Origin of the sequence: Nitratireductor pacificus pht-3B (genome assembly GCF_000300335.1) — a bacterium.
Classification (GTDB): Bacteria; Pseudomonadota; Alphaproteobacteria; order Rhizobiales; family Rhizobiaceae; genus Nitratireductor; species Nitratireductor pacificus.
Map to the genome: position 1 here is coordinate 1 of NZ_AMRM01000018.1, position 54,871 is coordinate 54,871.

Below are 54,871 nucleotides of genomic sequence, written 5' to 3' on the forward strand. Positions count from 1 at the left end.
GTCCCCATTCCGAGCCGATTGACACCATCGCCGGCTTGTCGTCACGGATCGGCGAAACAGCCGGCGCCAGATCTGTCATCGAGCTTCGCCTATCGAAAGAGGTCGAGGCCCGCATTCTTCAGCAAAGCATGATGCAATCGGTGCAGATCTCGACCGGCGCCGTGGCGCAGTACGACGGCAACATGCCGGTCCGCGTCCGCGGCATCATCAAAGACAGGCGGGCGTATTGATGAGCGCGCTACCGATCGTCGAGGCTATCCTGACGGCTGATGCCGGCGTGACAGCCATCGCCGGAACCCGGATCTTCTATTCCGTCGCGCCCCAAGGCGCGCCACGCCCCTATATCGTGATCATCGGCACGGTCGAGCGCGACGAGATCCTGCTTGCCGGCCAGGCGCAATATCCCGAGGGACTGGTGAACGTCGCCTGCCATGCCGATGATTTCCCGACGGTAGAGAAGCTGGGCAATGCCGTGATTGCCGCGCTTCAGGATGCGGCCGGCATATATCGCGGCAAGGCCGCAACGTTGTCGCGTGAAGACGTGGACGGGTTCGATTTTCTGCCAGCGGATAAGGTCCACCGGCGTGTGCTGGGGTTTGCGGTCAGGTATCGGTGAGGCCGGCGAGCGCGTTACGATCGCACATTTCGTGTCAAGGTTTCGAAGTCTGGATAACGTTCATCGACGCTTCAATCTTTGTACTTCGGTTCCCCTCCATTCTGCTGTTCAAGCTGCCTCTTTTTGGATGCCCGGATTCTGTCGATCGTATCCTGGAAGGTTACCTGCGGATCGACGGTGTAGCCGTTCTGCCAATGTACCCCGTAACTCTCAATCAGGCGTTTCAATATATGAAAGGCGCGAAGCCCAACGTCCGAAAATCGCAGCTCCAACTCTTCAAAGTACTCACTGTAGTCTGGAGGACCGCTTACTTGCTCGGCGATGAAGTCTGCCGATTCGGCCGCCGATTTTGCTTGTGCCGGCAGCAATAAGCACCGGTACATCAAATCTGAAGGAATTGACGGCCAATCAATCTCCGGCGACCATACGATGGAGGGATTTGGAACGGTTCCATGGACAACACCTTCCTCATCCTCGAACGTTGGATCATAGATGAGGTCGATGCAGTCGGATATGAACTGTTCTAATGTGGTGGCGATTAGCATCGCCTGATATTTCACCAAGCGTCGCCTTTTCCACCAATCCAGTGCGATATCCTTCGCGCCTCCAATGAAAACACCGAAGGCGGTGACGAAGAGAGTGCCGGATACAGTTAGTACTGTCTTCCCAAAATCATCCCTTGCAAGCTCTTTCAGCCATTCCATCACGGAATCCGATCATACATAGGCATAAGGCGACGTAAGTTCCTCCACAATTCAAATGGGCCATTCTGGTCGTTGATTTCAGCCAGATTCAAATGCCGTAATGCAAGATTCAACGGCGCGTAGTTCGACCCCGTGAGATGACAGAACCGCACTGTGCGCCAACCTCGAATGGGCCTCTTTTGCAATTACGGAAGAATCAATTCGCCGGTTACAGAAATCCAAGCATCGGAGAACTCCGCCCAATGGATAGGATGACGGGCGCCATAGTCATTAGTATACGGCTCGACTTCTGAACGCAGAATCTGCAGTGTCGAACGCTGGGCGCCCGTCATCGGCATCGTCTCCAGTTGGCGAATCTCACTGAGTGCCCCCTGATAGTTCCTGTGGGCGCCTCCTGGCGGGTGCAGCATTAAGCTCAGTGAGTCTAAGGCTTGCTTTCGACTGTCACGTTCGTGCTTCATAGCTACTCCTTGTCAATCCACGTTTATCATGCCTCAAGTTGGTGCAGGATTCAGCCGACGCAAATCGATTAAGCAGTATGCGGAGATTGGAATCGTCCAGTCTCCAATCTTACTGGAAGAAATAATCGTTGAACTGAACTCCCCCACCGTCGAAATTCTCTAGGCACCATGGAAGAACTTGCCCACCAAGTTTTGCGCTCGGCATATGCACTGAAATCTGACCGTCAGGTTTTCCCTCGGATCGATAGTGCTCGATCAAATCGCTGCACTGCGATCGTGCGATCTTCGCTGAGACCGAAATTTGGATACGCTTTCCGGTTTTGGGTGCCAACGATGAGACATCGACGGTGTGCTCTGGCAGCTTATTCTCCTGTGCTTCGCTGCACGCGAGGAGAATGAGGCCCAGAAGGCCCACGCCTATGAACTTCTTGGGGGAACTCTGCTCCCGAAGAAAACTGATCATCGATTGTCGTGCCAGCATGCCCCACCAGTCGCTTGGCTCAAGCTGCGCCGCTTGGGGAAAACGTCGCCCCATGCTCTGACGAGTATCCGTGGATTGCTCTGCCGAAGCAACTAGCGAATCCGTACCTATGCCGTACCTATCGGCTTTTTGTACCTTTTCCGATTTCCGCTAAGTGCTTGAAAAATTTGGCTCCCCGGGCCGGATTCGAACCAGCGACCAACCGGTTAACAGCCGGTTGCTCTACCACTGAGCTACCGGGGAATGCCTGTGCTCGTCAGTGGGCGTGGCTATAGCAAACCACATTCAGCTTTGCAAAGCGGCATTTTCACTTTTTTGCGGACTTTTGCGGCCGGCGCCTCGTTTTCGCGCCTTTGGCTTCTCATATGGGGCTTGTCCGCGACGCAGCCGAGGCCTGAATGCACCGGGAACGCGGATGAGGAGGGGGCGTTGAACGATGCAGATGAGGGTCGAAGCGGAATGAGCGACAGAGCCGGGGCGGAAAACAGTGCAAGGCGACCGTCCGTATCGCTGATGGGGAAGCGGATACCGATTCCCCGTTCGCGGCTGGCGCGGATTGCCGGCGGCATCGGCCTGGTGATTCTCGGCCTGTTCGGCTTCCTGCCGGTTCTGGGCTTCTGGATGATCCCGCTGGGCCTGCTGATCCTTTCCTATGACATCGCGTCGGTGCGCCGCCGCCGCCGCCGTCTTGCCGTCTGGTGGAGCAGGAAGCGCGGGCAGCGCTAGACCGATTCATCGTTTCACAGAAACGCTGATCCGGTCTATCTCATTGTTTTTCCGCGTTTATGCGGACGTCAGGTGATTCCACCTGACTGCAAAACGCTCCGAGGCTTGGGGAGGGCGGCTTGCGGCCCTTCCGGTCAGTCGGGGAATTGGTTGCGGGTGTCCAGCAGATCCGAGGGCAGAAGCTCGACATCCTGATTGCGGCCGGGGACGACCGAGAAGTCGCGCTGGTAGATGCGGTCCCGGTTCTTGGCGATGATCGTGTAGCTGCCTTCGGCAAGCACCATGGAAGCATAGGCGCCGACCGTCTCGTAGACGATCTCGCCCGAATCCGTGAGGATCGACCAGGCGGTGTCGGCTATGGCCTCGCCGCCCTGCTCGCGCACGAGCTTGAGCGTCAGGTCCGCGGCGCGGTGCTCGACCGTCGCCTCTGTCAGCTTGCCGGCCTCGACGCGGATGTCGGAACGGATCAGCGCATTGACCGCTCCATAGTTGGACACCACGTGATAGGTGCCGGTGTTGAGGCGCACGATGCTGCCCGGCTTCACGTCGGGAATGATCAGGGCGCCATCGCCGATCGCCTCGTCGCTCACCTCGTAGATCGAGAAGCGCAGCTGGGCGGGCGGGATGCGCACGCCGCCCGACAGGACGGCGTTGAGCTGGAGGCCTCCGGCGTCGAGAACGAGATCCTCGCGGTGCGGCTCGCGTCCGACCGTGATGCGTTTCGTGGCGCCGGCGCGCCCGTATGCGGCATGAACCAGATAGCTGCCGGGGGCGAGCTGGAACACCCCGGTGCCGCCGCGCGCGGTGGCGATGAGGGGCAGCTTCTCGTCGGGTCCGGCCTGGGTGCCGAAGACTCGCCAGACCAGGCCGCTCGGAATCTCGCCGGCGTCGTTCGCCAGATGCGCGGCGAGCGTGATCTCGCCAAGCTCCCCGGTGGCGAGCGGACCGCCGAGCGAGGCGGGCGCGTAGTTGTTCAGGCCGGGAAGGCGCAGCCCGTCGAGCGCTGCCGCGGAATCGGCCTGCGCGGCAACCTGCTGCACCTGGAACGACGAGCCTGCAATGACGGTCAGGGCGAGGAGCGCCCGGTGAAGACGAAGCATAGGGACTTGAAGCCCAAGCCGGTGGCAATTTCAAGGCGATTGTGCCATCTCAGGCCTGCGTTTGCCAGCCGACGGCCAGCCGAAGCGCCTTGCCCGAGCCTTTCAACGACAGGAGACAGACCGTGAATCAATCCGTGCTCAACTTCATGCTGGCGCGCAAATCGACCCCCATCCAGGACATGGGCGCGCCCGCACCGTCTGACGCGGATATCGAGACGATCCTGACCGCGGCGTCGCGCGTGCCCGATCACGGCCGCCTCACGCCGTGGCGCTTCATCGTCTATCGCGGCGAGGCGCGGGAGCAGATCGGCGCGGCGCTGGCGGCGCTGGCCGAGCAGCGCGAAGGACCGTTGCCCGAAATGCGGCTGGAGAAGGAGCGGACGCGCTTCTCGCGGGCGCCGCTCGTCATCGGGGTCGTCTTCGTGCCGAAGAAGAACACGACGATCCCCGAATGGGAACTGTTCCTGTCGGGCGGCATGGCGGCGATGAACCTGATGATCGCGGCCAACGCGCTCGGTTTCGGAACCAATCTCATCACCAACTGGTATTCGGATGACGCCGAGGGACGGCGCATTCTCGGGCTGGCGCCCGACGAGCGGGTGATCGGCTTCGTGCATGTCGGCACAGCCACGGGGGAGGCGCCGGAGCGTCCGCGTCCGGACGTGGCATCACTGATCTCGACCTATCGCGCTCCCTGGGAGGAATGATGTTTTACGAACCGGAGAAGGGGCATGGGCTGCCGCACGACCCCTTCAAGGCGATCGTCGCGCCGCGCCCGATCGGCTGGATCTCGACGATCGGCCCCGACGGCGCGGTCAATCTCGCGCCTTATTCCTTCTTCAATGCGATCTCGTCCAATCCGCATCTGGTGCTGTTTTCGTCCGAAGGGGCGAAGGACAGCGCGACCTTCGCAGAGGAGAGCGGCGAATTCGTCGTCAATCTGGCGAGCCGGGATCTGGCGGAGAAGATGAACGCCAGCTCCGTCGATGCGCCGCGCGGCGTCAGCGAGTTCGCCTTTGCCGGCCTCACCGAGGCGCCGTCCAGGCTCGTGGCGCCGCCGCGCGTGGCGGAGTGCCATGCGGCGCTCGAGTGCAGGGTCACGGAGGTGCGTCGGCCGCAGGGTCTCGACGGCCGGCCGGCCGGCGTGATCGTCGTGACCGGCGAAGTGGTCGGCGTGCACATCGATGAAAAGGTGCTGCGCGACGGCCTGTTCGACGCCGTCGCGGCCGGCAATCTCGCCCGCCTCGGCTATCGCGACTACGCGTCGGTGACCGAAGTGTTCGAGATGACCAGGCCGCTCTGGAAGGATTGATCGGCGTTTCGGGAACGGGAAGGGGCGGCTACCAGGCGCCCGCCTCGCGCACCATGTGGACGATGTTGGCGGGATTGACGATCCAGCCGCCCCGGAACCCTTCCGGAAGCGTCTCGATGGCGTCGCAGCGCACCACGCCCTTTTTCGCCAGATGCTCGGCTGCGTCGGGGAATGCGTCGGTGAAGAGTTCCAGCCAGATCTCCGCCTGGCTCATTCCCGGCGCCTCGTCGATCCAGAGCTTGTTCGGGCCGAGTTCGAAACCCACCGCCGGTGCCTTGTCGATGATCGGCTTGAGACCGACCGTATCGCGGTAGAAGGCGATGGTGGCTTCGTATTGATGCGGCGGCACCTTCATCGCGATGTCGATGCCGCCATAGAGCGCGGCACTGGACTTTTCATGCGTCTGTTCCGTCATGACACTTTACCCTTGGTTCTTGTTCAAAGTTCCGGTTCGCGCGCGGGCTCGCCGCGCAGTTCGCTGCTGTAATAGCCCTGGCGCAGGTTGATGCCGTGCTCGAGGAAGGCCTTCAGGCAGCACAGCATCTGCGTCCAGCCCTCGCAGTTCATGTAGGATGCGCGCAGATGGCCTGAATTCTCCTGCCAGCCGCTTTCCATGATGGTGACGAGCGTTCCGCCGTCGTCGAGCGGGCGGAAGTCCATCTGGATCCGCGTCTTGTGGGGCTTTTTCCCCTGCGATCCCGAGCCGTCCCAGCGCAGGACGATCCTTTCCCGGTCGATCACCTCGTCGACCTCGACCGGCACCTCACCCCACCACAGGACGGTGGCGCCGGCTGTCAGCGGCGCGCTGGCGCCGCCAATGGTGGTGAAGTAGCCGCTCAGTTTCGCAGGGTCAGTCACCGCGTCGAAGACCATTTCGACGGGCTTTGAAATTCTCGCGGAAACCCGAAATTCCGGCGTCACGGCTCACCTCGCGCTTGATCTGAGGAACAATATGTTATAAAAATATAACATGTCAAGACAAGCAGAAGACGATCTCGTGTTCAAGGCCCTGGCGCATCCGCGGCGCCGGGCCATGCTCGACGCGATGAAGGATAGCCCCTGCACGACAGGCGTGCTGTGCGACCGCTTCACCGATCTCGACCGGTGCACGGTGATGCAGCATCTCAAGGTTCTCGAGGAGGCGGGGCTGGTGATCGCGCGGCGCGAGGGCAGGGAGCGCTGGAACCACCTCAACGCGCTGCCGATCAAGGCGATCCACGATCGCTGGATCAGCCAGTATGCGGCACATGCGGTCTCGGTGCTCGAGCGGCTCAGGGATGATCTCGACGGTCCCGCGCCCGACGGCGCCTGATCCCGGCTTCGAGAGCGCGGCCGTCATGCCGGACCCGCTCGGCGGCGGACGGGTCAGTTCCTCCTTGCCAGCTGGCGCGGCGGGTGTACATTCTGCGCGGGGATCGGGAGTTTTTGACGGGGCGGCCGCCGGACAGCGGCGGCCCCGATTGCTTGGAGGCAGAGATGCGCAGACTTCCTGTAACCCTGGCCATGGCCTTATCCCTTGTGGCGGGAGGACTTCTCCCAGGCCATGCCGGGGAAACGCTGCTGACCATCGCCGGCGCGGTGGAGAACACCAATCGCGAGGCTTTCAACCCGTTCTTCGACGGTTTCCTCAAGTACCACGACAAGGAGTTCGACAAGGCCTTCGTCTTCGATGCCGAGGCGCTGGCGGCTCTGCCGCAGCAATCCATAAGGGTCAACGCCGACACGGAGGATTGGCCGGGGGTGCTCTCCATGGAGGGCCCGCTGCTGAAGGACGTGATCGCCGCGGCCGGTGCCGAGGGCAGGGGCTTGACCGTCTACGCGCTCGATGGTTTCGGCCTGGAGATGAATGCCGAGAGGATCGCCGCCCATGACTGGGTGCTGGCGATGAAGGTCAACGGCGAGCCGCTGGGGATCGGCGGCCTCGGGCCGCTCTGGCTCGTCTACGACACCGGCGACCGGGTGGCGGTCGAAGACGAGGAGAAAACCTGGGTCTGGTCGGTCTTCTATATCGAGGCCGAGTAGAGCGCCCCGGGGTGCGCGGCGATCCCGTCGGATCGCCGGGCGTCCTTTCGGACGCACAAACCACGATCTGGATCATTGATGGAGCATCGGACCGAAAACCGGATTCCACTTTTCGGTCCCATCTTTTACCCGGCGCGCGCCAGCAGGCGCTGCGCCAGTGCGAGATGCGGGCGGTCGTACATGCGCCCCTCGATGTTCACCACGCCGGCATTGCCCGCCGCCGCAAAGGCCTGAACGATCGCCTGCGCCTTGCAGATTTCCTCCTCTGCCGGCGTGAAGGCGGTGTTGATCGCCTGCACCTGCGCGGGATGAATCGCCATCTTGGCGACGAACCCGTCGCGCGCGGCAAGGCGGCATTGCGCCTCGAAGGCCGCCATGTCCGAGAAGTCGGGGAACACCGTGTCCACGGCCGGCACGCCGGCAGCGGCCGCCGCCAGCAGGGTCATGCTGCGGGCAAGGCGAAACAGGTCGGTGTAGGAACCGTCCGCCTCGCGCGAGGCAAGCGCGCCGACATGGGCGGAGAGGTCCTCGGCGCCCCAGGTCAGTCCGGCAAGACGCCGGCTTGCATTGCGGTAGCTCGCCGCGTTGAGGACCCCGATAGCGGTTTCGGTGATGATCGGCAGGATGCGCGTCGCGCCGTCGTCGACGCCATGCGCGGCCTCGTGAACGCGCAGGCTGGCGCTCAGATGCGCCACATCGGTTCCGCCCTCCGCCTTGGGCAGCATGATGCCGTCGGGCCGGCCGGCCATGACGGCGGCGAGATCGTCCTCGGTCATGCCGCTGGCGAGGTCGTTGACGCGGACATAGAGGCGCGCAGCCGATTTCTCGCGTACTCCCGAGAGGAAGTCGGCCGCAACGCGCCTCGCTTCCTCCTTGCTGTCGAGACCGACGGAATCCTCCAGGTCGACGATCAGCACATCGGCGCCGGATCCCAGGGCTTTTTCCAGTTTCCGGGGGGAATCGCCTGGCACGAACAGCAGCGACCGCACGGTCAGGCGTCCTGCTTCTTGACGATCATTGCCTGACGCAGGCAGCGCGCCACCAGCTTGTCGTCCTGATTGTAGGCGCGATGCTCAAACTCGACGATGCCGCGATCGGGTTTCGACTTCGATTCACGGACGGACTTGACCTCCGTCTCGACGCGGATCGTGTCCCCGTGGAACACCGGGTTTGGAAACACCGTGTCTGTCATGCCGAGATTGGCGACCGTCGTTCCGAGCGTCGTGTCATGCACGGAAATGCCGATCATCAGGCCGAGCGTAAAGAGGGAATTGACCAGCGGCTTGCCCCATTCGGTCTCCGCGGCGAAGGCGAAATCGATGTGCAGCGGCTGAGGGTTGAGCGTCATGACCGAGAACAGCATGTTGTCGCTTTCGGTAACGCTCTTGCGCAACTGATGCTTGAAAACCTGTCCCGGCTTGAACTCCTGCAGATAAAGGCCGCCCATCGATGTCCTCCCGTGTTGCGCCGTTTCTTGATAGGCGCGCGCGAACGGCCGGGCAAGCGGACGTTATGGTAAACGTTTCCTATACGAATTGCCGCTAGGGTCTTTCCAAACGGGCGGGAGCGGTGTTGCGGTGAGAGTGGTTCAGCATTTTCTGAAGTGGATCGAAACGGCAAGGGTGTCGGAGCGCGCCGCGGCCGCGACGGCCCTGGCCCAGGCCTATCTCAACGCGGAACTCGCCTTCGAGGACCGCTATGCCGCCGAGGCGGCCTTGACGGCGTTGCTCGACGATCCCTCATCGAAAGTGCGCGGGGCGCTGGCCGAAGCGCTGTCCGTCAGCCGGCATGCGCCGATGCAGGTGGTGGCGGCGCTGGCGGCCGACCAGCCGGATGTGGCGGCTCCCATTCTCGGGCGCTCGCCGGTCCTGTTGGATTCCGACCTGATCGACCGCGTGGCCGAGGGGCGGGACGAGACGCAGCGCCTGATCGCCATGCGCCCAAAACTCTCCATGGGGGTTTCGGCGGCCATCGCCGAAGTCGGTTCACGAGATGCCTGCGTCGCGCTGGTGAAGAATGCCGGCGCCGAGATCGCCGGCCTGAGTTTCCGCCGCATGGTTGAACGGCATGGCGCCGATGCGGCTCTGCGCGAAGCGCTGGTGCAGGATGCGCGCCTGCCACCCGATTGCCGGCATCTTCTTCTGGTGCAGCTTGGCGAGGCGCTGCGCGCCGCGCCGCTGGTGCAGGCGCTGGTGGGTGCTGCCCGCGCGGATAAACTGACCCGCGATGCCTGTACGCGGGCGTCGCTGACACTGATCGACGCGATCGGGCAGAACGAGCATGCGGCGCTCGTCGAGCATTTGCGCCTGCGCGGCGATTTGTCGACCGGCTTCCTGATCCGCATGGTGGCGCATGGCAAGATCGACTTCTTCGGCGCGGTCCTCGTGGCTTTGACGGGGCAGGGGGAAGCCCGCATCCGCGCCCTGCTGTCCGGCGGGCGGGACATGGCCGTCGGCGCCCTTCTGCGGAAGGCCGGGCTGGCGCCGCATACAAGGGCGCCGATCATGCGCGCGCTCTGCGTCTGGCGGGAAGTGGCGCGCGGCAAGCGCGTCGCGGGCGCGCAGGAGGTCTCCTGGCTGATGCTGCACAGTCTCGGCGCGACGCCGGGGCAGGCCGGTCCCGCGCCCGAGGCGGCCGAGCTGGCGGGGCTTCTGCGCGGGATCCATCTGGACGTCCTGCGCGAGAACGCACGCCTGCAGGCGCAGGCCATTGCAGCCGCCTAGGCCAGTTCAGCGTCTCCTTGAGGCGATGCCGGTCTAGATATCCAGCTCTTCGGCAAACTCGGCATTGTCCTGGATGAAGCGGAAGCGTGCTTCGGGCTTGGTGCCCATCAGCGCGTCGATGGCCGTCTGCGTGGCTTCCTGGCCGTCGATGACGCTGACCCGCAGGAGCATGCGCTTCTTCGGGTCCATGGTGGTCTCCTTGAGCTGGCTCGCCATCATCTCCCCGAGGCCCTTGAAGCGGCCGATCTCGACCTTGCCGCGCCCGGTGAACTCGGTTTCCAGCAACTCGTCCTTGTGCGCGTCGTCGCGCGCATACATGGTCTTGCCGCCCTGGCTGAGACGGTAGAGCGGCGGCACGGCCATGTAGAGGTGACCGTTCTCGATGAGCTGCGGCATCTCCTGATAGAAGAAGGTGATCAGCAGCGAGGCGATGTGCGCGCCGTCCACGTCGGCGTCGGTCATGATGATCACGCGGTCATAGCGCAGATCGTCTTCGCGGTACTTTGTGCGCGTCCCGCAGCCGAGCGCCTGGATCAGGTCGGTGATCTGCTGGTTCGCGGCCAGCTTGCCGGAGCCGGCGCTGGCGACGTTGAGGATTTTTCCGCGCAGCGGAAGCACGGCCTGGCTGGCGCGGTTGCGCGCCTGCTTGGCGGAGCCGCCGGCCGAATCACCCTCGACGATGAAGATCTCCGCGCCCGCCGCAGCACCCATGGTGCAGTCGGCCAGCTTGCCGGGCAGGCGCAGCTTGCGCACGGCGCTCTTGCGGCTGACCTCACGCTCCTGACGGCGGCGCAGGCGCTCATCGGCGCGGGCGACGACCCAGTCGAGCAGCTTCGAGGCTTCCTGCGGGTTGTCGGCCAGCCAGTGATCGAACGGATCGCGCACGGCGTTCTCGACGATGCGCATGGCGGCGGCCGTCGCCAGCTTGTCCTTGGTCTGACCGACGAATTCCGGCTCGCGGACGAAGACGGACAGCATGCCGGCGGCCGAGATCATCACGTCCTCGGCCGTGATGATGGCGGCGCGCTTGTTGCCCGTCAGTTCCGCATAGCCGCGCAGGCCGCGCAGCAGCGCGTTGCGGAAACCGCTTTCATGCGTGCCGCCCTCGGCCGTCGGGATGGTGTTGCAGTAGGAGTTCAGCAGCGCGTCGCCGCCATACCAGGTGATGGCCCATTCGACCGCGCCATGGCCGCCGCGCTTCTCGCTGCGGCCGGAGAAGACTTCCTTGGTGACCTGGAATTCGCCGTCGAGCGAGGCGGCGAGAAAGTCCTTCAGACCGCCGGGAAAATGGAAGCTCGCCTTCTCGGGCGTCTCGTCCTTGCCGGTGATCAGGGACGGCGCGCACGACCAGCGGATTTCCACGCCGCCGAACAGATAGGCCTTCGAGCGCGCCATGCGGTAGAGCCTGGCGGGCTCGAACTTCGCATCCTTGCCGAAGATCTGGTCGTCGGGCTTGAAGCGCACGCGGGTGCCGCGCCGGTTGTGGACCTCGCCGAGCTTTTCGAGCTTGCCCTGCGGCACGCCGCGCGAAAAGGTCTGGCGGAAAAGCTGGCGGTTGCGGGCGACCTCCACTTCGAGCACTTCCGAAAGCGCGTTGACGACCGAGACGCCGACGCCGTGCAGGCCACCGGAGGTCTCGTAGACCTTGGAATCGAATTTACCGCCCGCGTGGAGCGTCGTCATGATGACTTCCAGGGCCGACTTGTCCTTGAACTTCGGATGCGGGTCGACCGGAATGCCGCGGCCATTGTCGGTGACGGAGAGGAAGCCGTCCTCGTCCAGCTCGACCTCGATGAAGGTGGCGTGGCCGGCGACGGCCTCGTCCATCGAGTTGTCGATCACTTCGGCGAACAGGTGATGCAGCGCCTTGTCGTCCGTGCCGCCGATATACATGCCCGGGCGACGGCGAACCGGTTCCAGACCCTCCAGAACCTCGATGTCGGCGGCGCTGTAGCCGTCGCCACCGTCGCGGGCCGGCGCCGCGCGCGGCGGCGTCCGCTGCGCGGTCGTGGGCCCGGTCGCAGGCTCGGGCGCCTTGGCGCGCTCGGCGGTGTTGCTCAGGCCGGCGAAAAGGTCGTTGTTGTCGTCCATTGGGCGTGTGGTTTCCTGTCCGCGAATCACTTCTCATTTTGCCATGGTTTCCAAGGCAAAGCGAAGATCGTTCCGGTTCCGTTCATTCGGCATCCCGATCCGTCCGCCGGCGGCTTCGCGCCGCTGCGGCAAGCAACGCCGGGACTGGCGAGGATGTCATAGGGGAAGATGCGGCCGCCTTCAATGCGTCAGGCCGACAACCAGTCGAACACCGGCTTCAGCCGGGTGAAGCGTTTCAGGCAATCCTCGGCAAACCCGTCCCGGCAGGCACGTCCGGGCGCATTGTCGTCGAGCCAGCAGGTCAGAGATTTGCGGCGCAGCAGATCGGCATTCCCGTGGTCGGCGGCATAGGGCTGTGGGACGCGCTTCAGCTCCGGCTCGCCGAAGCGGACGCCGTCCCGCTCCAACCGGGCGATCAGCCCGGAGAGGGTTTCGCCGTCAGCGCCGGCGACACGCGCCCTGAAGGCGTCGAGCGCCGTTGCCGTAAGTTCGAAAACGCCGGTGCCGACCACCAGCCGCTGCGGCTCGAGACCAAAGAACCAGCCCGGTTCAAGAGGGCCGTCCGTCTGCGCCGTGAAGGCGATGTGGAGATGGGCGTTATAGGGTGTCTTGTCGCGGGAAAAGCGCACATCCCGGTGGATGCGAAAGATCCTGGCGCGGTGCCGCATGCCGGTCAGCTTATCGAGCCGTGGCGTGATGACGCTGCAGAACTCTTCTGCGGGCGCCTTCACGGCCCTCTCGTAGACATCCTTGTTCTGCGCAAACCAGTCGCGGTCATTGTTCGCCTTCAGTGCGGAAAGGAAGTCGAGCGCTTCGGGAGGGAACCGCGAGAAGCCATCCATGGTCATCGCTTCGCTTCGGTTTTGGGCGGCAGCGTGCCGACGAAATCGAGCGCCAGGGCAACCCAGGATCTCAGCGCATCGTCGCCGCAGTCTTCCGCATCGACGAAAATGAAGCCGCTCATCGTCCGTCCGCCCATTTCCATGAGCTTTGCGCCGGGACGGGCGAGGGCCTCGTCCTGATGGTCTTTGCCGACGCGGAACAGAAAGCGGCGCTCCCCCGTTTTCGCGCGGTCCGCGCCGCAGATCATGTTGCCGTCGACCATGAAGCAGACGGCGCCCATCATGCGCTTCTCCACCAGGCCGACCAGTCCCTCCAGGGCGGCCCGCAGGCGCGCGGTCAGTTCTTCGTCATAGGCCATGTCCGATCTCCCGGAACCTTGCCGGGGAAGGGCGGCATGGGCCGACCAAAACGAACATCCCGGCCGGTCATCTTCTCATGACCGGCCGGGACCCGTACAGAGCGCACCCCATCGCGGGATTCGGTCTCCTGCCATTTCTCCTGACGCGGAAGCCGCGTCAGCTCGCCAGAGCCTCGATGGGCGGGCAGGCGCAGACCAGATTGCGGTCGCCGGCCACATTGTCGATGCGCGAGACGGGCGGCCAGTATTTCGACGCCGAACCCAGAGAACCGGCAGGGAAGGCCGCTTCCGCACGCGTATAGGGATGCGACCAGTCGTCGGCAATCAGCTCGGCCGCCGTGTGCGGCGCGTTGGCGAGCGGATTGTCCTCTTGCGGCCATTCTCCCTTTTCGACGCGGGCGGCTTCGCCGGCGATGGAGATCATCGCCTCGCAGAAGCGGTCGAGCTCCTCCTTCGGCTCGGATTCCGTCGGCTCGACCATCAGCGTTCCCGCCACCGGCCAGCTCATGGTCGGCGCATGGAAGCCATAGTCGATCAGCCGCTTGGCGATGTCCTCGACCGTGACGCCGGCGCTGTCCTTCAGGACGCGGGTGTCGAGAATGCATTCATGCGCCACGCGGTCGTTGCGGCCCTTGTAGAGCACCGGATAATGCGCCTTCAGACGATGGGCGATGTAGTTGGCGTTGAGGATCGCCATCTCCGTCGCCTGCTTCAACCCGGCGCCGCCCATCATGCGGATATACATCCAGGTGATGGGCAGGATCGACGCGCTGCCGAAGGGAGCGGCCGCCACAGCGTGGCTCGAACCCAGCGCCACGTGACCCGGCGCGAAAGGCTTCAGATGCGCCTTGACGCCGATGGGCCCGACGCCCGGACCGCCGCCGCCATGCGGAATGCAGAAGGTCTTGTGCAGGTTCAGGTGGCAGACATCCGCGCCGAGATCGCCCGGGCGGGCGAGGCCGACCATGGCGTTGAGGTTGGCGCCGTCGAAATAGACCTGGCCGCCGTGCTCGTGGATCAGCGCGCACATGTCGCGCACGCCTTCCTCGAACACGCCATGCGTCGACGGATAGGTGAGCATCAGCGCGGCGAGTTCCGCCGCGTGCTGCTCGGCCTTGGCCTTCAGGTCTTCCTGATCGATATCGCCGTTCTCCGTGCAGCGCACGACGACCACACGCATGCCGGCCATGGAGGCCGAGGCGGGGTTGGTGCCATGCGCGGATGACGGGATCAGGCAGATGTCGCGTCCGCTTTCGCCACGGCTCTCGTGGTAGCGGCGGATGGCCATCAGGCCCGCATACTCGCCCTGGCTGCCGGCATTGGGCTGGAGCGACACGGCGTCGAAGCCGGTGATTTCCGAAAGCCAGCGGTCGAGGTCGTCGGTCATCTTGCGGTAACCGGTGCTGTGGGCCTGCGGCGCGAAGGGGTGCAGATTGCCCACCTCGTTCCAGCTCACCGGCATCATCTCGGCGGCGGCGTTGAGCTTCATCGTGCAGGAGCCGAGCGGGATCATTGCGCGGTCGAGCGCCAGATCCTTGTCGGACAACCGGCGCAGGAAGCGCATCATCTCCGTTTCCGAACGGTGCTCATGGAAATCGGGCTGGGTGAGGAACCCCTTGCCGCGCGCTTCGGCGGGCGCCAGCGACGGCGCTTCCGCCGGTGCCTTGGCGCCGAACAGGGCGCACAGGGCCTCGAGGTCGGCCTCGGTCGAGGTCTCGTCGAAGGTCACGCCGAGCCGGTCGGCGTCGATGACGCGCAGCAAGCGGCCCGACGCCTCGGCCTCGGCGGCGAGCGCCTCGGCCTTGCCCGGAACGGTCACGGTCACCGTATCGAACAGGCGGTCGCCGGCAAGCGTCGCCCCGGCGGCCTTCAGCCCGGCATGGAAGCGGGCGGCGAGGCCGTTGACCCTGCGGGCGATGGCGGCCAGCCCCTCGGGACCGTGCCAGATGGCGAAGGCGGCCGCCATGTTGGCGAGCAGGGCTTGCGCCGTGCAGATGTTCGACGTGGCCTTGTCGCGGCGGATGTGTTGCTCGCGGGTCTGCAGGGCAAGCCGGTAGCCGGGACGGCCGTGGGCGTCGGTCGACTGGCCGACGAGGCGGCCGGGCATCAGGCGGGTGAGGCGGTCGGAAACCGCGCAATAGGCCGCGTGCGGGCCGCCGAAGCCCATCGGCACGCCGAAGCGCTGCATGGAGCCGACGGCGATCTCGGCGCCGAGGGCGGCGGGCGTCTTGCTGAGCAGCAGGCCGAGCGGATCGGCCACGAAGATGACGATCGCATCCTTCGCCTTGGCCTTTTCGATGAGCGCGGCGTGGTCGCCATAGACGCCATAGGTGTCGGCCCAGGGGACGATCAGCGCGAACGTGTCGTCATCGATCGTATCGCCATCGACGGCGATGCCGAGCGGGTCGGCGCGCGTCACCACCACGTCGAGCGTCTGGGGATGCAGGTCGCCGGCGATCGCCAGCTTGCCGCGCTTGGAGCGATGGTGCCGCCAGGCGATGCCGACGGCTTCGGCAACCGCGGAGCCTTCATCCAGCAGGGAGGCAGAGGCGACCGGAAGGCCGGTCAGTTCCGTCACCAGCGTCTGGAAGTGGAACAGCATCTCCAGGCGACCCTGGCTGATCTCCGACTGGTAGGGTGTGTAGGCGGTGTACCAGGCGGGGTTCTCGAAGAGGTTGCGCTGGATGACCGGCGGCACCTGGACGCCGTGATAGCCGGCGCCGATGAAGCTCTTCAGCACCTTGTTCTGGCGCATGGCCGCGCCGAGCTCGACGAGCGCCTCGGTCTCGCTCGCCGCCGGCGGCAGATCAAGCGGACGGTCGAGGCGGATGGATTTCGGCACCGCCTGGGTGATGAGCGTTTCCAGCGACGGCACGCCGAGGGCGGCCAGCATGGTCTTCGTCTCGTCGCCGCGCGGGCCGATATGGCGGGCGGCGAAAGGGGCAATCGTGTTGGGCATGATCGTTCCTCAGGCCACGCTCGCCTGATAGGCGGCTTCGTCCATCAGGCCTTCGAGCTGGCTCTCGTCGGCGAGCTTCATCTTCCACAGCCAGCCGTCTCCGGTGGCAGCGGTGTTGACGAGGGACGGGTCGCTGGTCAGCGCCTCGTTGACCTCGGTGACCTCTCCATCGACCGGCGCATAGACGTCCGAGGCTGCCTTGACGGACTCGACCACCACGGCGGTGTCGCCCCTGGAGAACGCCTTGCCGGCCTCCGGCAGTTCGACGAAGACGAGGTCGCCCAGCTGTTCCTGCGCATAGTCGGTGATCCCGACCGTCGCGACGCCGGCGTCGACCTTGATCCACTCGTGATCTTCGGTGAAATAGGTTTTGCTCATTTTATTATCCTTTGTGGTAGCGCTGCGGCGTGAAGGGAAGGGAATGGACGTCGAGTGCGATGCGGTTGCCGCGCACTTCGGTAAACAGGCGGGTGCCCGGCTCGGACAGGCTCCTGGCGACATAGCCCATGGCGACCGGATGGCCGGCAGAAGGGCCGAAGCCGCCGGACGTGACGCGGCCAACGGTTTCGCCGGCCTCGTTGACGATCGGTGCTCCGGCGCGCACCGGCTGGCGGCCTTCCGGCTTCAGCCCGACACGCTTCTCCCGGGCGCCCTCGGCAATGATCGCCTGCAGGGCACGGGCGCCGACGAACTTGCCTTCCTCGCGCAGCGCCTTCGGCACGGCCCACAGGATGGCGGCGCTCGCCGGGTCGGTCGCTTCATCGAGGTCCTGCCCGTGCAGGCACAGGCCCGCCTCCAGCCGCAGGCTGTCGCGCGCGGCGAGGCCGACCCACTGCACGCGGTCGTCGTCGAGAAGTTTCCTTGCGAAACGCTCCGCTTCGGCGACCGGCAGCGCCACCTCAAAACCGTCTTCGCCCGTATAGCCCGAGCGCGCGGCGAACCAGCCGTCCGCCGGTTCCGTGGCGGTCATGAAGGTGAGATCGCTCAGGTCCAGGCCGGCGGCGATCAGCACCGCTTCGGCGTCCGGTCCCTGCAGCGCGAGAAGGACACGCTCCAGCGGCTCGAAGGTAAGGTCCATGCCCTTCGCCAGGTCGCGGAAATGGGCTTCGTCGCGGGCGGCATTGCCGGCATTGGCGACGACCATGAAGCGCTGCGGTCCGAGGCGGGTGACGATCAGGTCGTCGATGATGCCGGCCTTCTCCGTCAGGAGAACCGTGTATTTCGAGCGGCCCTCGCCGAGGGCCGCCGCATCGAGCGGGCAGGCGCGCGACAGGAAGGCGGCCGCGTCCGGGCCCTCGACCTCGAAGAGCTGCATGTGCGAGATGTCGAACAGGCCGGCACTTTCACGCGTGTGAAGATGTTCCTTCATCACGCCGGCCGGATAGGTGAGGGGCATGCGCCAGCCGGCAAAGCCGCCGAAGCGGGCGCCCGCTTCCTCGTGCAGCGTTTCCAGCGGCAGATGCTTGAGTGTTTCAGCGTCGCTCATCATTCCTCCAAAGGTGCACGCATGCCGATTTACGCGGCATGTTCGTGCCCCTCTGTCGGAAGCCTGAGAGACTCGCATGACCGGAACCCTGTCGGTCATGCTTACACCTTCGGCGCGGGGGCCAGCCCCGACTTTCCAGAGTGTCTTTACCGATCGACGGTTCTTTTGCCTGAGAGATTTCGGGCGATTTCCCCTTCGGCGTCCGCACCGGATTGCTCCAGCTTGGCTCTCTCCCGCAGACCGGCAGGGCTTTCACCCTAGACGGCGGGGAAACTAGCGCAGGCAGAGTGATTTGTCACCTGCCGTAATGCGGGCAGGCCAACTGGCCCAGTTGTTTCTGTGCAGAACCCGGCAACGGGGACAAGGGGCCGGTTTCAGTGGCCGTTTGCGGCACGCTGCAGGTCGTTCTCGATCTGCGAGACGAGGCGGGCCGTCTCTTCCTGCAGCCGCCGGATGCGCTTCAGGTTCGCCGACACGGCGCTGACGAGTTCCGAGCGGCTCTCGTCGGCGGGCGAGGCGCCGACACCGTGCAGCAGCCATGACAGGGAGACGTTCAGGACGCCGGCCAGCATCGCCAGACGATTGGCGCGCGGCTGTGCGCGGTCGCTTTCCCAGGCCTGGATGGTCGCCGCCTTGACGCCGAGGCGCCGGGCGAGTTCGGCAACGCTGAGGCCGATCGCGTCACGGGCGCGCGAAAGGCGCCCGCCCATCGTGTCGCGGTCGGGCGTATCGGAATAGATATCGGTGGCGTCAAGCACCGTACTGCACCTCCATTCTGGCTTGAAATCACCCGCGCCATGCGCCGGGTTGGCTGGCAGGAGCATGCAGGAAGCCGCGGGCAAGCGCAACTTTGCGTTCGTTCCGCGGTGGCTTCCTTGGAGAATTGACATGAGAAACAGCGTCTTGGCGGTGTCTTCTCAGCCTTTGATTCAGTGCCCGCGAGCCTCTTCTATCTCGTCTGCAGCCGGGCCGCGTGCCAGGCAAGGTGATCGTCCATGAAGGTCGAGATGAAGAAATAGGAATGGTCGTAGCCGTCGCGCATGTTGAGCGTCAGCGGGATCCCCGCCTTCCGGCAGGCCGCCTCGAACAGCCAGGGGCGCAGTCCCTCGTCCAGGAAGCCGTCGGCGCTTCCCTGGTCGATGAGAAACGCGTCGAAGCGATGCCCGTCTTCCACGAGGGCGCAGGCGTCGTGCGCCCGCCAGGCCGACCGGTCGCCGCCAAGGTATTTTTCCAGTGCTCCCTTCGACCAGCCGGCGGTTGACGGCTCGACGATGGGTGCGAAGGCGGAGCAGCTCCTGAACCGGTCCGGATTGCGCAGCGCCAGCGTCAGCGCCCCGTGGCCACCCATCGAATGGCCGAAAACGCCCTGGCGATCCATGTCGGCCGGAAAATTCTCGGCGATCAGTCGCGGCAGTTCCTCGATGACATAGGAATACATCCGGTAGTTTCGCGAGAAGGGCGCTTCGGTCGCATCGACATAGAAGCCGGCGCCCTTGCCGAACTGCCAGTTGTCCGGCTCGTCGGGCACATCGCCGCCGCGCGGACTCGTGTCCGGGCAGACGACGATCAGGCCCAGCTCCGCCGCCATGCGGCGATACTCGCCCTTGTCCATCACATTGGCATGCGTGCAGGTCAGGCCGGACAGATACCACAGCACCGGGCAGGGGGCTTTTGCGGCCTGCGGCGGCACGAAGACGGCGAAGGTCATGTCGCACCGGCAGGCGGAGGAGGCGTGGCTGTAGACGCCCTGGGTCCCGCCATGGGACCTGGCGGTGGAAACGGTTTTCATGTCAGTCCTTTTCCTGCTTTTCCCGCAAGGCGCGGCGCACGGTCTGGTCCAGTGCCTGCAGGAAGGCCGAGCGGTCGCGGGGCGTGAAGCCGGGATTGTAACCCTTGATCTCGCCCGCCTCGCGCAGGTCCTGCTTCAGGTTGCGCATGGCGACCGCCATGCCGATGGTTTCGGGGGTGAAGGGGCGGCCGGTGGGGCCGAGCGTGTGAATGCCCTTCTCCACCAGCCGTGCCGCCAGGGGCACGTCGGCGGTGACGGCGATGTCGCCTGCCACCGCATTGTCGACGATCCAGTCATCGGCCGCGTCGAACTTCCCGGTCACGACGATGTTGCGGATCATAGGATCACGGGAGGGGCGCAGGCCGCCATTGGCGACGAAGGTGACCGGCAGCCCGTGCCGCTCGGCCACTTTCACCACCTCCGCCTTGACGGGGCAGGCATCGGCATCGACGAAGATCGCTGACAAGGTCCCTGCTGCCTCAGTAGACCACGACGGAGCGGATCGATTCGCCCGCATGCATCAGGTCGAAGCCCTTGTTGATCTCGTCGAGCTTCAGCGTGTGCGTGATCATCGGGTCGATGTCGATCTTGCCGTCCATGTACCAGTCGACGATCTTCGGCACGTCTGTGCGGCCGCGCGCGCCGCCGAAGGCGGTGCCTTTCCAGGTCCGGCCGGTGACGAGCTGGAAGGGGCGGGTGGAGATTTCCTGGCCCGCGCCGGCGACGCCGATGATGATCGATTCGCCCCAGCCGCGATGTGCGGATTCGAGCGCCTGACGCATGACGGTGGTGTTGCCGGTGCAGTCGAACGTGTAGTCGGCGCCGCCGATCTGGTCCGCGCCGCGCTTGGTCAGGTCGACCAGATAGGGTACGAGGTCGCCGCCCACTTCCTTCGGGTTGACGAAATGGGTCATGCCGAAGCGCTCGCCCCATTCCTTCTTCGAGTTGTTCAGGTCGACACCGATGATCATGTCGGCGCCGGCCAGCCTCAGGCCCTGGATGACGTTGAGGCCGATGCCGCCGAGGCCGAAGACGATGGCCGTCGAACCTTCCTCGACCTTTGCCGTATTGATCACAGCGCCGATGCCGGTCGTCACGCCGCAGCCGATATAGCAGATCTTGTCGAACGGGGCGTCGGGGTTGACCTTGGCGAGGGCGATCTCCGGCAGCACCGTGAAATTGGAGAAGGTCGAGCAGCCCATATAGTGGTGCAGCTTCTCGCCGTTCAGCGAGAAACGGCTGGTGCCGTCCGGCATCATGCCCTGGCCCTGGGTGGAGCGGATGGCCGTGCACAGATTGGTCTTGCGCGACAGGCAGGACGGGCACTCGCGGCATTCGGGCGTATAGAGCGGAATGACGTGGTCGCCCTTCTTCAGGCTGGTCACGCCCGGGCCGACATCGACCACGACGCCGGCGCCCTCATGGCCGAGAATGGCCGGGAACAGGCCTTCCGGGTCGGCGCCCGAGAGCGTGAACTCGTCCGTGTGGCAGATGCCGGTCGCCTTGACCTCGACCAGCACTTCGCCGGCGCGCGGACCTTCCAGGTCCACCTCCATGATCTCCAGCGGTTTTCCAGCCTGGACGGCGACTGCGGCACGGGTTTTCATGATCGCGATTCTCCTGCTTCTTGCGATTTGCGTGTCAATGGGGGTTTGGGCAAGCACGCTTGCCCCGAAATCCGGGAGCATCAAGCCGGGCGTTTCTTGTAAGGCGGCTGTATATCAGCAACCATGCCGGCCCGGCGCCTTCACATTTGGTCACATGTGACGAACAATAGGACGCTGTCCGTTCGTCCGCGTTTTGAGGAATCCATGGCCGATCTCCCACCCTTGAGAGCATTGCAGGTGTTCGAAGCCGTCGGCCGTCTGGGAAGCGTGACGAGGGCAGCACGGGAACTCCATGTGTCGCCGGGGGCGATCAGCCAGCAGATCAAGAGCCTTGAGAATACACTTGAAACGCGTCTCGTCGAACGAAAGGGAAGCGGTATCGTCCTGACGAAGGTCGGGGCCGCCTTTCACAACGCCGTCGAGAAGACGTTCGCCGATCTCGTGAAGGCGCGGGTCGAGATCATCGACAAGCACAGGACGGGAGCGCTCATCATCAGCGCGCTGCCGCTGTTCGCCAGCCGCTGGCTGTCTTCGAGGATGTTTGCCTGGCAGACCTCCCATCCGCAGATCAACCTCCATCTGGAAGGTTCGGTCACCGAGCCGGCGACGGCCGAGCGCCCCTTCGACTTCCGCATCACCTATGCCGACAAGGCGCATCTGTTCGACAGTTTCGTCCCGCTGTTCACCGATGGCCTGTGCCCGGTGTGCAGCCCCGCCCTGATCGCCAGCGGACCGCCGCTGAACACGCCGGCGGACCTGTTGTCGTACCGGCTCCTGACCATCGACTGGAGTGCGTTCCTGTCGCCGCCGCCCAGCTGGGAGGACTGGTTCCATCTGGTGAAGGTGGATGGCACGCATATTCCTCACTTCTTCGTCATGTCGCTGTCGAGCTTGGCGATCGAGGCGGCGATCGAGGGGCGCGGCATCGTGCTGGCGCAACGGGCCATGGTCGAGGACGAACTGAAAAGCGGCCGCCTCGTCGCGCCGTTTCCCGACGTGCTGAAGCTGCCGTCGCCCTATATTCTCGGCTGGAAGAAATCAGTTTTCAGCAAGGCTGGCGCCGGTGAGTTTCATCGCTGGCTCGTCGGGCTCGCCCGCAAGGAGGATGTCGCTGCACCGGCGCCGAACGCTGCTATTTGAGGACTTCGATCTTTCCGCCGGATATCTTGGCGAAATAGACGTTCGGCCGGCTCTGCGCGCTTTCGGCGCCTTCCGGGCCGGACTTGTCGAACGAGACCGCGCCGTTCAGGACATCGACCCTGGTGTTCCAGAGCGCCTCGCGGATCGCGTCGGGCTCGGTCGAACCGGCCCGCTCGATGGCCGAGGCGATGACCTGCACGCCGTCATAGCCGCGGAAGCTCTCGGTCAGGCCGGCGAAGTCGAAGCCTTTCGCCTTCCATGCTTCGATGAAACCACGCGTCTTTTCCGGGAAGGCCGTGCTGTCGGGATCCCACGGGGCGAAGAACACCAGATGCACGGTGTTTTCTGCCGCACTCCCCGCCTGTGCGACGAGCTGGTCGGGGTTCTGCGAACCGCCCGTGGTGATGATCTGTTTGTCGATGCCCAGCGCCGCCGCCTGTTTCAGCACCAGGGTCAGTTGCTCCACGGCGGTGGTGACGATCAGCGTGTCGGCGTCCGACGATTTCAGCTTGGAGAGCTGCGCGCTGACATCCTGGGACGCCTGGTCCATCAGCTCGACGAGGCCGACCTCGATGCCATGGTCCTTCATCGTCTTGCCGAACTGGTTGACCGTGTTCAGCCCCCAGTCGTTGTTGATGGCGAGGAAGTCGATCTTCCTGATGTTGAACTGATCGAGCTTCTCCTCGAAGCCGGCGGCCTCGATGACCTGCGTCGCGGCGATGCGGAAGATGAACGGGTTCCCGCTTTCGGTGATCTTGTTGGCGCCCGACGTCTCCACCACCATCGGGACTTGGTACTGCATCAGCTTCGGCATCGCGGCCAGCGTCAGGCTGGACCCCCATGCGCCAAGGATGACCGGCACCTTGTCGCGGACAATGAGCTTTTCCGTGACGGTCGCTGCTTCCGTCGGGTTGCTCTTGTTGTCCTCGAGAATCAACGTCAGGGTCTTGCCGCCAAGAACCCCGCCTTTTGCGTTGATCTCGTCGATGGCGATCCGCGCGCCATCGGCGACATAGGTGCCGGACGCTGCGAAGGCACCGGTCAGCGGCATGTTCATGCCGATGGCGATGTCCTCGGCTTGCGCCTGGGCCAGAGCCGCGCCGATCAGCCCGCAGGCCGCGAGCACTGCCCGGGAAAGGGTGTTTCTTCGTTTCATGATGTTCTCCTCCTTGTTGTTTTTGGGGGCTGTCGTCGTGGGGATTCCTCTCTCAAAGATCGAGCACCAGCGTTGCCGTCCTGGACCTCGATACGCAGGGCAGGACCACGTCGCCCGCTTCGCGCTGCTGATCGTTGAGAATGTCGTCATTGTGTTCGGGGATGCCGGCGAGCACGCGCACGAGGCAGGTGCCGCAGATGCCGGCGCGGCAGGAATTGGTGATGGCGCAGCCCGCATCCTCCAGGACGCTGAGCATGGAGCGGTCGGCCGGCACGACGACGCGCCGGCCGGACCGGGCGAGCTCGACCTCGAATGCGCCGGGATCGAGCGGTGTCTGGCGCTCGGACGGCGCGAAGCGCTCCTTGCGCAGGGCTCCCGACGGCCATGACGCGCACCGGTTCTCGACCGCTTCGATCAGGGGCTCCGGCCCGCAGCAATAGACGGCGCGTCCCGGCTCATGGGCGGTCAGGCAGGCATCGAGATCGAGAAGCCCGCATTCATCCTCCGGGCAGAGTTCCAGCGTGCCTCCGGCGAGCGTCGCGATCTCGTCCGTGAAAGCCATCGAGCGAGCGGTGCGGCCGCCATAGAGCAGGTGCCATTCGGCTCCGCGCGCCGACAGTTCCGCCAGCATGGGCAGGATCGGCGTGATGCCGATGCCCCCGGCAATGAAAAGATAGCGCTCTGCCGGATCGAGCGGAAAATTGTTGCGCGGATGGCTGGCTACAAGCCGGTCTCCGGCCCGCAGTTCTGAATGGATGTAGCTGGAGCCGCCGCGGCTTGCCGGGGCGAGCAGCACGCCGATCCGCCAGCGGCTCGTGTCGGCGGGGTCGCCGCAAAGCGAGTATTGCCGGGTCACGCCGTTGGGCAGGATGAGATCGATATGCGCTCCGGGAGACCAGCCCGGCAGCGGCCCGCCATCGGCTTTTGCAAGCGTGAGCGCCACAACGCCGTCCGCGACGGAGACACATCTCTCGATCCGCAGCGAGAGCTGTTCGTCCGCATTCTTCGCGGGAATGATGGCTGCTTGGTTCATGGCAGACGGCCTTTCGGGTTCGTTCGGGCACGCATCGGCTTCCCGCCCCGCCACAGGCGAGGCGCCAGCACCGATGATCGGGTGTTCGTGTCATTGCGTTCCGGCCGAAACGCTCGGGCGCGTCGCGGCCGGAATTCCCGCCTCAGGCCGCGCGCATCGTCGCCGCGACCACCTCGGGCGTGAAGGATTTCCAGGCGATGTCGCGCATGCCGCGCATGGCGCGGAGGATTTCCTCCCGGTCCTCGTCGGTCTCGGCATAGGTCGAAAGCACCTGGCGGCCGAGCCCGGTGTGGAACTTTTCGTCGATCTCGATCTGCTTGTAGATCTTCACCACATCGGTGTGGCCGTGGCGCTCGGCGCCGACGAATGTCGGCTCGAAACTGCCTGAAGCGGAGGTTTCCGAGACGTACCAGGCGGCGATGGCGGCCAGATGATGGCGGTCCATGCACTCCCAGAGGAAATTGCTCCACGGCACAGCGGCGACAGGAACGGAAGTCGGCACGATGCCGCCTAGGGATTCCACGGCCTTGCCGAGGGCCTCGTAGTGCTCCGCCTCCTGAAACGACTGCTTGGCGAGCAGCGTGATATGGTTGCGCTGGAAGCGCATCCCGTACCGGCGGATCTGCTCGTTGAGCAGGAACACATAGTCGATCTCGCGCCAGCAGCGCGTTTCCAGCCAGGATGCCAGAACCGCCTTGTTCGGATTCTCGGAATATTTGTCGAAGAACGACTTGGTGGCGTCGCGCGTGATTTCTTCTACGCTCTGTAGAATTTCGTCGACCTCTGCGTCGATCGCTGCGAGACCATTTCCGCCCCTGACTTGTTTCGTATCAAGCATAGAAGTTTCTCCTCTGTCTATGCCGTCAATCAGATTGGCTAACCCATTCAAAGTCAACGATATTTCCTTTTAGAAAACCTGCTTCCATTTTTAGTTTTCCTAAATATATGGCTTTGGCCGGAAGGTGCGGAACCGGTCGATCCAGCATTGCGAGGCGCGGCATCGACGTCGGGTTGCGTCGCCGGAAGGCGCAGCAGCGGCGAAGGTGATCGCTGGGGACAAACCGGGTTCGCACCGATGCAGCCTGCGGGGCGCTTGAGCCGCCGCGAGCAAACCCATAGAACAGGGAAAACACCGTCCCGGGGGAAACGCCGTTCATGTTCAAGAAGATCCTCATCGCCAATCGCGGTGAAATCGCCTGCCGCGTGATGAAGACGGCGCGGAAGATGGGTATCGCGACGGTGGCCGTCTATTCCGACGCCGATGCCGACGCCGTGCATGTGGACATGGCCGACGAGGCCGTTCGGATCGGGCCGGCGCCGGCCAGCCAGAGCTACCTGATCGCGGATGCGATCATTGCGGCGTGCAAGCAGACGGGCGCCGAGGCGGTGCATCCCGGCTATGGCTTCCTGTCCGAGAACGCCGACTTCTGCGCGCGCCTCGAGGCGGAGGGCATCACCTTCATCGGACCGAAGGTGAAGGCCATCCAGGCGATGGGCGACAAGATCACCTCGAAGAAGATCGCGGCGGAAGCCGGGGTTTCGACGGTGCCCGGCTTCATGGGCCTGATCGAGGATGCCGAACATGCCGCGAGGATCGCGGGCGAGATCGGTTATCCGGTGATGATCAAGGCGTCGGCCGGCGGCGGCGGCAAGGGCATGCGCGTTGCCTGGAACGAGGCCGAGGCGCGGGAAGGGTTCGAGCGATCCAGATCGGAAGCTGCGTCGTCCTTCGGCGACGACCGCATCTTCGTCGAAAAATTCGTCGAGGAGCCGCGGCACATCGAGATACAGGTGCTGGCCGACGGGCATGGAAACTGCATTCATCTGGGCGAGCGCGAGTGCTCGATCCAGCGGCGCAACCAGAAGGTCGTCGAGGAAGCGCCGTCTCCGTTTCTCGACGCGGAGACACGCGCCGCGATGGGCGCGCAGGCCGTGGCGCTGGCGAAAGCCGTGGATTATCAAAGCGCTGGGACGGTCGAGTTCATCGTCGACAAGAACCGCAACTTCTTCTTCCTGGAAATGAACACCCGCCTGCAGGTGGAGCATCCGGTGACCGAGCTCGTCACCGGTATCGATCTGGTGGAGCAGATGATCCGCATCGCCGCCGGAGAAAAACTGGCGCTTGTGCAGAAGGATGTCGTCCTCGAGGGGTGGGCGGTCGAAAGCCGTATCTATGCCGAGGACCCGGTGCGCAACTTCCTTCCGTCCATCGGCCGCCTGACGCGCTATCGTCCGCCGGAGGAGGGACGCACGGGCGATGTCGTCCTGCGCAACGACACGGGCGTCGCCGAAGGTTCCGAAATCTCCATGTTCTACGATCCGATGATCGCGAAGCTGTGCATCTGGGCGCCCGAACGCCTGGGGGCGATCGAGGCGATGAGCGAGGCGCTCGACCGTTTCGTGATCGACGGCATCGAGCACAACATCCCCTTCCTGGCGGCGCTGATGAGCCATCCGCGCTGGCGGGAGGGGCGGTTGTCCACCGGCTTCATCGCCGAGGAGTTTCCGGACGGTTTTGCGCCGCCGGCGCCATCGGGCGAGGAGCGCGCCGTGCTATGCGCCGTGGCGCTGGCGGTGGAACTGCTGCGGCGCGACCGGCTCGACCGCCTGACCGGCCGGCTGGCACCGCATTCGGGCGAATTGAAGCGCGACTGGGTGGTGCGCCTGGACGACGACTATCTCGCCGCCAGGGTGATCGAGGGGATGATCTCGATCCCGCTGGAGATGGACATCCTCATTGAGGATGCCGATGCCCTGACCGTTGCGTCCTCCTGGCGGCCCGGCGATCCCGTCTGGCAGGGAGAGGTGGGCGGCAGGCCGGTCGCGGTGCAGGTGAGGCCCGTGCTGAACGGCGTTCAGCTCGCGTGGAACGGCGTTTGCGCCCGGGCGCGCGTGATGCTGCCGCGCATCGCCGATCTCGACAGGCTGATGCCGGTTCGCGTTGCGCCGGACACCTCGAAGCTGCTGCTGTGCCCGATGCCCGGCCTGGTGGTCTCGATCGCGGTGACGGAGGGGCAGGAGGTCAAGGCGGGCGAGATCCTTGCCGTGGTCGAGGCCATGAAGATGGAGAACGTGCTGCGGGCCGAGCGCGACGGAACCGTCGCCAAGGTCAACGCCGTGCCGGGAGACAGCCTCGCCGTCGACGCGGTGATCATGGAATTCGACTGAAACACTCTTGAAAAAAAAGATGGACGGGATGATGCAAGACGGCAAGCGGGCGGCGGTCCTTTTCGACCTCGACGGAACCCTCACGGACCCCTTCGTCGGCATCACCCGAAGCATCCGCCATGCGATGGAGGCAATGGACCGCGAGGCGCCGGACGCCGAAGCGCTGCGCGTCTCCATTGGGCCACCCCTGCAGGTCACCTTCGCGCAATTGCTCGAAACGGACGACGAAGCGCTCGTCTGGCAGGCGGTCGGTCACTATCGCGAGCGCTACAAGCGCGTCGGCAAGTTCGAGAACACGCTTATCCCCGGCATTGTGGACGTGCTCGAGCAATGCGCCGATGCCGGGTATTTCCTTTCCGTCGCCACCTCGAAGATGGAATCCTACAGCAGGGACATCCTCGACCATTTCGACCTGATGCGCTTCTTCGACGCCGTGCATGGGTCGGCGCCCGATGGCACCAACGCCAACAAGGCGGATCTGATCGCGCATATCCTCGCCGTCGAACCGGTTGCCGCAAAGAGGGCGGTGATGGTCGGCGACCGGAAGCACGACATTCTCGGCGCCTCGGCCAACGGGGTTGCGGGCATCGGGGTGCTTTGGGGGTTTGGCGACCGGAGGGAGCTGGAGGAGGCCGGCGCCGCCGCGATCACGGACCAGCCCGGCGAGCTGCCTGCGGCCATCGCGGCACGGTTCGCGCGGCAGCCCGTATAGGCCAGGTCCGACCCCGGGGGCACAAACCGGTGCGCGCCGCCTGTCGGCTCTTTACCGGACCCGGTCAATGCGGAACAATCGCGGTGAGTCTGAACATCCGGATAACTGCATATCATGGCGAGTGACAAACGATCCCGCGACCCCATTTTCGTTGCGGCGGAACGCGAGAAGAGGCGGCCCGAGCGGCCGTTCATCCATCTGCGCGTCCATTCGGCCTACTCGCTCCTGGAAGGCGCCCTCCAGCTCGGCAAGGTGATCAAGCAGGCGGTAGAGGACGAGGCGCCGGCCATCGCCGTCACCGACACCAACAATCTGTTCGGTGCGCTGGAATTCGCACAAAAGGCCTCGAAGGAAGGGTTGCAGCCGATCATCGGCTGCCAGCTCGCCTTTGCATTCGAGGACGCGCTGACGGAATCGCGGCGCGGCGGCGGCCGCAGGATGACGGCGCAGCACGAGCCGCTGGTCCTTCTTGCTGCCACCGAGGAAGGCTATGCCAATCTCGTTCGCCTCGTGAGCCGCGCCTATCTCGACAACGAGCCGGGGGCGGAAACCCACATCACGGCGCCATGGCTCGCCGAACTCGGCTCCGGCATCATCTGCCTGACGGGCGGTCCGCGTGGGCCGATAGGCGCTGCCCTGAAAGCCGAGCGGGCGGAAGTGGCGGAAGCGCGCCTGACCTATCTGAAAGAGGTGTTCGGCAACCGGCTTTATGTCGAGCTGGAACGGCTTGCGGGCTACGACCGGGCGCTGGAAGCGGCCACCGTCGATCTTGCCTACCGGCATGAACTGCCGCTGGTGGCGACCAACGAAGCGTTCTTTCCCGCACGCGAGGATTTCGACGCGCATGACGCACTGATCGCCATCGCCGAGGGCGCGGTCATCGCCATGGATGACCGCCGCCGCCTGACGCCGGACAATTATCTGAAACCCCAGGCGGAGATGGCGCGGCTGTTCGCCGATCTGCCGGAGGCGATCGACAACACGATCGAGATCGCCCGTCGCTGCTCCTATTTCACGCAGACCCATGCGCCGATCCTGCCGCGCTTCACGGGCGGCGACGCCGACGATCCCGAGGCAGCGCTGAAGGCGGAGGCGGACGAACTGCGCCGGCAGGCGCGCGAGGGTCTCGACAGGCGCATCGCGACCTTCGGCATGGCCGACGGGTTTACGCCGGAGAACTATTCGGAACGGCTGGAGTACGAACTCGGCATCATCGAGGGGATGAAGTTTCCGGGCTACTTCCTGATCGTTTCCGACTTCATCAAATGGGCCAAGGCGCAGGATATCCCGGTCGGTCCGGGGCGTGGCTCGGGCGCCGGCTCGCTGGTCGCCTATGCGCTGACGATCACCGATGTCGATCCACTCCGCTTCTCCCTGCTGTTCGAACGCTTCCTCAATCCCGACCGCGTGTCGATGCCCGACTTCGACATCGACTTCTGTCAGGACCGCCGCGAGGAGGTGATCCGCTATGTGCAGGGTAAGTACGGCCGCGACCAGGTGGGGCAGATCATCACCTTCGGAACGCTGCAGGCGCGCGCCGTGCTGCGCGATGTCGGGCGCGTCCTGCAGATGCCCTACGGGCAGGTGGACCGGCTGTGCAAGATGGTGCCGTCCAATCCGGCCAACCCGACGCCGCTGCCCAAGGCCATCGAGGACGAGCCGCGCTTCGCCGAGGAGGTGGCGAAGGAGCCGATCGTCGGCACGCTGCTCGAGATGGCGCAGAAGCTCGAAGGGCTTTACCGGCACGCCTCGACCCACGCCGCCGGCATCGTCATCGGCGACCGGCCGCTGTCGGAACTGGTGCCGATGTACCGCGATCCGCGCTCGGACATGCCGGTCACCCAGTTCAACATGAAATGGGTCGAGCAGGCGGGCCTGGTGAAGTTCGACTTCCTCGGCCTGAAGACGCTGACCGTCCTGGAAACGGCGGTCAAGCTGATCCGGCGGCGTGGCATCGAGATCGACCTGTCGCGCATCCCGCTCGACGATGCGGACAGCTATGCGATGCTGTCGCGCGGCGAGACCGTCGGCGTGTTCCAGGTGGAATCGGCGGGCATGCGCAAGGCGCTGATCGGCATGAAGCCGGACCGCATCGAGGACATCATCGCGCTGGTGGCGCTCTATCGCCCCGGTCCGATGGAGAACATCCCGACCTATAACGCGCGCAAGCACGGCGAGGAGGAGATCGCCTCGATCCATCCGAAGATCGACCATCTGGTGAAGGAGACGCAGGGCGTCATCGTCTACCAGGAGCAGGTGATGCAGATCGCGCAGGAACTGGCCGGCTACACGCTCGGGCAGGCCGACCTTCTGCGCCGCGCCATGGGCAAGAAGATCCGCGCGGAGATGGAGAAGCAGCGCGGCATCTTCGTGAAGGGCGCGACCGAGCGCGGCGTCGCCAAGCCGCAGGCCAACTTCATCTTCGACCTCCTGGCCAAGTTCGCCGACTACGGCTTCAACAAGTCGCATGCCGCCGCCTATGCCATCGTTTCCTACCAGACCGCCTATCTGAAGGCGCATTACCCGGTCGAGTTCCTCGCCGCGTCGATGACCTACGACATGGCGAACACCGACAAGCTCAACGATTTCCGCCGCGATGCGCTGCGGCTCGGCATCGAGGTGGTGTCCCCCTCGGTGATGACCTCGCACAGGGCCTTTGAGGTCGGCGAGAACCGCATCTTCTATTCGCTCGCGGCGATCAAGGGCGTCGGCGACGCGGCGGTGGAGCATATCGTCGAGAAGCGCGCGGAGAAGCCCTTCGCCAGCCTGGAGGATTTCTGCGCCCGCATCGATCCGAAGATCGTCGGCAAGCGCGTTCTCGAAAGCCTGATCCAGGCGGGCGCCTTCGACTGTTTCGGCATCGAGCGCGCCGCGCTGTTCGCCGGCATCGACCGGCTGATGGGCATGGCGGCGCGGGCGGCCGAGGACGCAGCGATGGGGCAGGGCGACATTTTCGGCCTGTCGGGCGGCGGCGAACCGCAGAAGCTCCACCTGCCGGTGTCGGAGCCCTGGCCGGCGGCGGAAAAGCTGCACCGCGAGTTCCAGGTGGTGGGCTGCTATCTTTCTGCCCATCCGCTGGACGAGTATGCCGAGATGCTCGACAAGATGCGGGTGCAGAACTGGGGCGACTTCCAGGCGGCTGTGAAGAAGGGCGCGACCGCGGGGCGGCTTGCCGGAACCGTGACATCGAAGCAGGAGCGCCGGACCCGCACGGGCAACAAGATGGGCATCATCCAGCTTTCGGACGCCTCCGGACAGTATGAAGCCGTCCTGTTCTCGGAGGGGCTGGGGCAGTTTCGCGACCTGCTGGAGGCCGGCTCCTCCGTGGTCATCATGGTGTCGGCGGAGGACCGGCCCGAGGGGGTCAATCTGCGCATCCAGACGGTGCAGTCTCTCGAGGAGGAGGCATGCCGCATGCAGAAGGCGCTGCGCGTCTATCTGCGCGATCCCGCTCCGCTGCCGGCGATCTCCGCCCAGCTCGGCCAGCGCGGCGACGCGCAGGTGAGCCTGGTCGTCATCAAGGAAGGCGGGCAGGGCGAAATCGAGGTGGGACTGCCGGACCGCTACCGCATCTCGCCGCAGATCGCCGCCGCCATGCGGGCGGTGCCGGGCGTGGTGGACGTGGAACTGGTTTGACAGTATTGCGTGATGCTGTCGGCCGGGCTCGGTCGGTTTTTTGATAATATTTTTTCAGTATGGGATTTTACGACGATGGATCAGAACATTGCAGTCGCGGAAAGCGACGTCCGGCATCTCCGCTTCTCGTTCAGCGGCAGGGCAGTCGAGTATTTCGGCATCTGGATCGTCAATCTTCTCCTGTCCATCATCACACTGGGGATCTACACCGCGTGGGCGAAGGTCCGGCGGCTGCGCTATTTCTACGGAAACACTTGGCTCGACGGTCATAATTTCGAATATCACGCCCGCCCGGTCAGCATCCTGATCGGCAGGGTGATCGTCGTGGCGCTGCTGGTCGCCTACAATCTTCTGGTCACAATATCCCCCTTCTTCGGCCTGCTGGTCATCGTCTACCTGCTGGCCTTCCCCTGGCTGCTCAACAAGTCGATGGCGTTCAATGCGCGCATGACCAGCTACCGCAATGTGCGCCTCAATTTCGGCGGCACCTATTTCGGGGCGCTGGGCGTGTTCGTGCTGATGCCGCTGGCGACGCTCCTGTCCCTGGGACTGCTGGCGCCCGTCGCATCGCGGCTCGCCAACAACTATATCGGCCGGCATCTGGGTTACGGCACTGCCCGCTTCGACACGCGCGCGCCGCTCGGGGCGCTCTACGCCAATCTGGGCGCGACGATCATGTTCGTCATGCTCGTGGCAGTGGTGTGCAGCGGGCTGGGCTTCTTGATCGGCACTGGCACGGCGTCCCTCGGCGAACTGGCGGAGGGCAGTGAGGAGGCGCTTTACGAGTTCATCTCCCGCGGGCCGATCATCGGGGCAATCATCGGTGGATACATCGCGCTGACGCTGGCCTATCTTTTCTACGCGGCCGGCGTCCGCAACGTCGCCTACAATCACACCACGCTTGACGGCACGCACCGCCTCTCGTCCGAAGTCGGCCGGTTCCGCTATGTCTGGATCCTGGTGAGCAATCTTTTTGCGACGCTGCTGACGCTCGGCCTGCTGCGCCCTTGGGCGGCGGTGCGGACATGGCGCTATCTGGCCGCCTCGACCGGGTTCGTGGTGGTGGGATCGCTGGACCATTTCGTCGATGGAGCGGCACCCGAAGGCAATGTCGGCGCGGCGGAGTTCTTCGACATCGAGGGCATCGACTTCGGGCTTTAGGCCTTTCAGAAGGGTGGTATCGACGGCGCAGACGGAGACAGAGGCATGATCAAGGGACGCTATTTTCCGCCCGGCTCGTCGCGCGCCGTCGATGCCAGCCTTCGTAGAACCGAGCAGGGGCTGGTCCTCGCACGCGACGAAGAGGACGCCGCTCCGCAGTCCGACCCGGTGCTGGTCTCGGACCCGCTCGGCGGCGTGCCGCGCAAGCTGACCTTCGCCGATGGCGGGGTGTTCGAGGCGCCGCACGATGCCGATATCGACTTACTGCTGCGGCGGCGCGGCGGCTTCTTCGCGCGCCTGGCGCGGCTGGAGAAAAGCCTGGCCTTCGCGGGTGCCGCGGCTGTCGCCGTCATCGGTCTTCTGTTCCTGATCTACCGTTTCGGCATTCCGCTTCTCGCGGCGGGTGCGGCGGCGGTCACCCCGCCCGTCATCGTCGCGGCGATGGATCGCGGGACGCTCGAGACCGTCGACCGGACGGTGCTTTCGCCGACCGCGCTGGACGAGGAAGCGCAGGCGCGGCTGCACCGGATCTTCGCCGAACTGGTCGCGCTGGCGGAACCGGAGGGACCGCAACTGCGGCTGCTCCTGCGCGAGGGCGGCGTCATCGGCGCGAATGCGCTGGCGCTTCCGGGAGGCACGATCATCGTCACCGACGATCTGGTGGATCTGGCCGAGAGCGACGACGAGATCGCCGGCGTGATGGCGCACGAGATCGGCCATGTGCGCGAGCGGCATTCGCTGAAGCAGGTCTACCGCGTGCTCGGCATCGGCTTCATGGTTGGTGTGATCGGCGGCGATGCCGGCCAGCTGGTCGACGACGTGGTGGCCCAGGCCGCAGCGTTCCAGACCCTGATCTACGCACGCGGTTTCGAGGCCGACGCCGACCGTTTCAGCGTCGGCCTGATGGTTGCCGCCGGACGCGATCCGACGGCCTTCGTCGATCTGCTAGACAGGATCGCCGCCGACAGCGGCGATGCCGGCGAGACGGGATGGCTGTCCACCCATCCGGGCACGCTGGATCGCCGCGCGGCCGTTCTGGAGGCGGCGCGGGGGCTCGGCTGGGAAGGGTGAGCCGTCCCTTGCAACATGTTCAGCGGCGGCAGATTCAGTAGTCGCGCTGCGCGCATTCAGTGCTCTGGATCGCCTTCGCGTCATCATGGGTCTGCGCCGAGACCGTTTCGGGGACGCTTCCGGCATAGATTACCATCGAGACCGTGCCGCCGTCCGGCAGTTCCGTTTCGATACAGGCGCTGACGCCATCGGCCTTCTCGCGCTTCTCATTGTCGCCGAGGTCGACCAGTTCGTAGCAAAGCCCTGTCTTGTTGACGAAGAACCTGCTGCAGGCGGCCATGGGGCTGTCGCCGCCGATCCTCTTGCCGTCGCGCCAGGTCCTGATGTCCAGCTTGAAGCCCTTCGTTCGCGCGTTGAAGGACGCCGGCGTCTTGCCGCGATAATGCTTCAGCCCGCACAGCGCCTCGCCATCGGCAAGTGCCGCTGTCTTCACCAGTTCGCCAATGTCCACGCCAATATCGGGAAGAAAGCGGGTCACGATTTCGAGGCGGTCTTGGATCGTGCCGCCTGATACCGTGCACATGGTCTTGAGCGAAAAGTGTTCGGCGAGCCTGGCTGTGGCAAAGCCGAAATGGTCGGTCTGATTGTTCCGATACGCCTCGGCCGAAGCCGGTCCCGCCGCCGACAGTCCGAGAAACAGGATTGCGCCTTTCAGAATACTGCGAAACATGGAAACCCCACCTGTAAGATACGCCCCATGCTCGTTTTACGGGTGTTATCTCTTTCCGGCAATTGTTTCGCGTACTTTTTGCTGCGGCTTTTCAGAAACGGGGACCCGGATCGGCAGTCTCCCAGGAAGCTCCCGTCAGTCCTCGCGCGGCGGCCGTCCGGCCCGGCCCCGGCCGAAGGTGTAGCCGGTTTCGACGGCCTGCCTGCCGAATTTCTCCCGCAGGCTGTCGATGGCGCCTTCGGCGAGCGCGCGCTTGTGCGAAAGCTGGTCCACCAGATCCGGCGGATCGGCCTTGCCGGCGTCGGTCAGGTCGCTGACGCCGATGCCAAGCAGGCGGTAGCGCGTTCCGTCGGTCTCGCGTCTTAGCATGTCGAGGCCGGTGTGGAAGATGCGGTCGGCGAGGCGGGTCGGATCGCCCAGCTGCCTGTTGCGGGTGCGGATCCGGAAGTCCGCGGTCTTCAGCTTGAGGACGATGGTGCGCCCCGCGATGTCCGCCTTCTTCAGACGCGCCGAGACCCGCTCGGAGAGGGCGCGCAGAACCGGCACCAGATCCTCGAAGCGCGACAGGTCGGTATCGAAGGTGGTTTCGGAGGAAACGCTCTTCGCCTCGCTGCGCGGCTTCACGCTGCGCTCGTCCAGGCCGCGCGACAGATGATAGAGCCGATCTCCCATGGTGCCATAGCGGCGCATCAGCTCGCCGCGCTCCAGGGTCTGCAACTGCCCGATGCTGCGCAGGCCGTCGCCGGCGAGCGTCGCCGCAAAGGCCTTGCCGACGCCCCAGATGAGCGTGACCGGCTGCTGCGCGAGAAAGGAGACGGCCTCCGCCTGGCCGATCACCGAGAAGCCGCGCGGCTTGTCGCGGTCGGAAGCGACCTTGGCGAGAAACTTACAATAGGACAGGCCGACCGAGACGGTGATGCCGACCTCCTGCTCGACCTGGCGGGCGAAGCGGGCAAGCACCAGCGCCGGCGAAGCGCCGTGCAGCTTCCTTGTGCCGGCGAGATCGAGGAACGCCTCGTCGATGGAGATGGGTTCGACCATCGGGGTGAGCGCCTGCATCATGTCGCGCACCTGTCGGCCGACGCGGACATATTTCTCCATGTCCGGCTTGACGACCACCGCAGTCGGGCAGGCCTCCAGCGCCTTGAACATCGGCATTGCGGAGCGCACCCCGTTGATGCGGGCGATGTAACATGCCGTCGAGACGACGCCCCGCTTGCCGCCGCCGATGATCACCGGCTTGTCGCGCAGTTCGGGATTGTCGCGCTTCTCGACCGCCGCATAGAAGGCATCGCAGTCGATATGCGCCAGGCTCAACGCATCAAGTTCGGGATGGCGCAAGACGCGCGGACTGCCGCAGGCGCGGCAACGCTTCGCATCCGTCTCCGCCGGAGCCAGGCAATCGCGGCAGAAACCGCGCGGAAGGGCGTTGACAGTCATGGCGGGTCATGTGAACATAAAGTGAACACGCATCATAATGGAAACACCATCGCGGCACAAGCCGTGGTGTGGGGAGAGGTCTCGTGGAGCGCGCATTCAGGCCGCTGACGGTCGCGCTGTGGCCGGCTTTCGAGGAACTGTTCGGCAAGCAGGGCGCCTGCTACGGCTGCTGGTGCACGCATTTCCGCTTGCCGCCGGCGGTGCGGCGCGAGAACAACCGGGAGCGCAACAAGGATCACATGAAGGCGCGTGTCGCGGCAGGACCGCCGCCCGGCCTGCTGGCGATGGATGGCGATCGCGCCGACGGCTGGATGCAGATCGGACCTCGGGCTGACGTTCCGGAATGGAACAATGGCGGTCGGGTCTCCGCGCCGCTCGAGGACAGGGATGCCGACGACGCTGGGGTCTGGGCGATCTCATGTTTCTTCCTGCGCAACGCGGCTCGCCGGCAGGGCCTGACCCATCAGCTCGTCGCGGCGGGCATCGCCCACGCGCGGGCCAGCGGGGCGCGGCTCGTCGAAGCCTGCCCGATGGTCCAGTCGAAGGATTCGCGGTCGATCGGGCTGTTCGTCGGCTCCGCCGCGGTCTTCGAGAAGGCGGGCTTCGAACGGGTCGCCGAGCGCAAGACCGGGCGTCCGCTGATGCGGCTGGTGCTTTAGATACATTCAGCGTTTCACGGAATGCTGAATGTATCGATGTCTTTGTTTCTTCGCGTTTATGCGGTCGTCAGGTGATCCCAGCTGACTGCAAAACGCTGTGGTTCCGGGTTTTCGGGAACGGCGGATGCCTCGCCGGATCTCCTGCGTCGGCGCGTTGCGGTGCCTGTTCCGCCGGGCGTTCGTGGTGCGGGAACCCGGTTGTCGGTGGTCCGATGCTCCTGCGTCTACAGACCGAGAGCCTTGGCGATCTTCGGTCCTGCGTCGCGCCAGTGCTCCACCCGGGTGATGCCCTCCGGCACCGGCGGCAGCAGGGCGCGCACCGAATTGTCGGCCATCAGGTGGAACAGGTGCACCCCGGCAACCGTGTCGCGCGCCGAAAGAAGGTTGTGATACATGTCGTCGACGAACGCGACCGGCCGCGGATGCGCGCCACGCAGCAGCTTGATCGCCGGGCCCTTGGCGCGTTCGGTGGTGACCAGCGGATAGGGCAGGTCGAGGCGGTCGAGCAGCGCGCGGCGGCGCGCGCGGTGGCGATGCGGCATCGCCGTCAGCAGGACGACCTCGACGGAGGATGCGAGAAGCGCAATGGTGTCCGCGGCGCTTTCGGCCAGCTCCTGCCAGTCGTGCTGAACGTCGAAGAAGTCGTCCACGAGCCGCGAGACCTGCTCCTTGTCCACCCGCTCACCGGAAGCGAGATCGGCGATGTTGCCGTTCAGGCTGAAGGAATCGAACTTCAGCTCGAAGCCGCGCTCCCGCAGATAGACCGGAAACGGCCGGATGAACTCGAGGACGACATCGTCGACATCGAGCACGAGCAGCGGCAGGTCGCTGCGCGCCAGTTCGGCGATCTGCCGCGTGGTTTCCGGGTCGTCGCTCATCCGCTTCCTCTGGCTGTCCGATGGTTCCTGGTCGTGCCGCGGGGTGCTCCTATCGGCCGCAAGGCGCCGTGCCGCTCAGGGCTGTATGTCGTAGCTGGCCGCGCCATGCGGGAGAGCGGCGAGGGCGGCGCCGACCGCAGCCGGCGCGATGCCGCTTGCCTCCGAGAAACGCAGAAGCGTTGGTTCATGCGCCAGGATGAACTGCATCACGCCCGCCAGAAAGCCGGGTTCGGCGGCTGCGCGGCGGATATCCGCCGCTTCAATGCCGCTCAGCGCCAGGAACCGGGACAGGAGTTCCGGTTCGGCGGCGACGAACGACAGGGCCGAGACGGCGATGCTTTCGGCTTCCTCGCGCTGCATGCTGTGTCCTTCTTTCTTGCCGGACGGCCGCGCCGGCGATGGTGCTGGTCGGCTGGTCCGGGCATTTTACATTGTTGCCGGTTGCGGGCATGCTTTCGGGAAGGCAATGCTTGAACCGGACAAATCAAAGACGATAATTACCGATTCATAAATCAAATTGCGCGACGATTGCGCCTGAAATTCGCATCGGGGGCATATCCGGACGGGACGCGGGAGATTGCGGACCCGGACGCGGTAGAGTGGGACGGGTGAATGCCGAAGAAGGTCATGATCGTCGAGGACAACGAGCTCAACATGAAGCTCTTTCGCGATCTCATCGAAGCGAGCGGTTACGATACGGTGCGCACCCGCGACGGGTTACACGCGCTCGACCTGGCGCGCGAGCACCGGCCGGACCTGATTCTCATGGACATTCAGCTGCCCGAGGTTTCCGGCCTCGAGGTCACCAAATGGCTGAAGCAGGACGACGATCTGCACACGATCCCCGTGATCGCTGTGACGGCATTCGCCATGAAGGGCGACGAGGAGCGGATTCGGCAGGGCGGCTGCGAGGCCTATATCTCCAAGCCGATCTCCGTCGCCAGCTTCATCGAGACGATCAAGTCCTATCTCGGTGACGCCTGATGGACGGGTTACGACCCCAGATGCGCGCAGCGTCGCGGGGAACAGGATTTACTTCCGGCGTCCGGGCGGGCGCCTGGCGGGTTAGGGGGCGGTTATGACTGCGCGCATTCTGGTCGTCGACGATGTTCCCTCCAACGTCAAACTGCTCGAAGTCCGCCTGCTTGCAGAGTATTTCGAGGTTCTGACCGCCTTTGGCGGGGCGGAGGCGCTGGACGTGTGCCATGGCGGCAAGGTCGATGTGGTTCTCCTCGACGTGATGATGCCGGGCATGGACGGGTTCGAAGTCTGCCGGCAGTTGAAGGCCGACCCGGAAACCCAGCATATCCCCGTCGTGATGATCACCGCGCTCGACCAGCCCGTCGACCGGGTGCGCGGCCTGGAGGCCGGCGCCGACGACTTCCTGTCGAAACCGGTCAACGACCTGCAGCTCATCACGCGGGTGAGGAGCCTCGCGCGCCTGAAGACGCTCACCGACGAGCTGCGCCTGCGCGCCGCCACGACCCGCAATGTCGGCCTGGAGCAGGTGTTGAGCGGGCAGGGCGCGGAGACGGAGCCGGCCCCGAGCGTTCTCCTGATCGATGAGGATGCCCAGTCCTCTGCGCGTATCGCCTCGATGCTGCGCGACACATTCCGCGTCGATGTCGAGGACGATCCGCAGGCGGGATTCTTCCGCGCCGCCGAGGGGAACTATGAGTGCGTCCTGGTGGGAACGGGCTTCTCCAGCTACGATCCCCTGCGGCTCTGTTCGCAACTGCGCGCGCTCGACCGGACGCGGCTGCTGCCGATCATCCTGATTGCCGATCAGGGCGAGGACGAGCGCGTTGCGCGGGCGCTGGAACTGGCGGTCAACGATTATGTCGTGCGGGTCGTCGACAAGCAGGAACTGATCGCGCGTCTGCGCACCCAGCTGCGGCGCAAGCGCTATAACGATCGTCTGCGCTCGAGCGTCACCGAGACGATGGAGATGGCCGTCACCGACCCGCTGACCGGCCTGCACAACCGGCGCTATCTCGAAAGCCATCTGCAGACGCTGTTCGAGCGCGCCGTTTCGCGCCGCCGGCCGCTCTCCGTGATGATGGCCGACATCGACAGCTTTAAGGCGATCAACGACCGGTGGGGCCATGACGGCGGCGACGACGTGCTGCGCGAATTCGCTGACCGTCTGCGGCGCAACATTCGCGGGATCGACCTGATCTGCCGCTATGGCGGGGAAGAGTTCGTGGTCGTCATGCCCGACACGGCCCTGGCGGTTGCCGAGAAGGTGGCCGAGCGGCTGCGGATGGAGATCGCCGCGGAGCCGTTCACCGTCGACAGCGGCGCCAACGCCATTGCCGTCACCACCAGCCTCGGGGTTGCCGAACTGCACCGCGCGAGCGATACGGCAGCAGCCCTGATGAAGCGTGCCGACATGGCGCTCTACGAGGCGAAGACCGGTGGCCGAAACCGGGTCGCGGCTCCCGCAGCGTGATCTGCGTGCATACTGTTCCGAGATAAAATAGTTGTGCAAAAGTCCGGTGGACGAATCTCGGCTATTTCTAAAATTTGAATGAAAAAGTCATATTTATGGCGGGAATGGTGGCTTTCCGCCGCCAAGGCCAGATTTTCAATGGCATTCGGGCCAGATTGACAGGCAGGTTTGCCGATACTAGGCAAATGTAGATTTCAGCAAGCAAATGTTCAGCCAGCCTAACGTCCAGAATTAGTCCGACAGGAGGTTTCGTTGGCTCTGATCATCGACAGTTCCCGCAAGTTACTTGCGGGGAGCGTCTTCGCTTGTTCCCTGCTTTGCGGACAGGCGGCCCTTTCGCAGCAGCAGCCCGTGCAGGCTGAGGACGGAAGGCCCCCGGAAGCCGCGGACGAGGGCTTTGACGGCAGAACGCACCGGCTGCCGCTTCTGGTCATCTCGGGCGATAGCACGCTTCTGCCGGAGGGCGACGCCGTCTACCGGGCTCCCGCCGCCGTCGGTTCCGTCGATGAAAAGGCGCTGCAGGAGCGTTTCGGAGGCGATGTCCGCAACGCGTTGCGCTCCGTGCCGGGCGTCTTCACCTACTCGCCGAGCACCAATCCGGCGATCGAGGTCAATATCCGAGGCCTGACCGGCTATGGACGGGTCAACGCGATGATCGACGGCGTGCCGCAGAACTTCCGCAATGTCGGCGGTCACGGTTCGTCGGGCGGCAACCTTCTCTATGTGCATCCCGAACTCCTTGCCGGCGTGGACGTGGCGCGCGGCGCCGTTTCGGGCGCAGCCGGCGCCGGCACGCTCGCCGGTGCCGCCAACTTCCGCACGCTCGAGGTGGACGATGTCCTGCGCCCCGGCGCGAGCATCGGGGCGATGACGCGTTTCAGGGCCGGAACGAACGGGTATCACTACTCGGGCCTGCTTGCGGGCGCCGCGAGGGGCAAGATGTTTCCGGACCAGGCCGGCGAGGTGAGCATCGTCGGCGCGCTGGCCCATTCGGACTTCAAGAACTATGAGACCGCGGAAGGCGAGGTGTTCAGGCCGAATGACCAGGTGGAGAACACGCCCGCCGGTGGCCTTCTCAAGCTCGCGTTCGAGCCCAATGGCGAGCACCGTTTGAAGATCGGCGGGCGCTGGTACGACAACCGCTTCACCAGCAGCAATTACGAGCAGACGCTCAGGAACCAGACCTATACGATCGACTATGGCTTCGATCCTGCTTCGGCATTCGTCGACCTGGCGGCGAATGTCTACTTCAACGAAACAGAGATGCAGTACGATTCGAACATCGGCGGCGGCTATCGGGGCCGGCAGTCGAGGGATCGTTCGTTCGGCGGCAACATCGCCAACACGTCGCGCTTCACCATCGGAGAGGGCATCGACCTGTCCTGGTATTACGGCCTCTCCTATGGCTCCACGGATTTCCAGGTCCTGCGCCGGCGCGGCGGCAATCCGCCGGGCAGGCTGCAGAAGGCGAGCGCCTTCTCCGACGTCACCATGGATTGGAGCATCTTCTCGCTGACCGCTGGGCTTCGCTACGACTACTGGCACATGTCGGGGCGGCAGACGCCCTATGCGGCAGGCACGGGCGACTGTCCGCCCGGAGGACCGGCCTGCGGCAACACGAAAGTTTCGCGGTCGGGCGGCGAGCTCCTGCCGAAGGTGACGCTGGAGGCGCAGCCGCTGGACTGGCTGCAGGTCTATGCGACCTATGCGCATACCGCCCGCCCGCCGACGGTGCAGGAAATGCTCTGGACGATGGTCGCGTTCGGAGACGGGATCGGCTCCGCCATCGCGAACAATCTCGGCCTTCAGCCGGAGGTCCGCAAGGGATGGGACGTCGGGGTCAACCTGCATCGTGACGGGGTGCTTCTGCCGGACGACCGCGTCCGCCTGAAGGTGGGTTACTTCAACCACGGTATCGAGAACTACATCGTCAACGATCTGGCGGATGTGACGGGCATACCGTGGAAGGTTGCCAAATGGGTCAACGTGCCGGGCACCACCCGGATGTCTGGATGGGAAATCCAGGGCGGCTATGATGCGGGACCGTTCTATGTGAACGCGTCCTACACAAACGCGGACACGGACCAGCCGATCGGCTTCGGCACCGGCTGGGGCAATGGCGATGCCGGTTTCCTTCCGGAAACCTATGCAACCGTCGATGTCGGCCTGCGCCTGTTCGACGAGCGCCTGACCCTTGGCGCGCAGATGCGCCATGTGGGCGCCAGCAGGCAGGCGGACGGCATGCTCGAACCGAAAGATATCCCTGCCTACACGCTGTACGATGCCTATGGCAGCTATGAGATCCGCGAGGATTTCAATGTCTTCTTCACGGTCGAGAACCTGTTCAACGAGACCTATGCGATCGCGGGATCGGGGCCGGAATCCATTCACTCGAAACGGGGCAGGGGACGCACCTTCATCCTCGGGGCGTCGGCAAAGTTCTGACGCTCCGGCGCCGCGCCTTGTAAGACGCGCGGCGTTCCAACATCTCGAAGTGACGCGTGTTCGTCGTCCTTCAGATGAAGCCGTTCGAATGCGACATGCATTGGGGCCGCGCCGTTCGTGATGTCTGACGGCGCGGCGATGGTCCGACCATCAAGGCGCTGCATCTCCCGGCAGGGGAGGCCGCGCCTTTTACTGCTTCGGCGCAAGAAAAGCCGCCCGCCTTGGGGCAGCGGGTAGTCCGACCGCACGAAAGAGTGATGCCATTTCCACCAATGGGGGGCAGACGGAAAGCAAGCAGCGGGCCATGTTTACCCTAATACTAGGGAGTTGGCGCTCATAGTTAAGTAAGTGTTGATTTTCCAGATGGCTTGCGCGAGTGTCACGCCGGACGGGAAGGGAGACAACAGGTTTCTGTGCAAGCTTTCTCGACCTAACTTGAATACCCCATGATGCTCAGGTCCGCCGCATCTCCTGGGTCCGTGGGGTCGGCCGGCCGGCGCTGGTTGACAGTGGCCTCCTCGTACCGCTGCCAGTTTGCCGACCGGCCCCCAATTCCCGAAAGAACCGTTTCCCATCCCGCGTCATCCGGACACTGTCAGCCGGACTCATCGGCAAATAAAAACGCCGCTCGAAGGCGGCGTTTCAACGTGAGCGCTCAGGCAAGATCCTACTTGATCTTGGTTTCCTTGAACTCCACATGCTTCTTGGCAATGGGGTCGTATTTGCGCTTGGTCATCTTGTCCGTCATCGTGCGGCTGTTCTTCTTCGTGACATAGAAGAAACCCGTGTCGGCCGTCGACTGGAGCTTGATCTTGATGGTCGTGGCCTTGGCCATGTCTCTCGTCCGTTCCTGATGATTTCTGGCACGCGCAGCGGAAGAATCCTCATCGCCGCCGCGAAAAGTCTGGCGGACACATAAAGGGAACCTCCGGAATGTCAAGGCCGGTTCGGTCGTTCGGCGCATCCGTCGCGGCAAAATCCGTGTTCCGGCCGACGAAAGGAGCCGGAACACGGCATCCTCTTGCCGCTTGACCTTCCAGCGACTGGAAGCCCTATGCACGCTGCGAACCTGGAAAACCAGCATTCGCGGAGCACGTGCGATGACGAACGGAACCACGAACCACGATCATCACAGAGACCCTGCCGGCGCAGGCGCGGAGGTCGTTCGCGACCCGGTCTGCGGCATGGAGGTCGATCCGCAGGCGGGCAAGCCGGCCGCCCGGCATGGCGGGCACAGCTATCATTTCTGCAGCACCTCGTGTCGCGACCGTTTTATGTCCGACCCGGACAACTATCTCGTCGCCACGGATCCGGTCTGCGGCATGGAGGTCGACCGCTCGACGGCGCGGCATATGCACAAGCACGGCGGTGAAAAGCACTATTTCTGCTCTTCCGGCTGCGCCGAGACGTTTGTTGCGGAACCCGAAAAATACCTCGGCGACCGGCCGAAGCCCGAACCGATGCCGAAAGGCACCCGGTACACATGCCCCATGCATCCCGAGATCGTTCGGGACGGACCCGGCGATTGCCCGAAATGCGGCATGGCGCTGGAGCCTATGGGCGTTCCGACCGGCGAGGAAGGCCCCAATCCCGAACTGGTGGACTTCACCCGCCGTTTCTGGGTCAGCGCGCTGCTGTCCGTCCCCGTCTTCGTGATCGCCATGGCGCCGATGGTCGGCCTGCCCCTGCGCCACTGGCTTGGGGAACGGACGGCCGTGTGGGTCGAGCTGGCGCTTGCGACGCCCGTCGTGCTTTGGGCGGCGCTGCCGTTCTTCCGGCGCGGCTGGCAGTCGATCGTCAACCGCAGCCCGAACATGTGGACGCTGATCGCCATCGGCGTCGGCGCCGCCTATCTCTATTCGGTCGTGGCGACGCTCCTGCCGGGCCTTTTCCCGCCATCCTTCCGCACCCATGGCGGTGCCGTGCCCGTCTATTTCGAGGCCGCCGCGGTGATCGTTGCGCTGGTCTTTCTCGGCCAGGTTCTGGAACTGAGGGCGCGCGAGCGCACCGGATCCGCGATCCGTGCCTTGCTCGATCTGTCGCCCAAGACCGCGAGGCTGATCGATGCGGACGGCGCCGAACGGGACGTGCCGCTCGATCAGGTCCGGGCGGGAGACCATTTGCGCGTCCGTCCGGGCGAGGCAGTGCCCGTCGACGGTGTGGTGGAGGACGGCCGTTCGGCGGTCGATGAATCGATGATCACCGGCGAGCCGGTGCCGATCGAGAAGACCAAGGGCGATCCCGTGACCGGCGGCACGCTCAACAAGAACGGGTCGCTGGTCATGCGCGCCGAAAGGGTCGGCAGCGAAACCATGCTGTCGCGCATCGTCGAGATGGTCGCTTCCGCGCAGCGCTCGCGGGCGCCAATCCAGGGCATGGCCGATCGCGTGGCGGCCTGGTTCGTGCCGACGGTGGTCCTGATCGCCATTGCTGCCTTCATCGTATGGGCGCTGGTCGGGCCGCCGCCAAGCATGATCTTCGCGATCGTTTCGGCGGTCTCCGTGCTGATCATCGCCTGTCCCTGCGCGCTCGGGCTTGCGACGCCGATGTCGATCATGACGGCGACCGGGCGGGGTGCGCAGGCCGGCGTCCTGATCCGCGACGCCGAGGCACTGGAGCGTTTTGCCGGGGTCGACACGCTGATCGTCGACAAGACCGGAACGCTGACCGAAGGGCGGCCGAAGCTCGCGGATGTGGTCCCCGCCGAGGGCATCTCGCGCGCCGATCTCCTGATGCTTGCGGGCAGCCTCGAACGCGGCTCCGAGCATCCGCTCGCGGAGGCGATCGTCGAGGGCGCGCAGACCGAGGGCGCCAAGCTGGCTGCGGCCGAGGATTTCGAAGCCGTCACCGGCAAGGGGGTCTCCGGCAGGGTTTCGGGCCGGCGTGTCTCGCTGGGCAACGCGGCGATGATGGAGGCGGTCGGTGTCCCGGTCGCCGCACTCCGGGAGACGGCCGAACGGTTGCAGGCGGAGGGCAAGACGGCGATGTTCGTTTCCGTCGACGGCGGGCTGGCGGGGGTTGTCGCCGTCGCCGACCCCATAAAGGAAAGCGCGCAATCGGCGATCCGCGCCCTGCACGAGAGCGGCCTGACCATCATCATGGCGACCGGCGACAACCGTCGAACCGCCGAATCGGTGGCGAAGAAGCTCGGCATCGATGCGGTGCGCGCCGATGTCCTGCCCGAGGACAAGAAGGCGCTTGTGGATGAACTGCGGGCGAAGGGCGCGCGTGTCGCGATGGCCGGCGACGGTGTCAACGACGCCCCGGCGCTGGCGGCGGCCGATGTCGGCATCGCGATGGGAACGGGCGCTGATGTTGCGATGGAGAGCGCCGGGATCACCCTGGTCAAGGGTGATCTGAACGGCATCGTCAGGGCGCGCAAACTGGCGCGCGCGACGCTCCGCAACATCAAGCAGAACCTGTTTTTCGCTTTTATTTACAACGCACTCGGCGTGCCGGTCGCGGCCGGTATCCTCTATCCGGTCTTTGGCGTTCTGCTGTCGCCGATGATCGCCGCCGCGGCGATGAGCCTGTCGTCCGTGTCCGTTATCGGCAACGCGCTGAGGCTGCGCGGGCTGAAGCTGTAGCGTTCCCGACAGGCCGCATCCGCGGATGCCAAAGCGCCGCCCCGCCACGGGGCGGTATCCCGGCATCCGCGTATCGTCGCCGGACGTTACCGTAAACCTACCTCTCCGGCACTGACCGCTCCCGGTCTCTTCCCCATTAACGTTTTGTTAACGATTTGCTCTGCGGGCGCGGATCGGCGCAGCCGGCCGCTCTGCAGCTGCCGTCGGCAAACAGGTATCGGCGCTAGCGGCGCCCTAGCAAGCGGGAGTTGTTGCGATGAGGTTGAACAGCCGGCGCACCGGGACTGTCGATCATGCGAACGCGGCGTTGCGGGAATGGGTGGTCCCCATCCGTCGAAGTCTCTCGGGGGTGTTGCTGATCGCGGTGGGGGGCCTTGTCGGATTGCCCGACCATGCCCATGCGCAAACGATCCCGCCGACGTCTCCGTGCAGCTACGGCGCCGGTGTCGTCCCGCCGGGATGGTCGATCGCCGGCGGTACGCCGGATTGTTCGCCCCCCAACACGACGAGCGGCCTGGGAAACACTCCATGGGTCAACGGACCCGTCCCCCCCCCCCCCCCCCCCACCTCGTTCGCGAGCTTTCACAACGACGGTACCAATCCTCCGGAAGGTATTTCCACGACCACGAGCGGCCTCACGGTCGGGCAGACATACCGCAGTCCCATGTATGGAGTGGGGAACCGGAAGCTACGGTGCCTGTACGGGGATCACTGCCGGCACCACGGGTGTTTCCACGACGCTCACGTTCCCAATGGAAACGGATTGGGGGCAAAGCGTCTTCGTCTTCACGGCCGCTGCGCCGTCGCAGACGCTGACGATCAGGCCTTCTTCCGCCAGTTCGAACCCAGCCTGTATGGTGGCATGTGGTTTCGAGATTGAAACACTGGCAATGTGCGCGAAGTGGCATCGCCATGGCCTCGTTCACTATGGTGGTTGACGCCAGCCTGGCACCGGGCGCGGTCAGTGCGACGGCCTTAATGGCCAGCTATCCACTGTCGAAGGCGGACATCGATCCTGACGGCGACGGCGATCCGGACGACCCGACGGTGACGCCACTGCCGCACAGAGTGTCGTTGGCGCTTCAGAAGACAGGCGCATATCAGGGCGACCCGAACGTGTTGGCCCAGCGGGGCGATACGGTGCTTTACACACTTCAGGTGGAGAACGACGGCAATGTTTCTCTGACCGGGGTGCAGCCGAGTGATCCTGGTCCGCGCTTCGACGGGCATCCGGGGACAGGATCGCTGTCGGGCTTCACCCCGGCGAGCGCCGATCTCCTTCCGGGCGAGAGACAGACCTTCACGGCGGTCTATAGGCTGAGCGCGGCCGATATCGGACGTGCACAGGACGTCGAGGACGGTATCACAAACGTGGCGACGGCGGCCGGAACAGGACCGAAGGGGCGCCTCGCGCAGTCGCCGGAAGCCTCGGCGATGGTTGACCTGCCTGGCTTCGCCATCACGAAGACGGCCGGGATCGCCGAGGTCAGGCGCGGCGGGCGGGTGCCCTACACAATCCGGGCGAAGGCGCTCGGCATCACAAGCCCGACGGTGGTCAACCTGATCGACCAGGTGCGGGTGGCCTTCGCCTATGTGTCGGGCTCGGCGACCTTCAACGGTGCGCCGGTCACGCCGAAGGTGGGGGGGGGCGGCGGATCGTCTTCGAGAAGGTAACGCTCAATCCGGACGAAGAGGTGGAGATTACGCTCTCGCTGGTGGCGACGGCGGCGGCCAAGCCGGACGAGTACGTCAACCGCGCTCACGTGGAGGACGAAACGGGGAAGGTGGTGTCTCGGGTGGCGACGGCGGCGGTCGAGGTGGTGGTCGAAGCGATCTTCGACTGCGGCGACGTGCTGGGCAAGGTGTTCGACGACAAGAACCGTAACGGCTACCAGGATGCGGGCGAGCCGGGCCTGCCGGGTGCGCGTGTCGCCACGGTGAAGGGCTTGCTCGTTACCTCCGACAAGCACGGCCGGTTCCACGTGGCCTGCGCCGATCTGCCGGACCAGCGGATCGGGACGAACTACATGCTGAAGCTCGACCCGCGCTCGCTGCCGTCGGGCTACCGGCTGACGACCGAGAACCCGCGCGTCGTGCGGCTGACGGCGGGCAAGGCGTCAGAGTTCGCCTTCGGGGCGTCGATCGGCCGTGTCGTGCGGCTCGACCTGAACGGCGGGGCCTTCGAGGAGGGACAGGTGCTGCTCCGGCCCGAATGGCGGGCGAGGCTCGAGCAGATGATTGCCCTGCTCGACAAGGAGCCTTCGGTGCTGCGGTTGTTCTACTCGGAGCCCGGCGGCGGTAGCAGGCTTGGGGCGCAACGGATGGACGCGGTGAAGCGGGCCGTCGCCGACCGCTGGCGCACCGTCGGCGGGCGCTACCGGCTCGAGGTCGAGACCAGCATCGACACCACTGGCGGGCGCACAGGATTGGATCGCCAGCCTACAAGGAACCGGAAAACCGCTCCCGCGGTCAGTCCCTGAGGACGATGCGGTCGCCGCGCAGATCGAACCCGGACAGTGTGTCGATGAAGCTCATGCCGAGCAGGCTTTGGGTGAGCCTGCCCGGCTGGGCGATGTGGACCGGCAGGTCGTTGCGGACGATCGCGCCGACGCGAATCTCCCCGGCGCGCGCCGTCGCTACCAGGGCGGTGCCGTTGGCGGTCGATACGGGGATGCGGAAATCGAGCCTGCTCAGGTCATAGCCGGAGCGAACGGCATCCTCGGCCGACAGGACCACGCCGCTTGCACCGGTGTCGATCAGCATGCGGATCGAGGCCCCGTTGACATCGGCCAGCACCTCGAAATGCCCGCGCGAGGATCGGTCCACCAGAACCCTGGCTCCGGCATCGTCGCTGATGGAGACCGGACTTCCGGGCACCAGCCCGGCGGTCACCCGGGAGGCGACGTCCTGCAGCTCGTAGCGATACTGGTAGAGGGCGACGAGCGCCAGGATGACGAGCGCCCAGATTGCCAGCGACCGCGCCATCTGGCCCATCCGCAGGCCCGACCCAAGCAGGCCGAGCGCGATCACCGAACCCAGGACGCCGAGATACAGGGTGCGCGCGAAGGCGTTGTTCTCGATGCCGAAGACACTGCCGGAATCGTGGTTGGCGACCAGCAGGACCAACCCGCCGCCGAGCACCGCGATGGCGATCCAGAACAGCCGCATCCCTCAGCCCCCAGCCGCGCGCAGGCGGGCAAGCCGGGCACGCCTGGTCTCGCGCCGCGGGCGTCGTTCGACCGTTTCGAGGCGGTCGGGCAGCGTCTCCATGACGGCGCGTCGCTGGCCCGGCGGCATGTTGAGCCATGCGGCGATCTCATCGCGCGTCCGGCCGCAACCGAAGCAGTAGCCCGTCTTGATGTCGATGGAGCACACGAGGATACAGGGAGATTCGATTTCAGCCATGACCCGTCAAACCATTTGGTCTGACATGGGGCATTCGCCGGCCATGCGCAAGGGGGTCGTGCGCCGGCGGCCCGGGGCGCCGTTCGTCCCGATCAGCCGGAATGCCCGTTGCCGTGTCGTTCAGACCCATTGCGTCGGGCGCGCCCGACCGTTATGCCGGTGCCCGTCTCCAACCGGGATTTCTTCTTTCATGACCGTTTCGGGAATGCCATTCGACGATGTGCGCGCCTTGCTCTCGCAGATCAAGGGGCCGGACCAGGGCGCGGCGGCCGGCATGGCGGCCGCGTTCGCCAAGGCTGGCCATGCGGGGGACGATCTGGGCCGTCTCAAGGAACTGGCCGTCTGGCTCGCCGCTACACGGGGCCGCGTTCCGCCATTGATCGGGCAGGCCGGCGTGGCCCTCTATGCCGCGACGCACGGCTTCGCCTCGGGCGAGGAAGACGTGCTGGCGGCGCAGCGCGGCCGCGTGGATGCGGTGGCCGCGGGCGCCGCGGCGGTGTCGCATCTGTGCGTTGCCAACGACCTGTCGCTGAACGTCTTCGACCTGGCGCTCGACATGCCCTCGACGGACATCACCAGGGATGCAGCGCTTGACGAGCGGAGCTGCGCCGCGACGATCGCCTTCGGCATGGAGGCGACGGCGGAGGGAGGCGATCTGCTCTGCCTCGGCGCGCTGGGCGCCCAGGCAGAGATTGCCGCAGGCGCCGTGCTGGCTGCCTTGTATGAAGGGGGCGAGGGCGCCTTCGGCGGCGAAACGATCGCCCGCGCCCTCGTATGCCATGCCGGCAGCCTGCGGGATCCGCTTGAAGTGCTGCGCCGCCTCGGCGGGCGTGACATCGCGGCACTCACCGGTGCCATCCTGGCGGCGCGCGCCCAGAACATTCCCGTCATCCTCGACGGTCTGCCGGCGCTGGCTGCTGCGGCGATCCTGCAGCGGCTTGCGCCGGGTGCGGCATCTCACTGCCTGCTCGCCTCGGCCGATACGCCCGCCATGCAGCAGGCTGCCGCGCACCTGCAGCTGGAGCCGTTGCTGGCGTTCGGCGTGACGCGGGGGGACTGCTCTGCGGCAGCTCTCGCGGCGGCGGTGGTCAAGTCGGCTGCGGTCCTTGCCGGCGGCGTGGCCGAGATCGCGCGGCGCATCGGCTAGGACCGGGCCATGTAGGACGCGACCCGCGTCAGCGCCGGCCGCCAGAAACGGCCTTTCTTTCCTGCGGCATGGCCGGAAGCTCTTCCATGACGCGGGAGCGGGGAAAGGCGACGACCGCCTCGGTGCCCGAGCGGAGCTTAGATTTCAGTTCGAAGGCCCCGCCATGCAGTTCGGCCAGTCCCTGGACGATTGGCAGGCCAAGCCCGGTGCCCTGTTCGGCGCTCTTGATGGCGATCGACCCCTGGCCGAACGCCGACAGCACGATCGCCAGCTCGTCCGCCGGTATGCCGGGTCCGTTGTCGCTGATCGAGAGATACTGTCCGCCGCCTGCCGTCCACCCGACGCGGATGCGGATTTCGCCGCCGGTGGCGGTGAATTTCACTGCGTTGGAAAGCAGGTTGAGAGCGATCTGGCGGATGGCCCGTTCGTCGGCGAACAGGCGCAGAAGCGTCGGCTCCACCTGCACGGTCAGGCGGATGTCCTTGCCGCGCGCCTTCAATTCCATCAGCCGGCAGCAATCCTCGACCACGGATGCGAGAAGCAGCGGTTCCTCGTTGAGCTGATAACGCCCGGCCTCGATGCGCGACAGGTCGAGAATCTCGTTGATCAGGTTCAGGAGGTGCCGGCCGGATTCGTGGATGTCGCCCGCATAGCTTCGGTAGGTGGGATTCTCCAGCGGCCCCAGAACCTCGTTCGCCATGACCTCCGAGAAGCCGAGAATGGCGTTGAGCGGTGTCCGGAGTTCATGGCTCATCGAGGCCAGGAAACGGGACTTGGCGAGATTGGCTTCCTCGGCGCGGCGGCGTGCCTCGTCCGACATCGACTTCGCCGTTTCCAGCTCGCCGATCAGACCGTCCTTCTCGCTGTTGAACGACAGAAGCGTCAGGGCCGCCCGTTTGCGGTGATGCGCCACATAAGCGAAGAATGGCAGCGAGACGGCCAGCAGGACGGCCATCGCCGCATAGGCTGGAACCGGTTGTCCTGCAATGCCGAGGGCGAACAGGCAGACGGGTCCGGCGAAGGCCGCAACGAGCGCGCCGCCGAGCGATGCCGTGATCATCGCCGTGGCCGCGATCACACAGAGAAGAAGGGCCGCCTGCAGCGCCGGGAGCTGCGAGACGCCACAGTCCCCGCAGCGCAACGTGATGAAGTATGCCCAGCCGAGACCGCTGACGAAATGGGCCAGGAACAGCAGGTGACGGCTGCGGGTCACCTCGATCTCGTTGCGGCTGCGCCTCTCGATTCCCCGCGCGACCAGATAGAGCGGCGCGTAGCAGAGCGTCGCGACAAGCGCCCACAGGGAGACTGCTTCCCCCATGCCGAAGTAAAAGCCGGCAAGGCATACGAGCGTGACGAGAACGGGGAGCGCAGGTGCGGCCCGCAGGACCGCGTGGGCGTGGATCTTCAGCAGGTCTCGGTTGAAATCGGGGCTGCCGGCGTTCTGTGACAGGCGATCGCGCGTGCGGCGCACAGCCCGGCCGACATTGCTGTTGCGATGCGGCTTGGTGCGGTCCACAATGAATTTGTCAGCCGATTTTGAAGGTTGCGGCGCCATCACCCGTTTTGCATTCCAGCTATTCAGCTATGACGCTATCAAGGAATGATTAAGAGACCCTTCAGCAGATGAGCCGCAGCCGTTTCAGAAAGCGCCGGCGGAGCCGGTTCGGGCGCTTTGGCGATCTGCTGCTGGCACTCGGTCTGCTCGTGGCGGTTGCGCTGGCCGTCGAGCGGCTTGACCGTTTCAGCATGCGCAGCCTTTCGGGGGCGGTCACGGTGCATGACGGGGACACGATCACGGTTTCCGGCGAGCGCATTCGTCTGAAGGGGCTGGACGCGCCGGAATATGCGCAGACCTGCAGCCGGCAGGGTGCGACCTATGCCTGCGGCAGGCAGGCGCGCGATATGCTCCGGCAGCTGGTCGGCACCGGACCGGTGGATTGCGAGGGGTTCGAGCGCGACCGGTATGACCGGCTTCTCGCCGTCTGCACGGCGGGCGGCAGGGATGTCGGGGAAGCGCTGGTGGAAGCCGGATGGGCCGTGGCCTATGGCGACTATGACCGCGTCGAGGCGGATGCGCGCCGGGCGCGCCGGGGATTGTGGGACGGTGCGTTCGACGCGCCGCGCGACTGGCGCGAACTGCACGGACAGGAAGCCGGCATGGAGGCGACGGGCATTGCCGGACGGGTGGCGAACATCGTCAGACGCCTGCTTGCGCGCATATCCGGATATCTGTTTGGGAGCGATCTGTGAGGGTGAGCCGATGAAACTATACGATGGAGGCAGGGCGCCGAACCCGCGCCGCGTTCGCATCTTTCTGGCGGAAAAGGGCATCGAGGTTCCGCTCGAACTGGTGGACATGGGCGCGATGGAGCATCGGTCCGCGTCGCTGACGAAGCGCAATCCGCTGCAGCGCCTGCCGGTGCTCGAGCTGGATGACGGGACGATCCTCACCGAGACGATCGCCATCTGCCGCTATTTCGAGGCCCTGCATCCCGAACCCGCGCTGTTCGGCAAGGGTGCGCTCGGCAGCGCGCTGGTGGAGATGTGGCAGCGGCGCGTGGAGATGCATCTTTTCCTTCCCGTGGCGCAGGTGTTCCGTCACCTGCATCCGGCGATGCGCGAATGGGAGGTGCCGCAGGTGCCGGCCTGGGGCGAGGCCAACAAGCCGAAGGTCTTCGCGTTCCTGCGCCATCTCGACGAGGCGCTGGCGGACCGACCATTCATCGCGGGCGACGACTACAGCGTCGCCGACATTACGGGGCTGGTCAGCATCGACTTCATGAAGCCCGCGAAACTGGCCTTTCCCGAAGGGCTCGATCATCTGGCACGCTGGTATCACACCGTGTCCGGGCGGCCGAGCGCGAAAGCCTGAGGCGGCTTCGGTGAGCCAGCCGCTGGATCAGCTCCTGACGCGCATCCGGGCCTGCCGGATCTGCGTCGAGGCTCCGCTTTCCACGCCGCTGCCGCACGAGCCGCGGCCGGTGGTGGTCGGGTCGCGCAAGGCGCGTATCCTGATCGCCGGCCAGGCGCCGGGAACACGGGTGCATGCCTCGGGCATTCCCTTCGACGACCGGTCCGGCGACCGCCTGCGCGACTGGCTTCAGGTGGACCGGCCGACCTTCTACGATGCGGACCGGTTTGCCATCGCGCCGATGGGGTTCTGCTTTCCCGGTCTTGACGCCAAGGGCGGCGACCTGCCGCCGCGTAAGGAATGCGCGCCCGCCTGGCGCGACGCGTTGATGGGGCTGATGCCGCAGATCGCCCTTGTCCTAGTGATCGGGCAGTATGCGCAGGCCTGGCATCTGGGCAGGGAGCGTTCCGCGACGCTCACCGAGACGGTGCGCGACTGGCGGCGCCTGTTCGAGCGGGAGGCGCGCCCGCGCGTCCTGCCGCTGCCGCATCCCTCCTGGCGCAACACCGGCTGGCTGAAGAAGAATCCCTGGTTCGAGCGCGACCTGCTGCCGGTTCTGAGAGAGGAAATTCGCTCCCATCTTGCCAGTTGATGGGAATAATCAACTTCTCAGCCGCATTCATAGGAAAAATGTTTCTTGTTATCGGGGATTTCCGTTGGCAAATTAGGAAACTGTTTTTCTCCGGAGTCGACCATGGACCGCCTAGACCGCAAGATCCTGCGCCTGTTGCAAGAAAATTCGACCCTCGCGGTCGCCGATGTGGCGAAAAAGGTCGGGCTTTCGACGACGCCCTGCTGGCGGCGCATTCAGAAGCTGGAGGAGGAGGGCGTCATCCGCCGGCGCGTCGCCGTTCTCGACCCCGAGCGGGTCAACGCCAAGGTGAACGTGTTCGTCTCGATCCGGACCAACATGCACAGCCAC

The 54,871-nt window shown here is 65.1% G+C and carries 55 protein-coding genes, 1 tRNA gene, 1 pseudogene and 1 riboswitch (1 of these 58 cut by a window edge); of the genes and pseudogenes, 26 read left to right on the forward strand and 31 right to left on the reverse strand.

Features of this window, described 5'->3' with window-relative positions; all coding sequences use genetic code 11:
- Together NA2_RS15410 and gp17 are read left to right on the forward strand one after the other, a co-directional pair.
- Nucleotides 1–230 (forward strand): hypothetical protein (locus NA2_RS15410; protein WP_008597942.1); only part of this gene is annotated, 230 nt, incomplete at its 5' end.
- Entirely contained in the window at nucleotides 230–616 is a 387-nt protein-coding gene (gp17, locus tag NA2_RS15415) for a tail completion protein gp17 (RefSeq protein WP_008597943.1), read from the forward strand. The genes NA2_RS15410 and gp17, both read left to right, overlap by 1 nt.
- Before the next feature lie 71 nt (nucleotides 617–687).
- On the opposite strand, the gene NA2_RS15420 is transcribed toward gp17, so the two are convergent.
- The 4 genes from NA2_RS15420 to NA2_RS15430 form a co-directional block, all read right to left on the reverse strand.
- Nucleotides 688–1,320 carry a hypothetical protein gene (locus NA2_RS15420; protein ID WP_008597944.1) on the reverse strand — a complete coding sequence of 211 codons (633 nt, stop codon included), beginning with the start codon at nucleotides 1,318–1,320 and terminating at the stop codon, nucleotides 688–690.
- A 185-nt stretch (nucleotides 1,321–1,505) separates the two neighbouring features.
- Nucleotides 1,506–1,781: a hypothetical protein gene (locus tag NA2_RS22180; protein ID WP_192814187.1), complete on the reverse strand. Its 276-nt coding sequence runs from the start codon at nucleotides 1,779–1,781 to the stop codon at nucleotides 1,506–1,508.
- Nucleotides 1,782–1,890: 109 nt separating this feature from the next.
- Nucleotides 1,891–2,316 carry a hypothetical protein gene (locus NA2_RS15425; protein ID WP_008597945.1) on the reverse strand — a complete coding sequence of 142 codons (426 nt, stop codon included), beginning with the start codon at nucleotides 2,314–2,316 and terminating at the stop codon, nucleotides 1,891–1,893.
- 114 nt (nucleotides 2,317–2,430) lie between these two features.
- Nucleotides 2,431–2,505: transfer RNA gene (locus NA2_RS15430), tRNA-Asn, on the reverse strand.
- A 216-nt stretch (nucleotides 2,506–2,721) separates the two neighbouring features.
- Here NA2_RS15430 and NA2_RS15435 point away from each other — a divergent pair.
- A complete protein-coding gene (locus NA2_RS15435) occupies nucleotides 2,722–2,988 on the forward strand; it encodes a hypothetical protein (RefSeq protein WP_051011662.1) in 267 nt (88 codons plus the stop codon).
- A 134-nt stretch (nucleotides 2,989–3,122) separates the two neighbouring features.
- Here NA2_RS15435 and NA2_RS15440 read toward each other — a convergent pair whose 3' ends face one another.
- The gene (locus NA2_RS15440) at nucleotides 3,123–4,088 is read right to left on the reverse strand and encodes a hypothetical protein (RefSeq protein ID WP_008597947.1); all 966 of its coding nucleotides are present in this window, start codon (nucleotides 4,086–4,088) and stop codon (nucleotides 3,123–3,125) included.
- A gap of 146 nt (nucleotides 4,089–4,234) precedes the next feature.
- Here NA2_RS15440 and NA2_RS15445 point away from each other — a divergent pair, with 146 nt between their 5' ends.
- Entirely contained in the window at nucleotides 4,235–4,795 is a 561-nt protein-coding gene (locus NA2_RS15445; protein WP_040678164.1) for a nitroreductase family protein, read from the forward strand.
- Complete coding sequence (locus tag NA2_RS15450) at nucleotides 4,795–5,400, forward strand: flavin reductase family protein (RefSeq protein WP_008597950.1); 606 nt, start codon at nucleotides 4,795–4,797, stop codon at nucleotides 5,398–5,400. Before NA2_RS15445 ends, NA2_RS15450 begins: the two co-directional genes overlap by 1 nt.
- Before the next feature lie 28 nt (nucleotides 5,401–5,428).
- On the opposite strand, the gene NA2_RS15455 is transcribed toward NA2_RS15450, so the two are convergent.
- Both NA2_RS15455 and NA2_RS15460 read right to left on the reverse strand, forming a co-directional pair.
- A complete protein-coding gene (locus NA2_RS15455; RefSeq protein WP_008597952.1) occupies nucleotides 5,429–5,815 on the reverse strand; it encodes a VOC family protein in 387 nt (128 codons plus the stop codon).
- Nucleotides 5,816–5,838: 23 nt separating this feature from the next.
- Nucleotides 5,839–6,273, reverse strand: coding sequence for an SRPBCC domain-containing protein (locus NA2_RS15460; RefSeq protein WP_008597953.1), 435 nt, complete (start codon nucleotides 6,271–6,273; stop codon nucleotides 5,839–5,841).
- Nucleotides 6,274–6,370: 97 nt separating this feature from the next.
- Between NA2_RS15460 and NA2_RS15465 the strand changes: the two genes are divergently transcribed.
- On the forward strand, nucleotides 6,371–6,712 hold the full coding sequence (locus NA2_RS15465) for an ArsR/SmtB family transcription factor (protein ID WP_040678139.1): 342 nt from the start codon (nucleotides 6,371–6,373) through the stop codon (nucleotides 6,710–6,712).
- A gap of 164 nt (nucleotides 6,713–6,876) precedes the next feature.
- Nucleotides 6,877–7,422, forward strand: coding sequence for a putative pterin-binding protein (locus NA2_RS15470; RefSeq protein ID WP_157188257.1), 546 nt, complete (start codon nucleotides 6,877–6,879; stop codon nucleotides 7,420–7,422).
- 125 nt (nucleotides 7,423–7,547) lie between these two features.
- Here the strand turns inward: NA2_RS15470 and NA2_RS15475 are convergent, their stop codons facing one another.
- Both NA2_RS15475 and NA2_RS15480 read right to left on the reverse strand, forming a co-directional pair.
- The gene (locus NA2_RS15475) at nucleotides 7,548–8,411 is read right to left on the reverse strand and encodes an HpcH/HpaI aldolase/citrate lyase family protein (protein ID WP_008597956.1); all 864 of its coding nucleotides are present in this window, start codon (nucleotides 8,409–8,411) and stop codon (nucleotides 7,548–7,550) included.
- A gap of 2 nt (nucleotides 8,412–8,413) precedes the next feature.
- Nucleotides 8,414–8,890, reverse strand: a pseudogene (locus NA2_RS15480) (MaoC family dehydratase); the annotation flags it as partial.
- 109 nt (nucleotides 8,891–8,999) lie between these two features.
- On the opposite strand from NA2_RS15480, the gene NA2_RS15485 reads away from it, so the two are divergent.
- Entirely contained in the window at nucleotides 9,000–10,145 is a 1,146-nt protein-coding gene (locus NA2_RS15485; RefSeq protein WP_040678142.1) for a DUF2336 domain-containing protein, read from the forward strand.
- A 33-nt stretch (nucleotides 10,146–10,178) separates the two neighbouring features.
- On the opposite strand, the gene parE is transcribed toward NA2_RS15485, so the two are convergent.
- The 10 genes from parE to NA2_RS15535 all read right to left on the reverse strand — a co-directional run bounded on the left by parE (nucleotide 10,179) and on the right by NA2_RS15535 (nucleotide 21,278).
- Nucleotides 10,179–12,236, reverse strand: a complete 2,058-nt coding sequence (gene parE / locus NA2_RS15490) for a DNA topoisomerase IV subunit B (RefSeq protein WP_008597959.1) — start codon at nucleotides 12,234–12,236, stop codon at nucleotides 10,179–10,181.
- Nucleotides 12,237–12,424: 188 nt separating this feature from the next.
- Complete coding sequence (locus NA2_RS15495; RefSeq protein ID WP_008597960.1) at nucleotides 12,425–13,084, reverse strand: DUF2461 domain-containing protein; 660 nt, start codon at nucleotides 13,082–13,084, stop codon at nucleotides 12,425–12,427.
- On the reverse strand, nucleotides 13,081–13,437 hold the full coding sequence (locus NA2_RS15500) for a TfoX/Sxy family protein (protein WP_008597961.1): 357 nt from the start codon (nucleotides 13,435–13,437) through the stop codon (nucleotides 13,081–13,083). Before NA2_RS15500 ends, NA2_RS15495 begins: the two co-directional genes overlap by 4 nt.
- Nucleotides 13,438–13,594: 157 nt before the next feature.
- Nucleotides 13,595–16,396, reverse strand: coding sequence for an aminomethyl-transferring glycine dehydrogenase (gene gcvP / locus NA2_RS15505; RefSeq protein ID WP_008597962.1), 2,802 nt, complete (start codon nucleotides 16,394–16,396; stop codon nucleotides 13,595–13,597).
- Nucleotides 16,397–16,405: 9 nt separating this feature from the next.
- Complete coding sequence (gene gcvH / locus NA2_RS15510; protein ID WP_008597963.1) at nucleotides 16,406–16,774, reverse strand: glycine cleavage system protein GcvH; 369 nt, start codon at nucleotides 16,772–16,774, stop codon at nucleotides 16,406–16,408.
- Between the two features lie 4 nt (nucleotides 16,775–16,778).
- Nucleotides 16,779–17,882: a glycine cleavage system aminomethyltransferase GcvT gene (gcvT, locus tag NA2_RS15515; protein ID WP_008597964.1), complete on the reverse strand. Its 1,104-nt coding sequence runs from the start codon at nucleotides 17,880–17,882 to the stop codon at nucleotides 16,779–16,781.
- Between the two features lie 42 nt (nucleotides 17,883–17,924).
- Nucleotides 17,925–18,031, reverse strand: a riboswitch (glycine riboswitch).
- 225 nt (nucleotides 18,032–18,256) lie between these two features.
- Nucleotides 18,257–18,640 (reverse strand): helix-turn-helix domain-containing protein, encoded by a 384-nt coding sequence (locus tag NA2_RS15520; RefSeq protein ID WP_008597965.1) that lies wholly within the window; start codon nucleotides 18,638–18,640, stop codon nucleotides 18,257–18,259.
- Between the two features lie 191 nt (nucleotides 18,641–18,831).
- A complete protein-coding gene (fghA, locus tag NA2_RS15525; RefSeq protein WP_008597966.1) occupies nucleotides 18,832–19,671 on the reverse strand; it encodes an S-formylglutathione hydrolase in 840 nt (279 codons plus the stop codon).
- 1 nt (nucleotide 19,672) lies between these two features.
- The gene (locus NA2_RS15530; RefSeq protein WP_008597967.1) at nucleotides 19,673–20,137 is read right to left on the reverse strand and encodes a YaiI/YqxD family protein; all 465 of its coding nucleotides are present in this window, start codon (nucleotides 20,135–20,137) and stop codon (nucleotides 19,673–19,675) included.
- A 13-nt stretch (nucleotides 20,138–20,150) separates the two neighbouring features.
- Nucleotides 20,151–21,278, reverse strand: coding sequence for an S-(hydroxymethyl)glutathione dehydrogenase/class III alcohol dehydrogenase (locus NA2_RS15535; protein WP_008597968.1), 1,128 nt, complete (start codon nucleotides 21,276–21,278; stop codon nucleotides 20,151–20,153).
- Between the two features lie 204 nt (nucleotides 21,279–21,482).
- Here NA2_RS15535 and NA2_RS15540 point away from each other — a divergent pair, with 204 nt between their 5' ends.
- The gene (locus tag NA2_RS15540; RefSeq protein ID WP_040678143.1) at nucleotides 21,483–22,418 is read left to right on the forward strand and encodes a LysR substrate-binding domain-containing protein; all 936 of its coding nucleotides are present in this window, start codon (nucleotides 21,483–21,485) and stop codon (nucleotides 22,416–22,418) included.
- Here the strand turns inward: NA2_RS15540 and NA2_RS15545 are convergent.
- From NA2_RS15545 to NA2_RS21995, 4 genes are all read right to left on the reverse strand, one after another.
- Nucleotides 22,411–23,574, reverse strand: coding sequence for an ABC transporter substrate-binding protein (locus NA2_RS15545; RefSeq protein WP_040678145.1), 1,164 nt, complete (start codon nucleotides 23,572–23,574; stop codon nucleotides 22,411–22,413). The genes NA2_RS15540 and NA2_RS15545 overlap by 8 nt on opposite strands.
- A gap of 52 nt (nucleotides 23,575–23,626) precedes the next feature.
- On the reverse strand, nucleotides 23,627–24,607 hold the full coding sequence (locus tag NA2_RS15550; RefSeq protein WP_008597971.1) for a PDR/VanB family oxidoreductase: 981 nt from the start codon (nucleotides 24,605–24,607) through the stop codon (nucleotides 23,627–23,629).
- 142 nt (nucleotides 24,608–24,749) lie between these two features.
- On the reverse strand, nucleotides 24,750–25,445 hold the full coding sequence (locus tag NA2_RS15555) for a hypothetical protein (RefSeq protein ID WP_008597972.1): 696 nt from the start codon (nucleotides 25,443–25,445) through the stop codon (nucleotides 24,750–24,752).
- Between the two features lie 25 nt (nucleotides 25,446–25,470).
- The gene (locus NA2_RS21995; protein WP_157188259.1) at nucleotides 25,471–25,764 is read right to left on the reverse strand and encodes a hypothetical protein; all 294 of its coding nucleotides are present in this window, start codon (nucleotides 25,762–25,764) and stop codon (nucleotides 25,471–25,473) included.
- On the opposite strand from NA2_RS21995, the gene NA2_RS15560 reads away from it, so the two are divergent.
- From NA2_RS15560 to NA2_RS15580, 5 genes are all read left to right on the forward strand, one after another.
- Nucleotides 25,763–27,775, forward strand: a complete 2,013-nt coding sequence (locus tag NA2_RS15560; RefSeq protein ID WP_008597973.1) for an acetyl-CoA carboxylase biotin carboxylase subunit — start codon at nucleotides 25,763–25,765, stop codon at nucleotides 27,773–27,775. The two genes, NA2_RS21995 and NA2_RS15560, sit on opposite strands and share 2 nt — an antisense overlap.
- Nucleotides 27,776–27,794: 19 nt before the next feature.
- The gene (locus NA2_RS15565) at nucleotides 27,795–28,487 is read left to right on the forward strand and encodes an HAD hydrolase-like protein (protein ID WP_008597974.1); all 693 of its coding nucleotides are present in this window, start codon (nucleotides 27,795–27,797) and stop codon (nucleotides 28,485–28,487) included.
- Between the two features lie 114 nt (nucleotides 28,488–28,601).
- On the forward strand, nucleotides 28,602–32,123 hold the full coding sequence (gene dnaE, locus NA2_RS15570; RefSeq protein WP_008597975.1) for a DNA polymerase III subunit alpha: 3,522 nt from the start codon (nucleotides 28,602–28,604) through the stop codon (nucleotides 32,121–32,123).
- Between the two features lie 75 nt (nucleotides 32,124–32,198).
- A complete protein-coding gene (locus NA2_RS15575; protein ID WP_008597977.1) occupies nucleotides 32,199–33,284 on the forward strand; it encodes a YjgN family protein in 1,086 nt (361 codons plus the stop codon).
- A 45-nt stretch (nucleotides 33,285–33,329) separates the two neighbouring features.
- On the forward strand, nucleotides 33,330–34,355 hold the full coding sequence (locus NA2_RS15580; RefSeq protein WP_008597979.1) for a M48 family metallopeptidase: 1,026 nt from the start codon (nucleotides 33,330–33,332) through the stop codon (nucleotides 34,353–34,355).
- A 34-nt stretch (nucleotides 34,356–34,389) separates the two neighbouring features.
- Here the strand turns inward: NA2_RS15580 and NA2_RS15585 are convergent, their stop codons facing one another.
- Nucleotides 34,390–35,025: a hypothetical protein gene (locus NA2_RS15585; RefSeq protein ID WP_008597980.1), complete on the reverse strand. Its 636-nt coding sequence runs from the start codon at nucleotides 35,023–35,025 to the stop codon at nucleotides 34,390–34,392.
- A gap of 135 nt (nucleotides 35,026–35,160) precedes the next feature.
- Entirely contained in the window at nucleotides 35,161–36,465 is a 1,305-nt protein-coding gene (locus tag NA2_RS15590) for a DNA polymerase IV (RefSeq protein WP_008597981.1), read from the reverse strand.
- An 83-nt stretch (nucleotides 36,466–36,548) separates the two neighbouring features.
- On the opposite strand from NA2_RS15590, the gene NA2_RS15595 reads away from it, so the two are divergent.
- Nucleotides 36,549–37,124 carry a GNAT family N-acetyltransferase gene (locus NA2_RS15595; protein ID WP_008597982.1) on the forward strand — a complete coding sequence of 192 codons (576 nt, stop codon included), beginning with the start codon at nucleotides 36,549–36,551 and terminating at the stop codon, nucleotides 37,122–37,124.
- Between the two features lie 224 nt (nucleotides 37,125–37,348).
- On the opposite strand, the gene NA2_RS15600 is transcribed toward NA2_RS15595, so the two are convergent.
- On the reverse strand, nucleotides 37,349–38,002 hold the full coding sequence (locus tag NA2_RS15600) for a hypothetical protein (RefSeq protein WP_008597983.1): 654 nt from the start codon (nucleotides 38,000–38,002) through the stop codon (nucleotides 37,349–37,351).
- Nucleotides 38,003–38,077: 75 nt separating this feature from the next.
- On the reverse strand, nucleotides 38,078–38,362 hold the full coding sequence (locus NA2_RS15605; RefSeq protein WP_008597984.1) for a DUF3572 domain-containing protein: 285 nt from the start codon (nucleotides 38,360–38,362) through the stop codon (nucleotides 38,078–38,080).
- Between the two features lie 252 nt (nucleotides 38,363–38,614).
- Between NA2_RS15605 and NA2_RS15610 the strand changes: the two genes are divergently transcribed.
- From NA2_RS15610 to NA2_RS15620, 3 genes are all read left to right on the forward strand, one after another.
- Entirely contained in the window at nucleotides 38,615–38,986 is a 372-nt protein-coding gene (locus NA2_RS15610) for a response regulator (protein ID WP_008597985.1), read from the forward strand.
- Between the two features lie 94 nt (nucleotides 38,987–39,080).
- Entirely contained in the window at nucleotides 39,081–40,454 is a 1,374-nt protein-coding gene (locus NA2_RS15615; protein ID WP_008597986.1) for a PleD family two-component system response regulator, read from the forward strand.
- 252 nt (nucleotides 40,455–40,706) lie between these two features.
- Complete coding sequence (locus NA2_RS15620; RefSeq protein WP_008597987.1) at nucleotides 40,707–42,899, forward strand: TonB-dependent receptor domain-containing protein; 2,193 nt, start codon at nucleotides 40,707–40,709, stop codon at nucleotides 42,897–42,899.
- 667 nt (nucleotides 42,900–43,566) lie between these two features.
- On the opposite strand, the gene rpmG is transcribed toward NA2_RS15620, so the two are convergent.
- The gene (gene rpmG, locus NA2_RS15625) at nucleotides 43,567–43,734 is read right to left on the reverse strand and encodes a 50S ribosomal protein L33 (protein ID WP_007008183.1); all 168 of its coding nucleotides are present in this window, start codon (nucleotides 43,732–43,734) and stop codon (nucleotides 43,567–43,569) included.
- 265 nt (nucleotides 43,735–43,999) lie between these two features.
- Between rpmG and NA2_RS15630 the strand changes: the two genes are divergently transcribed.
- From NA2_RS15630 to NA2_RS22330, 3 genes are all read left to right on the forward strand, one after another.
- Nucleotides 44,000–46,486 carry a heavy metal translocating P-type ATPase gene (locus NA2_RS15630; RefSeq protein ID WP_008597988.1) on the forward strand — a complete coding sequence of 829 codons (2,487 nt, stop codon included), beginning with the start codon at nucleotides 44,000–44,002 and terminating at the stop codon, nucleotides 46,484–46,486.
- A gap of 912 nt (nucleotides 46,487–47,398) precedes the next feature.
- Nucleotides 47,399–48,160: a DUF7507 domain-containing protein gene (locus tag NA2_RS22325; RefSeq protein WP_040678146.1), complete on the forward strand. Its 762-nt coding sequence runs from the start codon at nucleotides 47,399–47,401 to the stop codon at nucleotides 48,158–48,160.
- A gap of 20 nt (nucleotides 48,161–48,180) precedes the next feature.
- A complete protein-coding gene (locus tag NA2_RS22330; RefSeq protein WP_040678148.1) occupies nucleotides 48,181–48,966 on the forward strand; it encodes a hypothetical protein in 786 nt (261 codons plus the stop codon).
- On the opposite strand, the gene NA2_RS15645 is transcribed toward NA2_RS22330, so the two are convergent.
- Together NA2_RS15645 and NA2_RS15650 are read right to left on the reverse strand one after the other, a co-directional pair.
- On the reverse strand, nucleotides 48,956–49,654 hold the full coding sequence (locus NA2_RS15645; protein WP_008597989.1) for a TIGR02281 family clan AA aspartic protease: 699 nt from the start codon (nucleotides 49,652–49,654) through the stop codon (nucleotides 48,956–48,958). The genes NA2_RS22330 and NA2_RS15645 overlap by 11 nt on opposite strands.
- A gap of 3 nt (nucleotides 49,655–49,657) precedes the next feature.
- A complete protein-coding gene (locus tag NA2_RS15650) occupies nucleotides 49,658–49,891 on the reverse strand; it encodes a DUF1289 domain-containing protein (protein ID WP_008597990.1) in 234 nt (77 codons plus the stop codon).
- A gap of 190 nt (nucleotides 49,892–50,081) precedes the next feature.
- On the opposite strand from NA2_RS15650, the gene NA2_RS15655 reads away from it, so the two are divergent.
- Nucleotides 50,082–51,038, forward strand: coding sequence for a nicotinate-nucleotide--dimethylbenzimidazole phosphoribosyltransferase (locus tag NA2_RS15655; protein ID WP_008597991.1), 957 nt, complete (start codon nucleotides 50,082–50,084; stop codon nucleotides 51,036–51,038).
- Between the two features lie 28 nt (nucleotides 51,039–51,066).
- On the opposite strand, the gene NA2_RS15660 is transcribed toward NA2_RS15655, so the two are convergent.
- Entirely contained in the window at nucleotides 51,067–52,593 is a 1,527-nt protein-coding gene (locus NA2_RS15660; protein ID WP_008597992.1) for a sensor histidine kinase, read from the reverse strand.
- A 68-nt stretch (nucleotides 52,594–52,661) separates the two neighbouring features.
- Here NA2_RS15660 and NA2_RS15665 point away from each other — a divergent pair, with 68 nt between their 5' ends.
- The 4 genes from NA2_RS15665 to NA2_RS15680 form a co-directional block, all read left to right on the forward strand.
- Nucleotides 52,662–53,288, forward strand: coding sequence for a thermonuclease family protein (locus tag NA2_RS15665; protein WP_008597993.1), 627 nt, complete (start codon nucleotides 52,662–52,664; stop codon nucleotides 53,286–53,288).
- Between the two features lie 10 nt (nucleotides 53,289–53,298).
- The gene (locus NA2_RS15670; RefSeq protein ID WP_008597994.1) at nucleotides 53,299–53,910 is read left to right on the forward strand and encodes a glutathione S-transferase; all 612 of its coding nucleotides are present in this window, start codon (nucleotides 53,299–53,301) and stop codon (nucleotides 53,908–53,910) included.
- Nucleotides 53,911–53,920: 10 nt separating this feature from the next.
- Entirely contained in the window at nucleotides 53,921–54,541 is a 621-nt protein-coding gene (locus NA2_RS15675; RefSeq protein WP_008597995.1) for a uracil-DNA glycosylase family protein, read from the forward strand.
- Nucleotides 54,542–54,643: 102 nt separating this feature from the next.
- Nucleotides 54,644–54,871, forward strand: partial view of an Lrp/AsnC family transcriptional regulator gene (locus NA2_RS15680; protein ID WP_008597996.1) — the start only. The gene runs 267 nt beyond the window's last position; only the first 228 of its 495 coding nucleotides appear in the window; it begins with the start codon at nucleotides 54,644–54,646; its stop codon lies off the right edge, out of view.

What these genes read in the sequence shown, in the direction of transcription:
- gp17 (WP_008597943.1), top strand. Translation starts at nt 230, where the DNA reads ATGAGCGCGCTACCGATCGTCGAGGCTATCCTGACGGCTGATGCCGGC.
- NA2_RS15420 (WP_008597944.1), bottom strand. Translation starts at nt 1,320, where the DNA reads ATGGAATGGCTGAAAGAGCTTGCAAGGGATGATTTTGGGAAGACAGTA.
- NA2_RS22180 (WP_192814187.1), bottom strand. Translation starts at nt 1,781, where the DNA reads ATGAAGCACGAACGTGACAGTCGAAAGCAAGCCTTAGACTCACTGAGC.
- NA2_RS15425 (WP_008597945.1), bottom strand. Translation starts at nt 2,316, where the DNA reads ATGGGGCGACGTTTTCCCCAAGCGGCGCAGCTTGAGCCAAGCGACTGG.
- NA2_RS15435 (WP_051011662.1), top strand. Translation starts at nt 2,722, where the DNA reads ATGAGCGACAGAGCCGGGGCGGAAAACAGTGCAAGGCGACCGTCCGTA.
- NA2_RS15440 (WP_008597947.1), bottom strand. Translation starts at nt 4,088, where the DNA reads ATGCTTCGTCTTCACCGGGCGCTCCTCGCCCTGACCGTCATTGCAGGC.
- NA2_RS15445 (WP_040678164.1), top strand. Translation starts at nt 4,235, where the DNA reads ATGCTGGCGCGCAAATCGACCCCCATCCAGGACATGGGCGCGCCCGCA.
- NA2_RS15450 (WP_008597950.1), top strand. Translation starts at nt 4,795, where the DNA reads ATGTTTTACGAACCGGAGAAGGGGCATGGGCTGCCGCACGACCCCTTC.
- NA2_RS15455 (WP_008597952.1), bottom strand. Translation starts at nt 5,815, where the DNA reads ATGACGGAACAGACGCATGAAAAGTCCAGTGCCGCGCTCTATGGCGGC.
- NA2_RS15460 (WP_008597953.1), bottom strand. Translation starts at nt 6,273, where the DNA reads ATGGTCTTCGACGCGGTGACTGACCCTGCGAAACTGAGCGGCTACTTC.
- NA2_RS15465 (WP_040678139.1), top strand. Translation starts at nt 6,371, where the DNA reads ATGTCAAGACAAGCAGAAGACGATCTCGTGTTCAAGGCCCTGGCGCAT.
- NA2_RS15470 (WP_157188257.1), top strand. Translation starts at nt 6,877, where the DNA reads ATGCGCAGACTTCCTGTAACCCTGGCCATGGCCTTATCCCTTGTGGCG.
- parE (WP_008597959.1), bottom strand. Translation starts at nt 12,236, where the DNA reads ATGGACGACAACAACGACCTTTTCGCCGGCCTGAGCAACACCGCCGAG.
- NA2_RS15495 (WP_008597960.1), bottom strand. Translation starts at nt 13,084, where the DNA reads ATGACCATGGATGGCTTCTCGCGGTTCCCTCCCGAAGCGCTCGACTTC.
- NA2_RS15500 (WP_008597961.1), bottom strand. Translation starts at nt 13,437, where the DNA reads ATGGCCTATGACGAAGAACTGACCGCGCGCCTGCGGGCCGCCCTGGAG.
- gcvP (WP_008597962.1), bottom strand. Translation starts at nt 16,396, where the DNA reads ATGCCCAACACGATTGCCCCTTTCGCCGCCCGCCATATCGGCCCGCGC.
- gcvH (WP_008597963.1), bottom strand. Translation starts at nt 16,774, where the DNA reads ATGAGCAAAACCTATTTCACCGAAGATCACGAGTGGATCAAGGTCGAC.
- gcvT (WP_008597964.1), bottom strand. Translation starts at nt 17,882, where the DNA reads ATGAGCGACGCTGAAACACTCAAGCATCTGCCGCTGGAAACGCTGCAC.
- fghA (WP_008597966.1), bottom strand. Translation starts at nt 19,671, where the DNA reads ATGAAAACCGTTTCCACCGCCAGGTCCCATGGCGGGACCCAGGGCGTC.
- NA2_RS15535 (WP_008597968.1), bottom strand. Translation starts at nt 21,278, where the DNA reads ATGAAAACCCGTGCCGCAGTCGCCGTCCAGGCTGGAAAACCGCTGGAG.
- NA2_RS15540 (WP_040678143.1), top strand. Translation starts at nt 21,483, where the DNA reads ATGGCCGATCTCCCACCCTTGAGAGCATTGCAGGTGTTCGAAGCCGTC.
- NA2_RS15545 (WP_040678145.1), bottom strand. Translation starts at nt 23,574, where the DNA reads ATGAAACGAAGAAACACCCTTTCCCGGGCAGTGCTCGCGGCCTGCGGG.
- NA2_RS15550 (WP_008597971.1), bottom strand. Translation starts at nt 24,607, where the DNA reads ATGAACCAAGCAGCCATCATTCCCGCGAAGAATGCGGACGAACAGCTC.
- NA2_RS15555 (WP_008597972.1), bottom strand. Translation starts at nt 25,445, where the DNA reads ATGCTTGATACGAAACAAGTCAGGGGCGGAAATGGTCTCGCAGCGATC.
- NA2_RS15560 (WP_008597973.1), top strand. Translation starts at nt 25,763, where the DNA reads ATGTTCAAGAAGATCCTCATCGCCAATCGCGGTGAAATCGCCTGCCGC.
- NA2_RS21995 (WP_157188259.1), bottom strand. Translation starts at nt 25,764, where the DNA reads ATGAACGGCGTTTCCCCCGGGACGGTGTTTTCCCTGTTCTATGGGTTT.
- NA2_RS15565 (WP_008597974.1), top strand. Translation starts at nt 27,795, where the DNA reads ATGGACGGGATGATGCAAGACGGCAAGCGGGCGGCGGTCCTTTTCGAC.
- dnaE (WP_008597975.1), top strand. Translation starts at nt 28,602, where the DNA reads ATGGCGAGTGACAAACGATCCCGCGACCCCATTTTCGTTGCGGCGGAA.
- NA2_RS15575 (WP_008597977.1), top strand. Translation starts at nt 32,199, where the DNA reads ATGGATCAGAACATTGCAGTCGCGGAAAGCGACGTCCGGCATCTCCGC.
- NA2_RS15580 (WP_008597979.1), top strand. Translation starts at nt 33,330, where the DNA reads ATGATCAAGGGACGCTATTTTCCGCCCGGCTCGTCGCGCGCCGTCGAT.
- NA2_RS15585 (WP_008597980.1), bottom strand. Translation starts at nt 35,025, where the DNA reads ATGTTTCGCAGTATTCTGAAAGGCGCAATCCTGTTTCTCGGACTGTCG.
- NA2_RS15590 (WP_008597981.1), bottom strand. Translation starts at nt 36,465, where the DNA reads ATGACTGTCAACGCCCTTCCGCGCGGTTTCTGCCGCGATTGCCTGGCT.
- NA2_RS15600 (WP_008597983.1), bottom strand. Translation starts at nt 38,002, where the DNA reads ATGAGCGACGACCCGGAAACCACGCGGCAGATCGCCGAACTGGCGCGC.
- NA2_RS15605 (WP_008597984.1), bottom strand. Translation starts at nt 38,362, where the DNA reads ATGCAGCGCGAGGAAGCCGAAAGCATCGCCGTCTCGGCCCTGTCGTTC.
- NA2_RS15610 (WP_008597985.1), top strand. Translation starts at nt 38,615, where the DNA reads ATGCCGAAGAAGGTCATGATCGTCGAGGACAACGAGCTCAACATGAAG.
- NA2_RS15615 (WP_008597986.1), top strand. Translation starts at nt 39,081, where the DNA reads ATGACTGCGCGCATTCTGGTCGTCGACGATGTTCCCTCCAACGTCAAA.
- rpmG (WP_007008183.1), bottom strand. Translation starts at nt 43,734, where the DNA reads ATGGCCAAGGCCACGACCATCAAGATCAAGCTCCAGTCGACGGCCGAC.
- NA2_RS15630 (WP_008597988.1), top strand. Translation starts at nt 44,000, where the DNA reads ATGACGAACGGAACCACGAACCACGATCATCACAGAGACCCTGCCGGC.
- NA2_RS22325 (WP_040678146.1), top strand. Translation starts at nt 47,399, where the DNA reads ATGGCCTCGTTCACTATGGTGGTTGACGCCAGCCTGGCACCGGGCGCG.
- NA2_RS15645 (WP_008597989.1), bottom strand. Translation starts at nt 49,654, where the DNA reads ATGCGGCTGTTCTGGATCGCCATCGCGGTGCTCGGCGGCGGGTTGGTC.
- NA2_RS15650 (WP_008597990.1), bottom strand. Translation starts at nt 49,891, where the DNA reads ATGGCTGAAATCGAATCTCCCTGTATCCTCGTGTGCTCCATCGACATC.
- NA2_RS15655 (WP_008597991.1), top strand. Translation starts at nt 50,082, where the DNA reads ATGACCGTTTCGGGAATGCCATTCGACGATGTGCGCGCCTTGCTCTCG.
- NA2_RS15660 (WP_008597992.1), bottom strand. Translation starts at nt 52,593, where the DNA reads ATGGCGCCGCAACCTTCAAAATCGGCTGACAAATTCATTGTGGACCGC.
- NA2_RS15665 (WP_008597993.1), top strand. Translation starts at nt 52,662, where the DNA reads ATGAGCCGCAGCCGTTTCAGAAAGCGCCGGCGGAGCCGGTTCGGGCGC.
- NA2_RS15670 (WP_008597994.1), top strand. Translation starts at nt 53,299, where the DNA reads ATGAAACTATACGATGGAGGCAGGGCGCCGAACCCGCGCCGCGTTCGC.